Here is a 57,326-nt window from a genome sequence, read left to right as displayed (position 1 = left end):
GCAACCCCGTCTCGCGCGGCTCCGGCCCCGGTCACGGGCACGGCCCCGACCAGGGGCACTGATCGAACAGGCGTGGTACGCAGGCACCATGACGAACCAAGACGCCATCACGGACGTGCCGGGGCTCCGGGTCGGCCACGCGCGCGTGACCGGGCCGCGGGCCCTCAGCGGGACCACCGTCGTCCTCGCCCCCGAGGGCGGGGCCGTCGCCGGCGTGGACGTGCGCGGCGGCGGACCCGGCACACGGGAGACCGACGCCCTCGACCCCCGTAACGTCGTCCGGCGGATCGACGCCGTGGTCCTCACGGGCGGCAGCGCGTACGGGCTCGACTCCGCGGCCGGGGTGATGGCCTGGCTGGAGGAGCGGGGGCGGGGGGTACGGGTGGGGCCCGAGCCCTCGCACGTGGTCCCGGTCGTCCCCGCCGCCTGCGTCTTCGACCTGGGCCGCGGCGGCGACTTCGCCGCCCGGCCGGACGCGTCCACGGGGCGGGCGGCGGTGGAGGCCGCCGCGGCCACGGAGCTCCACGCGCGCGTGGAGGCGGGCGCGGTCGGGGCGGGCACGGGCGCCGTCGTGGGCGGGCTCAAGGGCGGGGTCGGCACGGCGAGCACGGTCCTGGAGTCGGGGATCACGGTCGGCGCGCTGGTCGTCGTCAACGCGGTCGGCTCGGCGGTCGATCCGGAGACGGGCGCGCTGTACGGGGAGTACTTCCACGGCCGGCCCGCGTACCCGGAGCCGGCCGTCCACGAGGCCGCCCGCCTGCGCCTCGCCGAGGCCCGGGCGACGAACACGCCGCCGCCGCTCAACACCACCCTCGCGGTCGTCGCGACGGACGCCGCGCTGACCCGGGCGCAGGCGCAGAAGTTCGCCGGCACGGCGCACGACGGCATCGCGCGCGCCGTCCGCCCGGTCCATCTCCTCAACGACGGAGACACCGTCTTCGCCCTCGCGACCGGTGCGCGCGAGCCGGACCCGGACGCCGGTCCGCTCGCACTCAACGAGATCCTGGCGGCCGGCGCCGACCTGGTCACCCGGGCGATCGTGCGGGCGGTCAGGGAGACCGCCGAGGGGGTGACGGGACCGGGCGGGGACTTCCCCTCGTACCGCGAGCTGTACGGACCCGCACCGCTTGTCGACTCCCCGTCCAACAAAGGGAGTTGAGCCGATCGCCGACCCGCGTGCGGGAACTTCACGCACGCCCCCGTCGTTTTGCCGAACCCCGGACACGATGTCGGACCCAGGGACTACGTTAAGCAAGCACCAAGTGACATGCGGCGACGGCCTGGAGACCCTCTTGAACGATCCGCAGGATCATCTCGATCCGTACGAGACGACCGAGACGCACGTCGAGCGCCTCCTCGGCCGGGCGCTCAACTCCTTCGACCTGTCCGACTCCACGATCGAGCGCCTGGAGACGGCGTTCGCCCATTCCAGCGCGCTGCACTCCTCGCACCACAGCGCGTCGCTGCACCGCACCACGTACCGCCACACCTATCTCCTGGCCGACGGAACGGCGCTCAGCCTCTGGGAGCTGGTGCACAACTCCGGCCGGAACGGCACCGAGCAGCACGAGCTGTACGCGGACGAGGCGGAGGCGCGGCTCGCCGCCTCCCGGCTCCCCTCCCGCTTCTCCCCGGGCTGGGGCGTCGAGCGCTCCACCGAACCGGACTTCGACGAGGACGGCGACCTGGAGCTGCTCAGCACCCTGCTGTCCCGCCGGATACCGAAGCAGCCCCGGAAGTACGTCGCCGAGGACTCTCCGGACCACGCCCGGCGGGTGCTGCGCCGCGCGGAGAACGCGGACCGGCCGGGCGAGGAGACCGCGCGCCGGCTGCGCGTGGCGTACGCGCACCACATCACGCAGGCGTTCGGCCGCCAGTACGCCGCGACCGAGGGCGGCCGGGACGCCGGCTTCACCCTCTACGAGCACGCGTTCCTGCTGCTCGACGGCACCGAGCTGAGCCTCTGGGAGGTGGAGCACACGGCGACCCCCGACGGCCGCCACATGTGCGAGGTCTACGAGGACGAGCGCACGGCACGCGACGCGATGGAGCACCGCGCCCGGGTGCGGTGAGCCACGGCGCAGAGGAGGGCGGCCACCCTGGCCCCGCCCTCCCCTGGCCGGTCTAGGGGAGGCGAACGAGCAGGGCCACCGTCACGCCGGTCAGCCGCTCGGCGCCGGTCGCGGTGTAGCGGGCTCGGAGAGCCCGCGCCTGGGCGGCCGGGAGGGCGTCCAGCGGATCGGCCGCGTCACCGGCCACGACGAGCCAGATCCTCGGCTCCTCCCGCAGACAGGCGGCCGGGTCGGGACACTCCGTCGACCACAGGTCGGCGCGGTCGGCGGCCGCGGTGCCCAGGAAGACATCGCGCGGCCGCAGCCCGTCCGCCAGGTAGAAACGGACACCCACGTCGAGCATGCGCCAGTGGTCGTCCCCCCGGTCGAACGCCACCGCGTCCCCCGGCCGGTGATACTTCTCGATCGTCCGGGCGGCACCCTCGAAGTCGACGCCCTGCCAGAAGTGGGCGAACGGTCGGCGTACCGCCTGCTGTTCGGGCAGCGTCAGCAGGACCAGCGCCACGATGACCCCCGCGACGGCTCCCCGCGAGCGAAGGCGTGAACGCGGACCGGCGACCCCCGCCCCGGCCAGCACGGCCCAGGCGGGGAGGGTGAAGAGCAGGTACCGGTAGTAGAAGTACGAGACGTCGCCGTGCGATACCGCCCACAGCAGCAGGGGTGGCAGCAGGGCGAGCGCGAGGAGACCGAGGACCGCGGAGCTTCCGGCCGTGGGCCGGTCGGCGTAGGGTCGGTCGGCCGCGGAGCCGCCGGCGTTGGCCCCGTCGGGCTCGGCTCCGTCCGGCTCCGGGCTCACCGCCGCCGGGCTCACGCTCGCCCGGCTCACCGCCGCCCCGTGGCGGTCGCCCCCGGCCAGGGCCGCCAGGACGGTCATCGCTCCGGCGACCAGCGCGGATGCGTACAGCTGCGGCAGGAAGGTGACCAGGCTCCACAGGTCGGGGCCGGGGATCCAGGAGATCTGGCGCCCTGCGTGCGCCCGGCCCAGCAGCACCACGGGACCGGCGGCCGCCGTACCGGCCAGCGCGGCGAGACCGAAACGCAGGGCGGTCGAGCGATCCGCGCGGGCCCGCCGCACCACAAGGACCAGGTGCCCGGCCAGGACGGTCAGGGCGATCAGATGCAGCAGCCCGACCGCCGCCACGCACCCGGCGTACGCGGTCCAGCGCCACCGGCTCTCCGGGCGTTCCAGGGCCCGGAGCAGCAGCAGGGTGGCCAGGGTGGCGGCCAGGACCACGAGGGCGTAGGGCCGGGCCTCGTGGGCGTACCGCGTGACGACGGGGACGAGCCCGAACAGCAGACCGGCGGCCAGCCCCGCGCGTCGGCCGAAGAGGCGCTGCCCGATGAGCGCCGTGCAGCCGGCGGTGCCCGCCATCGCGAGCGCCGAGGGCAGGCGCAGCGCGGTGGCGGAGTCCCCGAAGACGCTCATCCAGCCGTGCAGGAGGAGGTAGTAGGCGCCGAGGACCGCGTCGACGTGCTGAAGCGTGTCGAGCAGCCTGCCGGTGGAGCGGCGGGCGACCTCCCAGGTGGTGAGCTCGTCCTGCCACAGCAGCGGACTGCCGATCTCGTACACGGTCAGGGCGAGGGTGAGCAGCGTCGGCCACAGCCACACCTCGGGCCGCCGTCCCCGCCCGTCCGGCCGGGCGCCCGCGCGCCGGACGGTCGCGGGCGCCGTGCGGCCGCGGGCCGGGGAGGCGACGGGCGGAGGAAGGGCGGAAGGAGGGGCGGAAGGAGGGGTCGCCACGGGCCTCAGCCCCGTGGCGCGGTCGCGTGGGCCGCGGCGGCAGGCTCCGGGACGGCAGCGAGCCCGAGCTTCTGCACGGCGAACTCGCGGTTCCGCACGGTCTGCTCGCGGTACGCGTCGGGCAGGTCCGGCATGGCCAGAAGCCGGTCGCAGGCGGTGAGGGACCCGGCGAAGTCCCCGACCCAGTAGGCGGTGATCGAGAACTCGAACAGCAGCCCCCAGCGGTACACCCACGGCTGGGTGAACAGGATGTCGTCCGGCGGCCTGCGGTCGACAGCGGCCGATACGATCGCGTGGGCGCTGTGGTGACGGTTCATCTTCCGCAGCCGCGCCGCCAGCTCGTAGCAGGCTTCGAGGCGCTCCGGGCGCGCCTCCCAGGCGCGGGAGAGGGCGTCCGCCGCGGCCGGCCAGTCGCCCGTGTCCGCCCTGAGGACCCCGGACTGGAGCAGCGCGTAGTAGACCTCCTCGATCCAGCCGCCCATGCTCGCGCGGCGCTCGTAGAGGTCGATCGCCTCACTCGTACGGCCCATGTCCCGCATGGTCTGGGCGAGGTAGAAGACCGTGCGGGTGTTGGAGGGGTCGCGTTCGTATTCGGCGGAGAGCAGCCGGGCGTCGCGCTCGAACTTGTCGTGGCGCGAGCCCCCGTCGGCGTGGTCCTCGATGACGAGGGCGTCGAGGTTCTCCTGGACGTGGTCCCGGTCCGCGGTGAGGTACTCGTGCGTCACGCCCTCGTACCGCCAGGGGAGATCGCCCCTGACCAGGCGCTTGATGCGGTACTCCGTCGCGCCCTCGTGGCGCAGCATGTAGGCGTCGGCGGTCAGCGCGGGCAGCGGGCCGTCCTGCCGCAGGACGAGGTCGGCGTCGAGGAGGAGGACGTAGTCGGCCCGGCCCCGGGCGTGGGAGAGGTTCAGGCTCCGGTTGTGCCCGAAGTTCACCCACGGCTCCTCGTGGAGCTCGCCGGGGATGCCGTCGAGCGCCTTGCGGATCAGCTCCCGGGTCCGGTCGGTCGAGCCGGTGTCGGAGATGACCCACGTGTCCACGAGGTCCCGGACGGAGGAGAGACACCGTTCGATGACCCGGGCCTCGTTCTTGACGATCATGCACAAGCAGATGGACGGCTTCACGGCAACACCACTTCGGCGGGGTCGGTGGGGGGCGACCTTAAGCACGGGGCCGGGACCGCCGGGGACACCACGCCGACGGGCGCCTTCAGGTTCGCCGCCGTGTACGCACCCAGGGGGATGGCAGCGGTAGGCCATGCGTTGACAGTCCTTCCGGAGCCGTAAAGGCGGCGTGAGCGCGATCCGATGATCTGAAAGGAAGCTCGAACTCGCTTCCGGTGCACCACTCGATCCGGATGAAGTAAGGAGCTGTTGCATGAGTCCTGATTCCAGGACGAGGTCCATCTTGGGCCCGCTTCCGCGACGCCGCGCCTGGCTCAACGGAGGCGCCATCGCTTCGATCGCACTTGTTCTCACGGGGTTCACGACCCCCGGATCCGCCTCGCCCCAGGGCGCGGCCGGACCTTCGGGAGTGAACGCCGCAGGCGCACCGTCGGGAGGTGACGACTGCCAGGACCACAACCAGCGCCCGCACAACGAGCAGAGCTCGGACCCGGTGCTGTGGGGCCCGGTGTCGCGCGAGAGCGCCCCGATGCCGCACGAGGGCGCTCCCGCGCTCGGTGATCTCGAGGGTTATGTGGACCATCAGGTCCAGCAGTACACGGGCGGCAGCCTGGCGCAGTACCTGCAGTCGTCGTCCCAGCGGGCGTACGACCGTTACGTACTGGCAGCACCGGTCGGCGACCCCGACCACTGCCAGAACGTCCGGCCGGGCCCGACGGGTCCGACGGGCGCCACCGGGGCCACGGGGGCTACGGGGGCGACCGGCGCCACGGGAGCCACCGGGGCGACGGGTCCCACCGGGCCCACCGGCTCCACCGGCCCGGCCGGAGCCACCGGCGCGACCGGAGCCACGGGGGCTACGGGGGCGACCGGAGCCACGGGCGCCACCGGGGCTACGGGTGCGACCGGCGCCACGGGTGCCACAGGTGCCACAGGTGCCACCGGGCCCTGCTCGGACATCGACCTCTACGCGCCCAGCGCGACCCAGGACTTCCAGGCCGTCCTCACCGGCGGCAAGGTGTTCGCCGGTCAGGCTGCTTCCCTCGGTGGGCCGATCTCCTGGCAGGACCTCACCAACGCCACGCCTGTCGGTATGGACCCCGCCAACCCCGGCTATCCGCCGAACGTGTGCGCCGTCGGCATCGAGGCCCAGGGCGACAACGCCTACATCAAGGTGCTCACGACGGGCGGCCAGGTGTACCAGACACACGGTGACATCAACGGTCAGTTCACCTGGGACGAGGCCTGGTTCCTCCAGAACACACCCACTCCGGTGGTGCTGCGCAACACCAAGTTCAGCCGCAGCCTGGAAGCCCAGGGCGTGGTGAACCGCTCCTGACCTGAGCGGTGTACGCCGGGCATCAGCGGAAGGCCCGGACCGGGGCATCCCGGTCCGGGCCTTCCGTCGTCGTCCCAGGGTCAGTGCGTGAGTACCGGCTCCTTCTCGACGGTCACGGAGGCATCCGTACCCTCGTCGCCGTCCGCGCCCTCGATGTGCTGCTTCGGCTTCGCCGGCAGCGCGAACATCACCAGGAAGATCACGGCGAGCACCGCCACCGCCCACCCGAGCGCGTTCTGGAACGCGTCGGTGAACGCCGCGCCGATCTCCCCCGGCGCCTTCGCCAGCCGCTCCTCGTCGATCACGCCGAAGAAGACCACCGACACGAGACCGAGTCCGAGCGCGTTGCCCATCTGCCCGGTCGTGTTGATGAGGCCCGAGGCCGAGCCCGCGTGCTCGCGCGGCACGTCCGAGAGGACCGCGTCCGTCAGCGGGGCCACGATCAGCCCCATGCCCACGCCCATGACGACGAGCGGCGGGATCATCTGCCAGGGCTCGATGCCGGTCCCGTACCGCCCGGCCTCCCACAGGTAGAGGAGCATGCCCGCCGCCATCGTCACCGCACCCGTCTGCAGCACCTTGCGGCCGAAGCGCGGGACGAGCTTCTGCACCGACAGACCGGCGGCCGTGGAGACGGCGATCGAGAACGGCACGCCCGTCAGACCCGCCTTCAGCGGGCTCCAGCCCAGACCGACCTGCATGTACAGCGTCCAGACCAGGAAGAAGATGCCCATCACGACACCGAACGTCAGCTGGACCGCGATTCCGCCCGCGAAGCTCTTCACCTTGAAGAGCGTCAGTTCGAGGAGCGGGGAACCGTCCTTCTTCGTCTTGTACTTCTCGTACCCGATGAGGGCGGCGAAGACGACGAGGCTGCCGGCCATGCACAGGTGGCCCCAGAGCGGCCAGTCCAGCTCACGGCCGCGCGTCAGCGGGTAGATCAGCATCAGCAGCGCGAGCGTCACGAGCAGCACGCCCACGATGTCGAGGCGGAGCGCCTTGGGCGCCTTCGACTCGGTGATGAACTTCCGGCCCAGAATCAGGCCCGCGATGCCGACCGGCAGGTTGATCAGGAAGATCGGGCGCCATTCGAGGCCCGCGATGTTCCACTGGGTGAGCAGCGCGCCGAGGAGCGGGCCGGAGACCGCGCCGAGGCCGATGATGGCGCCGAACATGCCGAAGACCTTGCCGCGCTCGTGCGCGGGGAAGGTGACGTGGATGATCGACAGGACCTGCGGGACCATCATCGCCGCCGCCGCGCCCTGGAGCAGGCGGGAGGCGACCAGCATCTCCGGGTTCGCGGCGAAGCCGCAGAGCGCGGAGGCGAGGGTGAAGCCGGCCGTGCCGAGGAGGAACAGCCGCTTGCGGCCGTAGATGTCGCCGAGACGGCCGCCGGTGATCAGACCGGCGGCGAACGCCAGGGCGTAGCCGGCGGTGATCCACTGGATCGCTCCGAAGGACGCGCCGAGGTTCCGCTCGATGCTCGGGATCGCGATGTTGACGATCGTGGCGTCGACCAGGTCCATGAAGGCGGCGGTCATGACGATGGCGAGGGCTATCCAGCGCCTCCGGTCGGTGGCCGCGGCACCCTGCACGGCGGCGTCGTGTGAACTCATAGGAGAAACGTAGAGGGCATGTAGGTCAGCTGATGTCCTAGATGCGACGCATGCTGGAACACATGACGGACACTCCCGCACGACTCCTGAATCTGCTCTCGCTGCTCCAGACACCGCGTGAGTGGCCGGGCAGCGAACTCGCCGAGCGGCTCTCGGTCTCCGCGCGCACGATCCGCCGCGACATCGACCGGCTGCGGGAGCTCGGCTATCCGGTGGAGGCGACGAAGGGCGCGGTGGGCGGGTACCGCCTGGTCGCCGGTACGGCCATGCCGCCGCTGCTGCTCGACGACGAGGAGGCGGTCGCGATCGCGGTGGGCCTGCGGGCGGGGGCCGGGCACGCGATCGAGGGCGTCGAGGAGGCGTCGGTACGGGCGCTGGCCAAGCTGGAGCAGGTGCTGCCGTCGCGGCTGCGGCACCGGGTGTCCACGCTGCAGAACGCGACGATCCCGCTGACGCGCGGGGACGGGGCGACGGTCGCGCCGTCGACTCTGACGGCCCTCGCGGGCGCGGTGACGGCGCAGGAACGGCTGCGGTTCGGCTACCGCGCGGGGGACGGGACCGAGTCGCGCCGCCTGGTCGAGCCGTACCGGCTCGTGTCGACGGGGCGGCGGTGGTACCTCGTGGCGTACGACATGGAGCGCGAGGACTGGCGGACGTTCCGGGTCGACCGGGTGTCCGACCCGTTCGCGACGGGGGCGCGCTTCGCCCCGAGGGAGCTCCCGGCGGGCGGCGCGGCCGAGTACATGACGCGTTCGATGTCCCGGGCGCAGCCGGAACTGGACCTGGACGTCACCTTCGACGCCCCCGCCGACTTCGTGGCGGCCCGCCTCCCGGCCCACCTCACCCCGACGCCGACGGGCGCGACCACGTGCCGGCTGCGCACGCGCACCGCGGACTCCACGGAATGGCTGGCCATCCGGCTGGCCCTGGTGGACGCCCCGTTCACGATCCACGCGCCGTCCTCACTGACGACGTACGCGAAGGACCTGGGCGCGCGCCTGACGGCGGCGGCGACGGCGACGAGCGCGGCGGCAGACGCGGGGTGAACGCTCCGGGCGGACGTGCCCCAGGGCGCGCCCGCCACGCCGCCAGCGCGGCGACGCCTCGGGCACCCGCTGCTCGGGGCCGTCGTCGCGGAGACCGAAGGCCGCCGCGCTGCGGCGCGTGCGCTCGCCCGCGGCAACGGCCCGCGCACGGTCGACGCCGCGCCCGGCCGCCCGGACGCCCCGCCCGAGAGGGCGGGGGCACCGGTCGCCGCCCGGTGCGCCGACCGCGCTAGGCCACCGCGTCGAAGCCCGTGTCGCGGGCCATCTTCTTCAGTTCCAGGAGTGCGTGCTTTTCGATCTGGCGGATCCGCTCACGCGTGAGGCCGTGCTCCTTGCCGACCTCGGTCAGCGTGCGCTCGCGGCCGTCCTCGATGCCGTACCGCATACGGATGATCGACGCCGTGCGGTGGTCGAGCTTGTCGATCAGGTCGTCGAGCTCCTCACTGCGCAGCAGCGTCAGCACGGACTGCTCCGGCGACACCGCGGACGTGTCCTCCAGGAGGTCGCCGAACTGCGTCTCGCCCTCGTCGTCCACCGACATGTTCAGCGAGACCGGGTCCCGCGCCCAGTCCAGGACGTCCACGACCCGCTCGGGCGTCGAGCCCAGCTCCGCCGCGACCTCGGCGGGCTCCGGCTCCCGGCCGTTCTCCCGGTTGAACTCGCGCTGCACGCGCCGGATCCGTCCGAGCTCCTCCACCAGGTGGACGGGGAGCCTGATCGTGCGCGACTGGTCGGCTATGGACCGCGTGATGGCCTGGCGGATCCACCACGTGGCGTACGTCGAGAACTTGAAGCCCTTCGCGTAGTCGAACTTCTCGACCGCGCGGACCAGGCCCGCGTTCCCTTCCTGGATCAGGTCGAGCAGCGGCAGACCGCTGCGCGGGTAGCGTCGCGCGACGGCGACGACCAGCCGGAGGTTCGACTTGATGAAGAGGTCCTTGGCACGCTCGCCCGCCTCGTACAGAGCCTCGAGCTCCTCACGGGACGCGTTTCCCGCCTCCGATTCCACCTCGCCGTCGAGGATCTGCCGGGCGTAGACACCCGCCTCGATGGTCTGGGAGAGCTCGACCTCCTTGGCGGCGTCGAGCAGGGGCGTGCGTGCGATCTCGTCGAGGTACATGCCGACCAGGTCGCGGTCGGCGATCTCCCCGCCCACGACGCGAACGCTGCTCGCCCGGCTCTTGCCACTACCGCTGGTGGCGGAGGACTGACGACGGGCGACGGCACGGGTTGCCATGCGTGCTCCCTTGCTGAGTAGGTCGCGACACCCTTCCGGGTGCCCTGCATCCGACGGAAACAACGACTGGAATCAGGACAGAATTCCCACGCGGCGCATCGATTTTCGCGATCATGCAGTACCCTGTGCCGCCACCGAGGGGGTCGCATGCTGTCCAGATGTACAGAGGCGCAGGTCAGGCCGGGCACGGAAGGTGACCTGGCCCCGCTCACCGACATGTACAACCACTACGTCCGCGAAACCGCGATCACCTTCGACACCGAACCCTTCACTCCGGAGCAACGACTTCCCTGGCTCCGCTCCTACCCTGAAGACGGCCCGCATCGCCTTCTGGTTGCTCAGGATGTCCGGAAGGGGGCGGAAGGGCGAATTCTCGGATATGCCACCAGTGGCGCGTTGCGCCCGAAACCGGCGTATTCCACCTCCGTCGAGGTCAGCGTGTACCTCTCCCCCGACGCCGTCGGCCGCGGCATCGGCACGCTCCTCTACGAGCGGCTCTTCGAGGCCCTCGCGACCGAGGACGTCCACCGCGCGTACGCGGGCATCGCGCTGCCGAACGAGCCCTCGGTCCGCCTCCACGCACGGTTCGGCTTCCGCCACATCGGCACGTACGAGGAGGTCGGCCGGAAGTTCGGCCGTTACTGGGACGTGGCCTGGTACGAGAAGCGCCTCTCACACCCCTCGTGACGCGGGTCGGCGCGGACCCGCCGGATCCCGCCGGATCCCCGCCCGCCCCCGCCTCCCACCCTCCGCCCCGATCCCTCTCCCTACCCGAACTGGACCGAGCGCTTCGCGAGGCCCATCCAGAAACCGTCGATCACGCTGCGCCCGCCGTCCAGGTCCCCGGCCGCGTCCGCCGCGCCCAGGGTGACGAAGAGCGGCGCGAAGTGCTCGGTGCGCGGGTGGGCCAGGCGGCCCGCCGGGGAGGTGTGCTCGAAGTCCAGGAGCGCGTCGATGTCCCGCGCCTCCAGGGCGTGCCGCCCCCAGTCGTCGAACTCCGCCGACCAGCCGGGCACCCCCGGCCCCACGTGCCGCAGTGCGGCCAGATTGTGGGTGAAGAAGCCGCTGCCGACGATGAGGATGCCCTCGTCGCGCAGTGGCGCGAGCCGACGGCCGATGTCCATCAGCTTCCGCGGGTCGAGGGTGGGCAGGGAGATCTGGAGTACCGGAACATCGGCGTCCGGGAACATCTCCACCAGCGGGACGTACGCGCCGTGATCGAGACCCCGGTCGGGGATGTCCTGCACGGGCGTACCGGGGCCGCGCAGCATCGCGCGGACGGACGCGGCGAGTTCGGGCGCTCCGGGCGCCGCGTACCGCACCTGGTAGTAGTGCTCGGGGAAGCCCCAGAAGTCGTGGACGAGCGGCAGCGTCTCGGTGGCACCGAGGGCGAGCGGAGCCTCCTCCCAGTGGGCCGAGACCATCAGGATCGCCTTGGGCCGGGGCAGCCCGGCGGCCCAGGCGGCGAGCTGGCCCGGCCAGACCGGGTCGTCGGCGAGCGGCGGGGCGCCGTGCGAGAGGTAGAGGGCGGGCATCCGTTCCAGCGTGGCGTCCATGACGACCGCCTCCCGTGATCCGAAGGGTGCGAGTAAGGGGCGAGGCAGGAGTGCTTGAAGGTTCAAGCTTGCCTTGCTGCGAGCGTAGGCCGATGTAGTTCAACTTTCAAGGACGAGTCGTAGGATGGATCGCATGACCACGGCACCCGACGGCACAGCGCAGCCGGCAGAAGCGGCGGACGCGACGGAAGCGACGGAAGCGGCGCAGACCGACGCGCCCCGCTGGCTCAGCGACGAGGAACAGCGCGTCTGGCGCGCGTACCTCCACGCCACCACCCTCCTCGAGGACCACCTCGACCGCCAGCTGCAGCGCGACGCCGGCATGCCGCACATCTACTACGGCCTGCTCGTCCACCTCTCCCAGGCGCCCCGGCGCCGGCTGCGGATGACCGAGCTGGCCAAGGACGCCAAGATCACGCGCTCCCGGCTCTCCCACGCCGTCGCCCGCCTGGAGAAGAGCGGCTGGGTAGTGCGCGAGGACTGTCCCTCCGACAAGCGCGGGCAGTTCGCGCGCCTCACGGACGAGGGGTACGAGGTGCTGAGGCGGACGGCCCCCGGCCATGTCAGCGCCGTGCGGCAGGCGATGTTCGACCGGCTCAGCACGGAGCAGGTGGCTCAGCTCGGCACGATCATGAAGGTGATGGCGGAGGGCCTCCAGCCCACGGACCCGAACGCGGACCTGCCCTGGCTCCGCTGAGCGGAGCCAGGGCAGGAGGTGACCGGGAGGCCGCACGCGGGCGACCGGGAGACGGGCCCGCGCGGGGTTTCGGGGGGCGGGTGCGTCAGTGCGCGATGACGGGGATCCTGATCTCGTCCTCGGCACCCTCGCCCTCGCCCGAACCCGAGCCGGCGACCACGCCGAGCTCCGGCTTACCGGTGTTGATGAGGGCCACGGCTATCGCGGCCGAGACGGCCAGGATGCCCACGGCCCACCAGATGGCAGCCGCGTAGCCCTCGACCATGCCCTGGAGCTGCAGCAGCTTCTGGGCGCCCTGGCTCGTGGCGCCGGCCGCGTGATCGGCGATGTACGCGGTCGTGGCCGAGGCGGCGATCGTGTTCAGCAGAGCCGTACCGATGGCGCCGCCGACCTGCTGCGAGGTGTTGACCATCGCGGAGGCCACACCGGCGTCCCGCGGGTCGACGCCGTGCGTGGCGAGCGACATCGCCGGCATGAACGCCGTACCCATGCCGAGGCCGAGCAGCAGCTGCGCGGGGAGGATCAGACCGGCGTACGACGTGCCGATCTCCAGCTGCGTCAGCAGCAGCATGCCGACCGCGGCGGTCAGGAAGCCCGGACCCATCAGCCAGCGCGGGGGAACCCGCGTCATCAGCCGCGTACCGATCTGGGTCGAGCCGACGATCATGCCCGCGATCATCGGGAGGAACGCGAAGCCCGTCTTGACCGGCGAGTACCCCTTCACGACCTGGAGGTAGTACGTCAGGAAGAGGAACAGGCCGAACATCGCGATGACGGCCAGGCCCAGCGAGAGGTACACACCGCCGCGGTTGCGCTCGGTCAGGACGCGCAGCGGCAGCAGCGGCGACTTGACCTTCGCCTCGGTCAGGACGAACGCGGCGAGGAGCACGGCGGAGCCGACGAACATACCGATCGTCGTGGCGTCGGACCAGCCCGCGGACTCGGCGCGGGTGAAGCCGTAGACGAGCGCGACCAGGCCGAGGGTGGAGAGGACGACACCGGGGATGTCGAGCGGCGAGCGGTTGCGGCCGCCGGCCGGCTCACGGATCACGAAGTACGCGCCGGCGGCGGCGACGATCGCGAAGGGGATGTTGACGAAGAAGGTCCAGCGCCAGTCCAGGTACTCGGTGAGGAAGCCACCGAGGATCAGACCCACGGCGCCACCGCCACCGGCGATCGCACCGTAGATGCCGAACGCCTTGGCGCGCTCCTTGGCGTCGGTGAACATCACCGCGAGCAGGGAGAGCGCGGCGGGCGCGAGCAGCGCGCCGAACGCACCCTGGAGCGCGCGGGCACCGAGCATCATCGCCTCGCCGGTCGCAGCCCCACCGAGGGCGGAGGCGGCGGCGAAGCCGATCAGACCGACGACGAAGGTGCGCTTACGGCCCCACAGGTCGGCGATGCGGCCGCCGAAGAGCAGCAGACCGCCGAAGGCGAGGGCGTAGGCCGTGATGACCCACTGCCGGTTGCCGTCCGAGATCCCCAGGTCCTGCTGGGCGGAGGGCAGCGCGATGTTCACGATCGTCGCGTCGAGCACGACCATCAGCTGGGCGAGGGCGATGAAGACCAGGGCTTTCCAGCGCCTGGGATCGGTTTCGGACATGGGTGTGGCCACCTCTTGGTACGTAAAGGAAAAACTGGACGTAAGGAATGTGGGTCGAGCAGAAGTTTCGGGGGGGGTTCCGGGACGGGGTTCCGGGACCGGGTTACGGGACGGTCGGCTCGGGGGCGCTTTCGCAGAAGTCGCCCCGCAGATCCTCCAGAGTGGCGGCCGAGCCGGGCAGCACGGAGCGCGCGGGCGCTTCGAGGCCGTCCAGGAACAGCTGCAGATGACGGTGGACGAAGCGGTCCATGTTCAGACAGGCGGTGCCCGGGAGCGGGCGGGTCAGCTGGGACACGGCCACCATCAGGTCCCCGACACCGACATCGGTACGGAGCCTGCCGGCCCGGTGCGCACGGTCGACGAGGCCCTGGACGGCCGTCTCCAACCGGGTGCGTTCGGCGTGCAGTTCGGGGTGGTTCGCGTCGAAGGTGCCGTCGAGCATCGGGCACAGGGCGCCGATCCGTTCGTCGGCGGCGCCGTGGGTGAAGCGGCGGAGCGCGTCGAAGGCGTCGGCCTCCCCCGCGTCCACGGCCGCGGCCGCCTCCTCCGCCAGGTCCGTGGTGCGGGACGTGACGGAGACGACGACCTCGTGGATGAGGTCATTGCGCTCGGGGAAGTTGCGGTAGAGCGTGGCGTTGCCGACCCCGGCGCGACGCGCGATCTCGTCGAGCGGCACCTGCGGGCCGAACTCGACGAACATCTCCCGGGCCGCCGTGACGATCCGCTCGCGGTTGCGCAGGGCGTCGGCCCGCGGGCGGGGTGCGCGACGGGCGGGCGCGGTGCCGGTTTCGGTGGTCACGCCACTGCCTCCTTCTGATGATCCGGACGACTCGGAATCCGATCTCGGATTCCGACCCTGGACTCCGAGCCTGGATTCCGAGCCTTGATTCCGAGCCTTGATTCCGATGCGGGGACCGAGTCCCCACTTCCTCGAACACAGGCTTAAACGGGGAGGGAGTCCCCGGTTATTTCCCACCTCGAATGTGATCCGGGTCACACAGCCATGGCTCCGTGGAATACCCACGATCGGGCCAACCCGGCGCGCGCCCCCGGGCCTCCCGACACAGGCTGATCGAACAGCAGCTCTGATCAGGAGAGGCGACCGATGCAGCAGACCCGCCGGCACATACGCAGACCCGTCGCTCTCGCCGCGACGGCCGCCGTCGCACTCGCCGCGCTCGCCTCGGCCAGCTCCACGCTCCCCGGTCCGCCCCCCGCATCGGCGGGCCCGGTGGCGTCCGCGCCCCCGGCGGACGGCGCGGACGCCGCGGCGGCGCTCGGGCCGTGCCGGATCACGACGACGATGGGTGTGCAGATGTCGGAGGGCATACCCACCGCCCCGGGGTACGCCCGCTCCACGGGCCGGGTCAGAGCCCTCAACCTGATGGTCGACTTCCCCGACGCGCCCGGGGAGGGCACGGCGCTCAGCCGCTACGACGAGTTCTTCCCGCAGACGGCGGAGTGGTTCGGCACCAGCTCGTACGGGCGCCTGCACTACCACCCCGAGGCCCCGATACCCGACTGGCTGCGGATGCCGCAGCCCTTCGCCTCGTACGGGATAGAGCGCGGCTCACCGTACGAACCGGGGTACCGCGGCCTCGTCGAGGACATCGTGAAGGCCGCCGACCCGAAGGTGGACTTCAGCGCGTACGACCTGGTCAACATCCTCGTCACCCCGAACGCCGGGCCCTCGGCCCTGGACACCGTCCTGTCCGTGACCTTCTCGGGGAACGACGAGGCGCCGTACGCGGACGGCGTCCCGCTCTCGAACACGTCCTTCGTCTACAGCCGCCAGGACGACGGCTCGGGGACGTACGCCGAGACCGGGTTCCGCGTCCTGCCGCACGAGAACGGCCATGTCTTCGGCCTGCCCGACCTCTACACCGTCGACGGCGGGGGCACGGTCGGGCACTGGGACATCATGTCCGAGGACTGGGGGGCCAACAACGACCTGCTCGGCTGGCACAAGTGGAAGCTGGGCTGGCTGGACAACCACCAGATCGCCTGCTCGTCCCGGCAGGGCACCACCGAGCACCTCCTGACCCCGCTGGCCACGGCGGGCGGCCGGAAGCTGGCCTTCGTCCCGCTCTCGGACACGTCGGGTTACGCGGTCGAGGTCCGCACCCGTGAGGGCAACGACGAGGCCGTCTGCGAGCCGGGGGTCCTGATCTACCGGGTCGAGTCGGACGTCGACACCGGGAACGGTCCGGTGACCGTGGCGGACAGCGACAAGGACAGCGGCGGCTGCACGCGCCGCCCGAACGTCCACGCGGAGCTGTCGGACGCTCCGTACCGCCCGGGCGAGACCTTCACGGACCGGACGAACGGCATCACGATCACCGTGGTGGACGAGGACGCGAAGGGCGGATACCGCGTCCGGATCACACGCTCCTGAGGTCGCCTCCGGGAGCGCTTACGGAAGCGCCTCCCGCAGCTGCCGCTTCAGCACCTTTCCCGTGGCGTTGCGGGGCAGTTCCTCGTCCCGTACGACGATGTGGGCGGGCACCTTGTACGCGGCGAGGCGCGCGCCGACGTGCGCCCGCAGCTCCTCGGCGGTGACGGCCGAGGACTCCTTGAGCCGTACGACCGCGGCGACCTCCTCCCCCAAGGTGGGGTGCGGTACGCCGAGGACGGCGGCGTCGAGGACCTCGGGGTGCTCCTGGAGGACCGTCTCGACCTCGACGCAGTACACGTTCTCGCCGCCCCGGATCACCATGTCCTTGAGGCGGTCGACGATGGTGACGCGCCCGTCGCGCAGGTGCGCGAGGTCGCCGGTGCGGAACCACCCGTCCTCGGTGAAGGCCTCCCGGGTGGCGGCCTCGTCGCCCCAGTAACCGCGGACGAGGGACTGCCCCCGCAGCCACAGCTCCCCCACGCCGGCGGCGTCGGGCCGGTCGACACGGACCTCGGTGGCGGGCGTGGGGCGGCCGACGCTGCGCGGGTGGGCGCGGTACTCGGCGCCGAAGTTGGCGAACACACCGCCGCAGGTCTCCGTGAGCCCGTAGCCGTTGCGGGGCTCGACGCGCTCCCCGTAGGCGGCGGCGAGGCGCGCGACGAGCTCGGGCGGGGCGGCGGCGCCTCCGGTGTTGAGCATGACGAGGCTCTCCAGCCGATCGCCGGTCTCCTCGGCGCGGTCGAGCAGTTGGAGGGCGGTGGTCGGGACGCCGGCGTAGTGGGTGACGCGGTGGCGCCGGATCAGCTCCAGGGCCTTGTCGGCGTCCCACTTCCGCATGAGGACGAGGGTCCCGCCGGCGGCCATGACGGAGTAGAAGGACGTGAAGGCGGCCACGTGGAAGAACGGGAACGTGGTGAGGGAGACGGGCGCCGGGCCCTGCCCGGGCAGGGTGCCCCGGCCGAGGGCGGAGGCAGCGGCGTAGTACCGCGGATTCATCGCGGCCCCGGCCTGCGCGAGGTGGGTCGCGACGGCGCCCTTGGGGCGGCCGGTGGTACCGGAGGTGTAGATGATCGTCGCGTCGTGCTCGGGCAGGACGTCGACGGGCGGCGGCCCGAGGAGGGAGTCGGTGTCGCGTACGTACGCCTGGAATCCGGCACCGCCGCCGGTGCGGGCGAGCGGGCCGGGGCCCCGAACGCCTGGGAGGCTCGCGGGGTCGGGGCCCTGAACGGGGTCGGGGCCCTGGCCGCTTCGGCGGCTCGCGGGGTCGGGGCCCTGACCGCCCTGAGGGCTCGCGGCGTCGGCGCCGTGGAAGACGATGCCGGGCACGTGGTGCTCCCGCGCCCACACCCGTACCCGCTCCTCCCGCTCCCCGTCGACGAGGAGGATGCGGGGCGTGCAGTCGTCGAGGGCGTACGCGAGTTCGCCCTCGGTCCACCAGGCGTTGAGGGGCACGGCGACGAGGCCGGCGAGCTGGGCGGCCCAGAAGGCGATCTGCCACTCGGGGCGGTTCCGCATGGCGACTGCGGCCCGGTCCCCCGGCCGGAGTCCGTACTGATCGACGAGGGTCCGGGCGAGACCGCAGGCGGCGTCGAAGAACTCCCGGTAGCTCAGCACCCCGTCCTCGGAGACGAGGAAAGGCCGCTCGCCGTAGGCCCAGGTGGCCTCGACGAACTCACGCAGCGTGCGGGGTCCCTCGACGTACACCCCGTCCTCGACGGCGAAGAGGGCCCCGGGCTCGACCAGCCGATCGACGGCACCACCCACGACGACCACCTTCCCTGAGCGCTTGCTCACCCGCTCGGACGCTATGCACACCCTCCCACCTCGTCAACCGCCGCCATGCACCGCTACCAGCGGTCGAACCTCAGCTCCGGAACGGTGGCGCCACCCGGTGACACTCTGGCGCACCGTGGCGCCACAAGACTTGCAATGGCGCCACGATGGTGCCACCATTGCGTCATGGACCTCACGCCCTACGTAGACAATCTCCGCCATGAGCTCGGCGTGGCCGCCGAGGCCGGAGGCGACGAAGCACGCGCCCTGGCCGACCGGCTCACCGGTCAGCTCGAGTCGGCCGCCCGCCTGACGCTGCTCAACGCCCTGTCGGACGCGATGGACGAGGTCACCCGCGACCTGGCGCCCGGCTCGGTCGACCTGCGACTGCGCGGACTCAACCCCGAGTTCGTGGTGACCCCGCCGCCCACCGCCGACGTCTTCGAGGAGCCCGAGGCCTCGCTGCCGGCGCCGCCGCCCCCACCGCCGCCGCTCCCCGCGGATGTCGAGGAGGGCGCCCCCTCGCGCATCAACTTCCGACCGCCGGCCCAGCTCAAGCTCCGTGTCGAGGAGGCCGCGAGCCGAGAGGGGCTCTCGGTCAACGCCTGGCTCGTCCGGGCCGTGACCGCCGCCCTCGAACCCGGTGCGGGTGCGGCCGGCCGCAGCCGTACCGGAACGACGGGCCTGGGCCCGGCGGTCGGCCAGGGCTTCACCGGCTGGGTCCGCTAGCCACTCCCGGGCGACCGGAATCCGGGATCACCTCGCGCCACTGCACCACTGCTCCCCTGCGCCCCCTGCGCCCCCTGCACCACTGCGCCACCGAGGCGCCCAGCACCGCCCCACCGAGGCACCTCGCCCGGCGCTCACCTCCACCCAGCCAAAGGACGGCTCAGCCATGCCCACGTTCGAAACCCCCGAACCCCTCTCCGCCACCGTCGAGATCGAGATCGGCCGGGCCCGGATCGTCGCGGGCAAGCGCACCGACACCGTCGTCGAGGTGATGCCGAGCGACCCCGGCGACAAGCTGGACGTCCAGGCCGCCGCCGAGACCAAGGTGACCTGCGCGGGCGGAAAGCTGCTGGTCAGGGGACCCAAGAAGCGCTCGCTCTTCGGCAAGGTCGGGGCCGTCGACGTGACCGTCGAACTGCCCGCGGGCTCGGAGCTGATCGGCAGCACGGGCCTCGGCGAGCTGATCGGCGAGGGACGGTTCGGGAACTGCCGCCTGACGACCGCCGCCGGGGACATCCAGCTGGAGGAGGCCGCGGCCGTGCGGCTGAAGACCTCGCACGGCGACATCCTGGTCGACCGCACGACGGGCGAGGCCGAGATCCAGGGTTCGGGCCGGGTACGCGTCGGCCGGATCGACGGAGCGGCGACCATCAGGAACCTCAACGGCGAGACCGCCATCGGTGAGATCAGCGGCGAGCTGCGCGTGAACTCGTCCAACGGCCCCATCGGCGTCGCACGCGCCGAGTCCTCCGTCACCGCCAAGACGGCGAGCGGCGCCATCCGCCTCGACGAGGTGGTGCGCGGCCGGATCACCCTGGACTCCGCCGCGGGCGGCCTGGAGGTCGGCATCGCCGAGGGCACGGCCGCCTGGCTCGACGTACGGTCCAAGGCGGGTCGGGTCCGCAACGAGCTGGGCACGGCCGAGGGCCCGGGCCAGTCCGACGAGACGGTCGAGGTCCGGGGCCGTACGAGCGTCGGCGACATCGTCATCCGCCGCGCCTGAGAGCCGGTAGCGCCTGGGTGGACCCTGACGAAGGGCGGCTTGACGGCCGGCCGCCCTTCGGCCCGCCCCGGAACGAATCCGGCCGTGCCCCGTAAAGGGCGTGCCCAACACCCGCCGGGCCCCACCACCGGGCCCCACGATGCCGCGACGTATCCCTGTCGCCACATCTCTGCCGCTTGAGAACTCGCTCCTCCTCGGCCCCCGCCCGGCCCTCGCCCGGCCCGCGCCCAGCGCCGTGGCCCGCCCACCGGGCCCCCTGGGCGCCTAGCACCTCGGCACCTCGCACTGCTCGTGCACCAACGCAGCACCACCCCTGCGCCATCGAGGCGCCATCTTGCGCTGCCCGGGCGCCGGACGACCGGCAGGCCGACCCCAGCGCACCCGCGCCACGCACCTCACTTCAGCGCAACCGACCTCACTTCAGCGCACCCCGCCCTCACCGCAGCGCATCCACATCTCACCTCACCTCGCCTCACCGACCAGACGGGAGCCCGCCGTGGCTACGTTCCTTTCCAGACTGGGCCGCCTCGCCTTCCGCCGCCGGGGGGTGACGGTGCTGCTCTGGCTGCTGATCTTCGGCGGCATGGGCTACGCCGCCTCGACCGCGCCGGCGCCGCCGGCCGACACGTTCTCCATGCCGGGAACCGAGTCGCAGGAGGCCTTCGACCTGCTGACCGAGAAGTTCCCGGACGCGAGCGCCGACGGCGCCAGCGCCCGGGTCGTCGTCCGCGCCCCCGAGGGCTCGAAGGTCACGGAGCCCGCGCAACGGGCCGGGGTCGAGCGCCTCGCAGCCCGGCTGGGGGCGTCGTCCCCGCAGGTGGTGGGGGTCTCCGACCCGTACACGTACCCCGATGTCACCATCAGCGAGGACGGGACGACCGCCTACATGGTGGTGACGTACAAGGTCCCCGCGATGGAGGTCGACGACAAGGCGCACGACGCCCTCGACGCGGCGACGGAGGAGGCCCGCGAGGCGGGGCTCACCGTCGAGGCCGGCGGTGACGCCGTGAAGATCGAGCAGGCCATGGGCGGCACCGGCGAGCAGATCGGCATCCTGGTCTCCGCGATCGTCCTCGTCCTGACCTTCGGTTCGGTGATCGCGGCCGGGATGCCTCTGATCACCGCGCTGATCGGCGTCGGCATCGGCATCTCGGGGATCACGGCGCTCGGTTCGACGCTGGGCCTGTCCGGTACGACGTCGACCCTCGCGATGATGATCGGCCTCGCGGTCGGCATCGACTACGCGCTGTTCATCGTGTCCCGCTTCCGCGCCGAGCGGGCCGAGGGACGGACTCCGGAGGAGGCCGCGGGGCGGGCCGTCGGCACCGCGGGATCGGCCGTCGTCTTCGCGGGCCTCACGGTCGTCGTCGCCCTCGCCGGGCTCGCCGTGGTGAACATCCCGATGCTGACCGAGATGGGCCTCGCCGCGGCCGGTACCGTCGCGGTCGCCGTACTGGTCGCCATCACGCTGGTGCCCGCGCTCCTCGGCTTCGCGCCGGTCAAGGTGATGGCCCGTAAGGGGCGTCTGGCATACGCCGTCAAGCCGCTGTCGGACCGCAAGCAGCGCAGGGCGGCCAGGCACGCGGCGAAGCTCGCCCGGAAGCCCAAGCCCAACCTGGGTTCCCGCTGGGCGAGTTACGTCCTGCGTCACCCGGTCGCCGTGCTGCTCGTCGGCGTCGTGGGCCTCGGCACGATCGCCGTACCGGCCGCGAGCCTGGAGCTCGGACTGCCGGGCGAGGGCCAGATGTCGACGGAGACCACGCAGCGCAAGGCGTACGACCTGCTCTCGGAGTCCTTCGGCCCCGGCTTCAACGGCCCGCTGCTGATCACGGTACAGACGCGGGACTCCCGGAACGCCAAGGCCGTCGGTGACGAGATCGGCAAGGAGCTGCGGAAGACGGACGGCGTGGCCTCGGTCTCGCCGGCCACGGCCAACAAGGCGGGTGACACCGCGATCCTCAACGTCATCCCGAGGACGGGACCGACGGAGAAGAGGACCGAGGAGCTGGTACGCGAACTCCGTGAGACCGCGGGCGGCTTGGAGCAGGGCACGGCGTCCCGGATCCTCGTCACCGGCCAGACCGCCATGTTCATCGACTTCTCGCAGACGCTCGACGACGCGCTGCTGCCCTACCTGGGCCTGGTCGTCGGCCTCGCCTTCCTGCTCCTGATGGTGGTCTTCCGCTCCGTCCTGGTTCCGCTCAAGGCGGCCCTCGGCTTCCTGCTGTCGGTGACCGCGGCCCTCGGTGCCGTCGTGGCGGTCTTCCAGTGGGGCTGGCTCGCCGACCTCTTCGGCATCGACGCACCGGGCCCGATCATGAGCACGATGCCGATCTTCATGATCGGCGTGGTCTTCGGCCTCGCGATGGACTACGAGGTCTTCCTGGTCAGCCGGATGCGTGAGTCGTACGCCCACGGAGCACGCCCGAGCGAGGCCGTCGTCGACGGCTTCCGCTACGGGGGCCGGGTGGTCGGCGCGGCCGCGATCATCATGATGAGCGTCTTCTCGGGCTTCATCGTCGAGGACAACGACTTCGTCAAGATGATCGGCTTCGCCCTCGCGATCGCCGTCCTGTTCGACGCCTTCGTCGTCCGTATGGCGATCGTGCCCGCGCTCTTCGCCCTGCTCGGCGGGTCCGCGTGGTGGCTGCCGAAGTGGCTGGACCGGATCCTGCCCCGGGTGGACGTCGAGGGCGAGAAGCTCGGCCGGGCACAGGCCGCGCCACACGGGTACGCCGGCAGGGACGGCGACGGCGACCGGGAACGCGCCCTGATCGGCTGAACGGACTTCTCAGCCCCGTCGCGAGGCGCCCCCGCACCGGCTCAGGCCGAGGCGGGGGCGCCTCTGCCTCTCTTGCGTGCGAAGCGGAAACCCCAGCTCAGAGCCCACGACGCCAACCATTGACGCCAGTGGCGCCATGATGGCTCGACATGGCGCCATTGATGTGTCACCATGATGGCGCAAGGACGGCACGCAAGTGGCGCCACAAGGCGCCAGGCCGGCAGAGACCGGCAGCACCAAGCCGACCGCAGGACCCGCACCACTCCCGCACCACGAACGCCCCCGCACCGCCCCGCACCGCCGCACCAGTCCGCACCACAGCACCAGCCCGCACCACCACTCCTGGACTCCCCGGAAGAGAGAGGCCCGCTCACATGAACACCGCGACCCCAGCGGCCACCAGCACGCGCACCGCGGCGATCTCCGCGATCGGCCTGCGCAAGTCGTACGGCGACAAGGTGGTGCTCGACGGCATCGACCTGCAGATCCCCGAGGGCACGATCTTCGCCCTGCTCGGCCCCAACGGGGCGGGCAAGACCACCACGGTGGAGATCCTCTCCACACTGATCACGGCCGACGGCGGCCAGGCGCGGATCGCGGGCCACGACGTGGCCGCCGACGCCCGCTCGGTACGCGGCCTGATCGGCGTCACCGGACAGTTCGCCGCCGTCGACGGCCTGCTGACGGCCGAGGAGAACCTGCTCCTCATGGCCGACCTGCACCACCTGAGCCGCGGCGAGGGCCGGCGGCGCACGGCCGAACTCCTGGAGCGGTTCGAGCTGACCGAGGCGGCGCGCAAGAACGTCGCCACCTTCTCGGGCGGCATGCGCCGCAAGCTCGACCTGGCGATGACGCTGGTCGGCCGGCCGCAGATCATCTTCCTCGACGAACCGACCACGGGCCTCGACCCGCGCAGCCGCCGCGTGATGTGGGAGCTGATCCGGGACCTGGTCACGGATCAGGGCGTGACGATCTTCCTCACCACGCAGTACCTGGAGGAGGCCGACCACCTCGCCGACCGCATCGCGGTCCTCGACCACGGCAAGCTCGTCGCCGAGGGCACCGCGGAGGAGCTGAAGCGGCTGATCCCCGGCGGCCATGTCCGCCTCCAGTTCGCCGACGAGGACGAGCTCGCCTCGGCGGCCGCGATCTTCGGCATCGCCACCCGCGACAACGAGTCGCTCACCCTGCAGATCCCCAGCGACGGTTCGGTCACCAACCTGCGCGCCATCCTCGACACCCTCGACAGCACCGGACTGCGGGCCGAGTCGCTCACCGTGCACACCCCCGACCTCGACGACGTCTTCCTCACCCTCACGGGCAAGCAGAACGCCGCCACCACTCAGAAGGAGTCGAACCGATGAGCACCGCCACCCTCACCCCGGCCAAGCCCGCCAAGGCCAACCGCTCGTACGCCCTGCGCGACTCCATGACGATGCTGCGCCGCAACATCAAGCACATGCAGCGCTACCCGTCGATGACGATCTCGATCCTCGTGATGCCGCTGCTGATGCTGCTGCTCTTCGTGTACGTCTTCGGCGGCGCGCTCGGCATGGGCATCGGGGCGGGCGACGACCGCGGCGACTACATCAACTACCTGGTGCCCGGCATCATCCTGATGGCGGCGACCTCGGGGGCCGTCGCGACGGCCGTGTCGGTCTGCACCGACATGACGGAGGGCATCGTCAACCGCTTCCGTACGATGTCGATCTCCCGCGGCTCCATCCTCACGGGCCACGTCCTCGGCAGCGTCATCCAGGTCACGGCGGTCCTGGTCCTCGTCACCGGCGTCTCCCTCGCGATCGGCTTCCGCCCGAACGCCTCGCTGATCGAGTGGCTGGCCGCCCTGGGTCTGCTCGTCTTCCTCGCCTTCGGCATGGCCTGGCTGTCCGCGGCGATGGGCATGGGCGCCAAGACGGTCGAGTCCGCGAGCAACGGCCCGCTGCCCCTGACCTTCCTGCCCTTCCTCGGCAGCGCGGTCGTCACCCCGGACTCGATGCCGACGGCGCTGCGCTGGTTCGCCGAGTACCAGCCCTTCACCCCGATCAACGAGACTCTGCGCGGCCTGCTCCTCGGCACCCCGATCGGCAACGACGGCTGGATGGCCCTGGCCTGGTGCACGGCCCTCGCCCTGATCGGCTACCTCTGGTCCCGCGCGGTCTTCAACCGCGAGGTCACCCGCTGACCCGAAGGGCCCCAGCGAAGCACCACCCCGGTCCGCTAGGCTGTCCCCGGTACCTCTCCTGGCCATCCCCCAGGAGAGCCCGGGACCACGCCGACGACGGGGCCCCGAGCACCACGCCTTCGTAGCTCAGGGGATAGAGCACCGCTCTCCTAAAGCGGGTGTCGCAGGTTCGAATCCTGCCGGGGGCACAGACCGAAGGGCCACCTACCGATCTTGGTAGGTGGCCCTTCGGGTTTGCTGCCGGGGATCAGAAGAAGGTCTTGAAGCGGGTGGCGTCGGTGCGCAGGGGCAGGGGGTGGGCCGGGGTGAAGGGGTGGGTCGTGCTGTTGCGGCCCTGGTAGGACGCGGAGCCCGAGGGGCCGGCGGCGTAGAGGTCGGCCACGCCCTGGCCGTTGATGCCCGCCGGGATGATGTGCGTGTACTTCTGCCAGCCGCCGCCGATCTTGCGCCGGGCCGTGAACGTGCCGTCGCCCTTGCCCAGGTAGAGCCAGAGCGTTCCGGAGGTGTCGCGGGCCAGGAGGTCGCCGCCCGCCGCGCCCGCGATGTTGCCCGGGGCCGTGAGCAGGTTGTAGACGCCCCAGCCGCCACCGATCCTCTTGCGCGGCTTGAACGGGGACTTGGCGTCCCCGGTGGAGGCGTAGAACCACAGCACACCCGACGTGTCCGTGGCCAGGAGGTCGCCCCGGCCGTCGCCGTTCAGGTCCGAGCCGCCGACGAGCTTGTTGTAGACCTGCCAGCCGCCGCCGACCTTCGTGCGAGGCAGCAGCTGCTGCTTCTCGCTCCGGTGGAGCCAGAGCACCCCGTCACGGTCGCGGCCGACGACGTCGTCCGTGGCGGCCATCAGCGTGTACGTGTTCCAGCCCTTGCCCAGCACGTCCGGCTTCGGGTCGCGCACGACCGGTGGGCAGCCCTCCTCGTGGCAGTCGGGGCTGTTGCCCATGGCGTGCAGCTGGCTGATGTCGTACGCGGAGAGGTTGCCGGAGCTGTCGCGGACCAGCGCGTCCGCGCGGGCGTTGTCGTTGAAGTCGCGGGGCGCGGTGCCACGGTCCACCGTGGTCGTACCGGTCTTCACCGCCGCCGGGCCCACCTGGGACGCCGGGTAGGCGGTCATCTTCCAGGTGTACGCGCCGTTGTAGGCGCCGATCACCTGGTCGAGGTACCCGTTCCACTTGATGAATTCGTCGTAGTAGCTCCACAGCAGCACCTTGCGCCCGGTGGCCACATGGGTCAGTTCCAGCGAGACCCCCATGTCCGAATCGCTGGTCTGCCAGGTCACACGCCTGTCCGTGCCGTCGAAGCGGTACACGCTCGGAACGTTCGCCTGCGTCACGACCATCTCCAGGGGGCGCTGCCCGTCCGCGATCATGGGCGCCACCGGGGTGCCGCTCGCGTCGAGCGAGAGGCGGAAGAGGCCCTGGCCCTGCGCGAACGTGCCGCCGGACAGGAGGAACGTGCCGTCGCCGACGGGGGTGCCACGGTTCGCGAGGTCGAGGAGCGGGATCTTCCGGCCGTCCTTCAGCGACTTCAGGACCATGGGCCTGTCCGGGTACGTGACCCCGTCGACGACGAGCCCGGGGCCGCCCGTGATCGCCAGCCAGTCCCCGCCGAGGACGATCTGCGCCCGGTAGGGGAGGGTCTCGCCCTGCTTGGTCTTCCGGTCCACGATCCTGGTGTTGCCCGCCCTAGGCGCCCAGAGCACGCGGTCGGGCGTGATCTGCACGAAGTCGCTGTGAAAGCCGGTGTAGTACGTCTCGACGGTGGCGGCCGTGGCCACGTCGATCAGGGCGATGCGGAAGTCGAAGTCCGGGGCCGCGGTCTCCACGGCGACCGTTCCGGGCGGGGAGCCGTAGAACATCCAGGGGGCGCCGGGCGGCATCCCGGTCACCTTGCGGTCGACGACCTCGCCGCCCGGCGCCCGGCTGACGAGGTGGAGCTCCTTGGTCGCCGTGTCGAGCATCACGAGCGTCGTGCCGTTGACCTCGTGCAGCTCGTACGGGACGTCGATGACGACCGGTTCGCCGCCCTCGGCCATGTCGTGGACGGTGTGGCGGGTGCCCTCGCTCGCCACCACGACGTCGGCTCCGACGGCGCCTCGGTAGGTGATCCCGTCGCTCTTCGGGAACGTGGTGCCCGAACCGTCGGCGTACCGCATCCAGACATGGACACCGTCCGTCCGGACGCCCAGGAATCCGCTGGGGCCCGCGGTCAGGTAACCGCCGGTGAACGGGAAGGCCGCGTCCCCAGCGCCCTGCCGCGCGACCTCCCCCGCACCGGCGGGGGACGCCGTCGCGGCGGTCGCCGGGCCGGCGAGCGTGCCGGCGGTCGTGGCGGCCAGGGCGACGGCGACGCCGACGGCGGTCAGCCGGAATCGGGAGGTACGGGCACCTGCAGGCGCGTGGGCGGGTGACATGGAGCGGGGCCTCCTCGGCGACGGGTGTGTGGGGGCGGCGTGGTACCCCACGCCTCACAAGACCCGCGAGGAGCCCGGACAGTTGTACGGACGTGAACTCAGGGTTGTACGGGAGGTCGCCCGCCGTTCTCCGGCCGCCACTACTCCCAGGTCGCCGTGTCGGGGTCGATGCCGTGGGCGCGCGCACCGGCGTCGACGATCCGGCGGAACCATGAGGCGAGGCCGGCGCGGATGCCGTCGTAGTGGGCGGCGAAGCCCGGATCGGACTCGTACATGCGGCCGAGACAGACCTGCATCTGCCGGGAGAGGGGGAAGTACGAGGCGAACACCTCCCGGTGCCGTTCGACGAGTTGGTTCGCCTCCGGGCTGCCGGGCGTGACACCGGCGTCCATCGCCTCCGCGAGCGCACGGTCGAGCTCGGCGTCGGCATCGGCGACGGCCTGCCATTCCTCCGGTCCGCGCGCGGCCGAGCGTTCCGCGTACTGCCGCCACTGCACCGTGTCTCCGAAGCGCTCGCGCGCTCGGGCGGGCGAGTCCGGGTCCCAGTCGGGGCCGAAGATCGCGGCCTGCTGCTCGACGGTCAGCAGCAGGCCACGCTCGTGGGCCTCGATCATCCGGTCCAGCCCGGCCCCGAGCCGCTCGAGGCGGTCGATCCGTTCGGCGACCTGGGTGCGCTGCGCGCGCAGCGCGGCGGGCAGGTCCGCGGTCGGGTCGTCCAGGACGACCCGGATCCTGTCGAGGCCGAGGCCCAGCTCCCGGTAGACGACGATGCGGTGCAGGCGTTCCAGATCGCCGGCGGTGTAGAGCCGGTACCCGCCGGGAGTGCGCAGCGACGGTCGGGCGAGGCCGATCTCGTCCCAGTGGTGCAGTGCGCGGATCGTCACGCCCAGACGCGCCGAGACCTGACCGACCGTCAGTCCGTCGGGGTCGGTCCGGCCGCGCGCCTCGGCGGGGGCGGCGTTGGCTTCGGCTCCGTCGGCGGCGGCTCCGTCGGCGGCGGCTTCGGCTCCGTCGGCTTCGTCGGCGGCGGCTTCGTCAGGCATGCTCCTCATGATCGCCGCGGCGCGCGCCGGGTGGGGTGATCCCGATGGCTGCAAGGTCCCTCGCCTCCTGACTGGCGGGATCGAAGGGCTTCGCCGCGGTGAAGACGATCCGCGCGTTCTCAGGGGTGATCACGGTCACGTCTCGCGTGGTCCAGGGGGTGTCCCTCGGCCCGTCGACCGCGTTCGGGCGCAGCGTACGACAGGCCTCGACCAGGGGATCGACCTCGCTGAGGACGCACGCGAAGCCGACGCTCATCGCCGGCGCCAGCTCCGGGACCCCGTCGGCCGCGACGAGGAGTACGTCCTGGAACTGCCACCGGCGCAGATGGACGAGCCTGCCGGGGATGGCGAACAGCTCGAAGAACCCGAGCCCGCGAACCCAGAAGTCCACCGACTCCGCGAGGTCGTTCGTGGGGATCGTCACGAACGCGGGCATTCCGTAGATGCCCCGGAACGGCTCCGGCGGCACAGCGTCAGGGCCGGGGGGCGGCACGGGACTTGTCTCGAACGCGTCGTAGTAGTCGTAGCCGGAGGCGTGGTCGTTGCTCATGGGCCCCACCTTTCAGCCTCACGCAGCGTGAGGGTCAAGCGAGTCCGCGAGGCGGCGACAGAGACGCCGGCTCCCGCTCGTTCCGCGCATCACAAGTCGGGAAGGTCCAGGCGCTCCCCCGCCGAGGAGATCAGCACCGCCATCGCGATCAGGAGCGCGCCCACCCCGACGAGCACGAGCGCGGCCGGCGGGATCGCGAGGCGGCTGCCGTCGCGGGTGGCCCATGCGCGGACGCCCAGCCATGCCGCGCCCACGGCCGCGAGGATCCCGCCGCCGTACCGGGCCAGCAACAGCACCCCGAGGGCGAGCTGGACGAGCAACTCCAGCACGAGCGAGAGCAGCAGACCCACCATTGACCATCCCCCCAGGCGCACGTGAGCTGACGCAATGACATCATCTCCTGTGAACCGAGTCAACAGAGAGTCACGGTGAGCCGAGGTCAACAGACCGGCGTCGGGCCGACGTCGTCACGCCCGGCACGTCAGCCGCATCTGGCCCGCCGCGTGGTGCGCCCCCTCACGCGCTTCCGAGCCCCAGTCCAGGCCGCGGTCCAGGAGCCGGACCGTGAAGGTGGGGGTGCCGAGGGGGTAGCTGCCGACCGGGAGGAGCGCACCGACGTTCGCCGGCTGGTAGACGGTGAACGTGGCGTACGGAGTTCCGTTGGCCAGGACCTGATAGAACGTGGGCTCGCCCGCCGCGTCCTGGGGGCGCGGCGGGCTGGGTACGTGGACCGCCAGGGCGCACGTCCCGTACCCCTCGCCCACGTGCCAGCTCCAAGTGGCCCGGTTGTCACGGTCCTTCGTCGAACTGCCCGACATCGGCACGGCCGAGAAACGGCCGTCGCAGCCCCCGCCCCGGAAGCCGCCGGCGTTCACGGTGTACCAGCCCTCGAAGCCGTCGCTGAACCGGCCCGTCTCCGTGTAGGCGGCCCCGGCTCCCGTACAGCCCGGGCCCGCCCACACCTCGTACGGAGGGGGAGAGGTGTGCGGTGGCCGGGTGGACGCCGACGGGTGGGGGGACGTCGAGGGAGAGCCGGCGGGCGATGTGCTCGCGCTCGGCAGGGCCGGCCCGCCCCCGCCGGGGAACGCCGTCGGGCCGTTCCGCGTCGGCAGGGTCCGTACCGGAGGATCCGATGCCGCCGCCGGTGGCCGCTCCTCCGACTCGTCGCCAAGGGACACCACCAGCGCCAGGCAACCCACCGCCACCACGGCCACCAGCGCCCACGCGCCGCCGCGCCGTGTACTCGTCCGGTCGACACCGCCGCCCCGCCGTGTCCCCGTGAGGTCGACGCCGCCGCAGCGCCGGCACGCCATTCCCGGCAGCGGGCCCCGGCCCGCTCCACCGCATTCCTCGCATGCCATAGCCGCACACCTTACGGCCGAATCAGCGGAGTTCCTCCGGGCATGCGGTTCCTCGCGGGAAGAACTTGTACGGCGCGGAGAGCCGGTACACGCCGGCCTTCGGCGCCAGGAGCTCGGTCCACTCGTCGCCCTCCCCGTCCGCCTCCGCCTTCAGCAGACAGCCGGACTCGTTGAGGAAGACCTTCTCCAGCTCCGTCGGCGACTCCTCGCGGGCCGCCTTCGACGCCTCCGTCTCCTGCGGAGGCTCGATCTTGCCGCCGTTCTCGTCGACCAGCGCAAGCCACGGCGAGTACGGCACCCGGATCAGCACCCGGCCCGGACCGTCGACCTCGATCACGACCTCGTTCGCGCCCGCCCGCAGCACGTCGGCCGGCGGGTTGGCGAGCGGGGTCGGGTCGTCCACCTCGAACAGCCGCCAGTTCTCGTCCGACCAGACCTGCTTCAGGTACGGCAGCCCGTCCCCGACGAGTTCCGCCTCCAGCTCCGCGCCCGAGTCCGGTGCCCCGGTCGGCAGGACCACGTAGTGCACCGCCCAGCGGTCCAGCCAGTCCTGGTAGTTCGTGGCGTTCAGGGTTTCGTCGTAGAAGAGCGGGTTCCGCTCCATGTCCGCCTGCCGGTTCCAGCCCCGCGCCAGGTTGATGTACGGGCTGAGGGCCGAGGACTCGCGGTGACTGGAGGCCGGCACGACCTCGACCCGCGCCTTCTCCGCCCCGCGCACCTGCAGCTGGTTGATCAGCGGCGCGACCTCGCGCGTCCACGACGCGTCCGGGGCGGTACGGATGACGTCGTCGACGCCCTTGAACCCGATCCAGACGTTCAGCCCGGCGAACGCCAGCAGGATCGCGTACCACGTGCGGGAGCGCGGGACCGCGTACGGCAGCGCGGCGAGCAGCACCACGCCCGCGAAGAGCATGACGAGCCGCGAGACGTTGGAGCCGATCTGCGAGTCGATCAGCCAGGTCAGCAGCGTGCCCGCGGAGTACACGGCCGCGCCGGTACGGACCGTGCGCCAGTCGCGCGGCACGAGGAGGAGGCACAGCACCCCGAAGAGGAACGGCAGCGCCGTGGAGGCCCACGACATCGGCTGCGTACCGGAGAAGGGGAAGAGCCAGGAGGAGACCGCGACGACGAGCACCGGGGCGAGACCGAGGGCGTACGCGCCCGGGCGCCGCCGGTTCAGGAAGAGCGCCGCCGCCGCGACACCGAGGAAGAGACCGGCGACCGGGCTGCAGGCGGTCGCGAGCCCGGCGAGCGGGGCGGCGACCGCCGCCTTCGCCCAGCGTCTGCGGCGCCAGCGGTACGGCCAGCAGAAGACGGCCGCGACGGCGCCCAGCGCGAACATCATGCCGAGCCCGAACGTCACGCGCCCCGACAGCGCGTTGCACAGGAACGCGAAGACGCCGGCCAGCGAGCACGCCAGCGGATTGCGCACCGCCCGCACCCGCACCAGGATCAGCGCCGTGAGCCCGGCCGAGACCGTGCCCGCGATCATCATCGTCGAGCGCACGCCGAGCACCGACATGACGTACGGCGAGACGACGCTGTACGAGACCGGGTGCATCCCGCCGTACCAGGCGAGGTTGTACGCGGAGTCCGGGTGACGGCCCACGAACTCCGCCCACGCGTCCTGCGCGGCGAGGTCGCCGCCACTGTTCGCGAACAGGAAGAACCAGAGCACGTGGGTGAGCGCCGCGAGAGCCGTCGCGATCATGACGGGGTAGCGGCGGCGGCGCCTGCGCGGGCGCTGGGAGGGAGCCGGCTCGGCGGGTCTCCGGGGTGTCGGGAGGTCTATTCGCGCGGAGACGGAGGGACGCACGGAGGAATGCGGGGGCACGCTCTCGTCGGCGCGTGTCGGCTCGGCGGTGGTCACTCGCGGCCCTCTCCCGTGCTACTCCCGAACTGCCTTTCGCCCATGTCCTGGTCTCCGGAACGCTAACAGCAGGGCGCCCCGGAGAGACCGGGGCGCCCTGACATGTCAGCCCAGACGGGTCAGCTTCTTGTCGAAGCCGGGCTCCACCAGGTCCTTCTGGAGGGAGACGGGCGCGCTGACCTTGCCGGTGCCGGTGCCGATGGACACCTGGCCGACGACGTCGCCCGCCTTGCCGGTGTGCGGGAGGGCCTTGCCACCGTCGGTGAGCTCCAGGTCGACCTCCAGACCCGGCCAGCCGACGGCCTTCAGCTCCTTGTCGGCGACGACCTGGGTACGGCCCCCGAGGCCGTCGTCGATGTAGCCGACGACCTGGCCCTTGCGGACCACGGCGGCGGAGGTGACGTCCTTCTGTGCCTGCTGGATCAGCGCGAGGCTGAGGTCGATCGACTTCTGGAGCTTCTTGTGCAGCGTCGCGGCGTCCTTCACTCCCATGACGATGCCGAGGATCCGGCGCTGCTTGCCGTCGATCACCGTGTTCGCGGACCAGAGCAGGTTGCCGCCCGCGGGTGTGGAGGAGCCGGTCTTGATGCCGCTGACACCGGGCTCCAGCACGATGTTGTTGTTGTTCTCGATCTGACCGGGGATGCCGTCGACGGTGAGGTTCGGCATGTTCACGATCTCGCGGAACACGTCGTACTGCATGACCGCCTTGGCCAGCTTCAGCTGGTCCTGCGGGGTGGAGACGGTGGTCGCCTCCAGGCCCGACGGGTCGGTGTACGTCGAATCCGTCATCCCGAGGTCCTTGGCGGCGGCGTTCATCTTCTCGACGAACGCGGCCTCCGAACCGGCGTCCCAGCGGGCGAGCCGTCGGGCCACGTTGTTCGCGGACGGGATCATGAGGAGCTGGAGCAGCTCCTTCTCCGTGTACTTCTGGCCCTCCTTGACCTGCGCGGTCGACTCGAACTCCGCGCCGGCCTCGTCGGCGGCCTTCTTGTCGATCTCGATCTCGGGGCCCTCGTCCTTCCCCTTGATCGGGTGGTCGCGAAGGATCACGTACGCCGTCATGGTCTTGGCCACGCTGGCGAGCGGGGCGGGCTTCTGGGGCCCGTACGTACCGAGCGAACCGACGCCCTCGACCTCGGCGGCACCCTGGCCCTCGGTGGGCCACGGCATCTGCAGCTCGCCGCCCTCGAAGGTGAACGTGGGGGCGGCGGAGAGCGTGAGGGTGGGGTTGGGGAGCGGTCTGACGAACTGTACGACCGCAAAGACGATCAACAGCAGGACGACGAGCGGCGTCCAGATCCGCACGCGCCGCATGGTGTTGCGCATCGGGGTCGGCGGCGGGGGCGGGGTGTTCGTCAGCTCGGCGAGCAGGTCGAGCGGGGGCAGCGGCGGCATCGGCTGCTGCCTGGTCCGCTCGGCCTCGCCGAGCGACGGCGGGGGTACGGAGGAGGAGGCTGCGGGCTTGGGGGCCGTCGGGGACGCCTTGGGGGCCGCCGTGGGGGACGCCGCCGGCGTCTCGGGCCGGAGGGGCACGAAGGTGCTCGGGCGCTCCGGGGCGGGCCTGGGGGTGGACTGCGGGGTGGACTCCGGGGCGGCCGGCATCTTCAGCATGGTCGTCGGCTGGTCCACGGCCGGCGGCCGGACGGCGCGGAACATGGTGGTGGGCTGATCGACGGGATCGGCGTCCGCATCGGCGGGGGCGTCCGTGGATCCGTCGGCGGCGTCCTGCTCGTCGGCCTCGGCCTCGGCCTCAGACACGGCCTCAGCCTCGGCCGAGGCCTGCTGCTCGGCGGGCTTGCGCGCGAACCAGGACTCCCCGGAGGGCGTGCGGGCGTCGGAGACGGGCGCCGCGTCGGACGCGTCGACGTCGGTGTCGTCGTCGGTGTCGTCTCCGGGGCTGTCGTCGGTGTCGGCTTCTGCGTCAACGTCGGCCGGCTCGGTCTCGGGCTCGGTCTCGGTCTCGGTCTCGGCCGAGTCGTCGTCGGCGCCCTGCGGAGCCTCTGCGGCCTCGCCGACGCCGTCTCCCGCGTCCTCGGCGGCGTCGTCCTCGTCGTCGGCGTCGGAGGCCGGCTCGTCGGCGCTGTCGGCCTCGGGAGCGTCCGTGGCGACCCAGGCCGCCACCGCGGCCCTCAGCCGGTCGCCCTCCCCGGCCGCCTCCGCAGAGTCCCCGGCGTCCCCGGCGTCCCCGCCATCCGCCGACTCAACCGACTCCGCCGACTCGACCGACTCCAGGACCTCCTCGGCACCGGCCGCCGACTCCACTACGCCCTCGGCGTCCCCGGCGTCCTCGGCGTCCGCCGATCCCCCGGCATCCGCCTCGCCCCCGTCGTCCGACGGCTCCGACGGAGCGTCGTCCTCCGGCGTCCGGGGCGCCAGCGCCCTGAAGACGGCCGTCGGCTGGTCGACCTGGACCGGTGACGCGGGCTCACGGAGAACCGACAGCCGCGGATCCCGGCCGCCACCGCCGGCAGTCGTCTCCTCCGAGGACTCCTGCTGCTCCGCCTTGTCGGGGGACTCGCCCGCCACCGTGCCTCCTCCATGCGTCATGCGTACGTCCGAACCATGTACCAGTGTCCTGTGTGAACCCCTTGGCCCCCGTGCTAGACGAGAACGACATACCTACTGGTTCCCGTACGAAGCACCCAGGCGCTCTCGACAGATGAATGTGAGAGGGGTCACCCTGTGACTCATCCACGCGGGGAGGCATGGATGGGCAGGAGCCGCAGAACAATTCCGGAGGAGCTTCTGCTGCTCGCTCTGGACCCGGCCACGGGTACCACAGCGCAGCCGCAGTCGCTCGACCTCGGCCTGGCCGGAGCACAGCTAGTGGAGCTGGCTCTGGCAGGACGGATAGCCCCTGACGGGGATCGTATCGCCGTGGTGATGCCACGGCCGACCGGAGATCCGACTCTGGACTCCGCACTGGAACTGCTGCGTCGTCGCGGCAGCCCGGTACGGGCCGTCCACTGGATTGGCGGGCCCCGACTGGGGCTGCGCCAGATCTACCTCGCTCATCTGGAGCGCTGCGGCATGGTGCATGCCGTGGAGGGCCAGATGTGCGGAGTACTGCCGACGACTCGCTACCAGGCGACGGACACGGCTATCAGCCGGGACATCAGGGCCCGGCTGGACAGTGCGATCCGCACCGGCGTACCGCCGGACCCGCGGACCGCGGCGCTCGCCGCGCTGGCCCACGCGGTCGGTCTCGGCAAGCACCTGTACCCGGGGAACGAAGGACGGTCGTCGCGGTCCCGGCTGCGCGACCTGATCCGGCACGACCCCATGGGCGGACTCGTGGCGCACGCCGTGATGGACGTCCAGAACGGCGTGGCTGCCCAGCCGCGCCGCAGTGCGCCCGGTGGCGTGCCGCAGCAGCCGCGTCGCGGCAGCATGGCCCGCGTCGCCGCGCACTGAGCACGTACGCACCACAGAACCCGTCAGGGAGCCGCACGGACGACGTGTGCGGGGCGGACCTCAGCGTCCGCCCCGCACACGTTGTCGTCATTTCCCAGCGCACAGCGCACCTTTGGTGGCAGTCTGCCAAGCAGTAGATACGTACAGCTACGTAGCCGACAGCCGGAGGTGCAGTTTCCGTGGCGTCCAACGTCAACCCCACCGTCAGGCGACGCCGATTGGGCCAGGAGCTGCGCCGGCTCCGGGAAGCGAAGAACATGACGGCCGAGCAGGTCGCCGAGCGTCTCCTCGTCTCCCAGTCGAAGATCAGCCGCCTCGAGAACGGCCGTCGTTCCATCAGCCAGCGCGATGTCCGCGACCTGTGCGGGGTCTACGAGGTCGAGGACGAGCGCGTGGTCGAGTCGCTGATGCAGATGGCCAAGGACTCCCGCCAGCAGGGCTGGTGGCACGCCTTCGGCGACATCCCGTACAGCGTCTACATCGGCCTGGAGACGGACGCGGAGAGCCTGCGGGTGTACGAGCCGCAGATCATCCCCGGCCTGCTGCAGACGCACGGCTACGCGGAGGCCGTGATCAGCGGCGCGCTGCCGGAGTCGAGCCCGACGGACATCGACAAACGGGTCACCGTCCGCACCCGGCGCCAGGACCGGATCAAGGACGAGGAGCGTCCGCTGCGGCTGTGGGCCGTCATCGACGAGGGTGCGCTGCGCCGGGTCGTCGGCAACAAGCAGCTGATGATCCAGCAGCTGGAGCACCTCGTCGAGCAGTCGCAACTGCCGCACGTCACAGTGCAGGTGCTGCCGTTCGAGATGGGCGCGCACCCGGGCATCAGCGGTCACTACGCGATCCTGGAATTCCCGGACACCTCCGATTCGAGCGTCGTCTACATCGAGGGCGTCACGAGCGACCTGTATCTGGAGAAGGCGCAGGACGTCGCCAAGTACAGCGTGATGTACGAACACCTGCGGGCGCAGGCGCTGAATGTCGAGCAGACCCGGGAGTTCATTTCGGACATCGCCAAGTCCTACGCGGCCGGCTGAATCGCCGGAAACGACTGATCCATCCGAATTCTCTGATTCGGGGGTGAAAGCAGCCATTCGACCCTGCCCCCGACTGAAGAGGTCGGTACGGTACACCGCGGAATCGCTCCCACGGAAGCCCAGTTGGAATATGCCATCCGGTCGGGTGAACGTCGGCCCCACGCGACGGGACCGGCGAGTAGCGTCGATCACGCCAGCCTGAAGGTTGGCGCGACACACCACTGGCAGAACCGGAGTGAAGAACAATGGCGATTATTCAGGGCGCGACGGACACCTGGACGAAGTCCTCCTATTCCGGCGGCAACGGGGCTTGCGTCGAAGTCAAGTCGCCCGTCGTCGCGGCGATCGCGGTCCGGGACTCCAAGGCCCCCGAGGGTCCGGCCATCGCCTTCGGCTCGGCGTCGTGGAACGCCTTCGTCGGCGAAGTGAGCAACGGGGCGTTCTGAGCCCGCGTGTTCGGAGCACCACAGGTACGTACGGAAAGAGCCCTCTCGACCGGTCCGCCGTCCTGGCCGAGGGGGCTCGGCCATGCCCTCAGCGGAGTCGGTCCACGTACCGGTCCGTGCCCGGGACCGTGGGGATGAAGGGGGCGACCAGTTCGACCCGGCCCGTGTCTGCGCCGAGCGTGGTCAGGTCGGCGAAGTGGCCCGCCCAGCAGGCGCGCGGGTCGCGTTCCAGGAACCAGAGCAGGGTCAGCCGGGTGTCGACGCCCTCGACCTGCTTCACGTAGGTCATCCGGTCCCCCGGCAGCGGCGTCGGGCGGAAGACGGTGACCATCGCGGCCGGGGAGCCGGTGAGACGCTTCGGCAGTTCGCGTGCGACGAGCCGTTCGAGCAGCTCCGCCCGCGCCTCGGGGCCCTCCGCGTCGATCACCTGGAGGATCAGCCCCTGGTACGGGTGGTCGAGGGCGTGGAAGTCGCGGGGGCCGGCGGCGCCGTCGCGGTAGACGGTCGCCTCGTGGTCCTGGAAGGCCGTGAAGACGTGCGTACGGTCGCGGTAGACGCGGGCGTCGCGGTTGAGCCGCTTGTTGATGCCGACGGTCCACTTCATGTGCGCGTCGTAGCGGCCCTCGGTGACCCAGTACGTGGAGAGGTAGCAGCCGGCCGTGACCGGCTGGGCGACGGCGGACTTCTCCGGGACGCGCAGCTCCTGGAGGTCGCGGGTGGCGACCCAGCGGCGGCCGGCGAACATCCAGGGCATCGCCATGGCGCCCGCGTAGTAGTGGTCGTCCTCGTACCAGCGGTTGTAGGCGTACTCGTGGCCCGGGTGCGGCTCGACCATCGTGATCAGGGCGTGGCCGGGGTGCACCCCGTACGGCCCGACCGCCGCCAGCTCCGCGTACGTCTCGTCACTCATGCCCGTACCCCTTCCCTTGTCCTTAGGAGGCTCCTACTCTGACGGGTCGTCAGATCGATCGCCAGAGTCGGGAGGCACCCGGATGCTGCTCCAGGGAAAGACCGTGGTCGTGTCGGGCGTCGGCGCCGGGCTCGGGCACCGGATCGCCGAGACGGTCGTACGGGACGGGGGCAACGCGGTGCTCGGCGCGCGCACCGAGGCCAACCTCGCCAAGTCGGCGGCCGAGATCGATCCGGAGGGGCGCCGCACCGCCCACCGCCCCACCGACATCACGGACGAGGCGCAGTGCGAGGCGCTCGCCGCGCTCGCCCTCGACCGGTTCGGCACCATCGACGCAGTCGTCCATGTCGCCGCCTGGGACAGCTACTTCGGCGGGATCGAGGACGCCGACTTCGCGACCTGGCAGGGCGTCCTGGACGTCAATCTGCTGGGCACCCTGCGGATGACGCGGGCCTGTCTGCCGGCGCTGAAGGAGCGGGGCGGCTCCGTCGTCCTCATCGGTACGCAGTCGGCGATCGCGGCGCCCTCGCAGGTGCGGCAGGCGGCGTACGCGGCCTCGAAGGGGGCGCTGACCTCGGCGATGTACTCGATGGCGCGCGAGCTCGGTCCGCACCGGATCCGGGTCAACACCGTGCTGCCGGGCTGGATGTGGGGCCCGCCGGTCCAGGCGTACGTCCAGTTCGCGGCGCTCACGGAGGAGGTGCCGGAGGCGGAGGTGCTCGCCCGGCTCACGGAGCGGATGGCGCTGCCCGAGCTGGCGACCGACGGCGACGTGGCCGAGGCGGCGGCGTTCCTCGCCTCCGACCGGGCGCGGGCGATCACCGGGCAGTCGCTGCTGGTCAACGCGGGTGAGCTGATGCGCTAGCGGCCGCGGGCGGAGGCCGGGCCGCACGGTACGCGACGGCGTACCGTGCGGCCCTTTTTGACCCCATCTGGATTCAGAAATATGAACACAGGTCAACAAGGAGAACGATTTTACTCTCTCTTGACCTGCCATCGCGTTGTCCTCGCCTGACAACTCCCCACACCATGAACGGCGTTCACAAGGCGGACCGGACCCCTGGAGGGGGCTCAATGAACAGTCTCGACTGGGCCGTGCTCATCGGCTATTTCGGCGTCATGGTCGCGATCGGAGTCTGGTCCCACAAGCGCGTGGACGACGTCTCCGACTTCTTCACCGCCGGCGGCAAGATGCCCTGGTGGCTCTCCGGCATCTCGCACCACATGTCCGGCTACAGCGCGGTGATGTTCACCGGGTACGCGGGCATCGCCTACACGTACGGCGTCACCTCGTACGTCACCTGGTCCTTCCCGATCGCGATCGGCATCGCGATCGGCGCCCACCTCTTCGCACCGCGCCTCAACCGGCTGCGCTCGCGGCTCCACGTGGCCTCCCCGCTGGAGTACCTGAAGAACCGGTACAACCTCCCCACCCAGCAGGCGCTCGCCTGGTCCGGCGTCCTGCTGAAGATCGTCGACGTGGGCGCCAAGTGGGCCGCGATCGCCACCCTCCTCTCGGTCTTCACCGGGATCTCCCTCAACCAGGGCATCCTCATCACCGGTGTGATCACCGGCGTCTACTGCACGGTCGGCGGTCTCTGGGCGGACGCGCTCACCGAACTGGGCCAGTTCGTCATCCAGTTCTTCGCCGGAATCGCGATGCTCGTCGCCGTCCTCGCCGAGCTGGGCGGGGTCAGCGCGCTGTGGGACGTCTGGGACCGGCCCGAACTCCAGGGCCACACCGCGCCGACGGCGGGCCCGTACACGCTGACCTTCCTGCTCGCCTACCTCTTCATCAAGACCTTCGAGTACAGCGGCGGCATGTGGAACCAGGCCCAGCGCTACATGGCCACGCCCAACGCCCGCGAGGCCACCCGCTCGGGCCGGCTCTCGGCCGTGCTGTGGTTCGTCTGGCCGCTGGTCCTCTTCTTCCCCATGTGGGTCGCGCCGCTGCTCGTCGACCCGAAGAAGCCCGACGCCTCCGACAGTTACGCCCTGATGACCGAGCAGCTGCTCCCGCACGGGCTGCTCGGCCTCGTCATCGTCGGCTTCTTCTCCCACACGATGGCCATGTGCTCCTCCGACGCCAACGCCATCGCGGCCGTCTTCACCCGGGACATCGCCCCCGTCATGAGCAAGGCGGCACGGCGCTGGACGCAGCAGGCCGGGCTGATCGCGGCGCGCTGGTCGACGATCGCGTTCCTCGCGCTGTCGATGGCGGTCGCCACCCAGGTCAACTCGCCCACGTTCAAGGACATCATCACCGTCGTCATCAAGTGGGTGGCCGGTCTGATGGGGCCGATCGCGATCCCGTTCATGCTGGGTCTGCTGCGGACCTTCCGGAAGTCCGGCCCCACGGCGGCGCTGGTCTCCTGGGCCGCGGGGCTGTTCGTCTTCTGGCTGACCAACTACGGCCTGGACGGCGTCGAGCTCCAGATCCAGATCGTCTCGCCGCTCGCCACCTCGCTGGTCCTGTACGTCCTGATCGGCTTCGTCAAGCCCGAGGACACCCCGGAGCGGGACGCGATCCTGGCCAGGATCAACGAGGACCCCGACGAGGACGGCGGCGCCGCCGTCCCGCCGCAGGCGTCGGGCGAGCCCGCCGCCCAGCCGCGGGTGTAGTCCTTGGGATCGGCCCGCGGGCGTGGTACCTGGAGTCCGCCCGCGGGCGCGCCCGGCCCAGCCGCGGGCGTAGTCCCTGGGATCGGCCCGCGGGCGTGGTCGCCGCGGGTTCGCCCCGGCGTGCGTCAGCCCCTGGGGTAGCGGGCCAGCCAGCCGGGGTGCGACTCCGCGGGGCTGTGCAGGGCGGCGCCCTGGGTCATCTCCATCGCGAAGTCGTCCGCGAGTTCGAGGATCGTCGCACGGCCCTCCAGTTCGGCCAGCCAGGCCGGCGGGAGGGCCGTCTCGCCGTGAAGGGCGCCGAGCAGCGCGCCCGTGACGGCTCCCGTCACGGCGGACGGGCCGTCGTGGTTGACCGCGAGGCGCAGGCCGTGGCGGATGTCCTCGCCGACCAGGGCGCAGTAGACGGCGGCGGCGAGCTGGCCCTCGGCCCGGTCCTCGTCCGCGCCGAGGTCCGTGACCCGCAGGGCGTTCGGCATCCCCTGGCGTACGGCGCCGAGAGCCTGCTGGAGCGCGGCGGTGACGGGCTCGTGGCCCGGGCGGAGGCTGAGCTGCGCCAGCGCCCGCTGGACGGAGCCGTCGACGCTCTCGCCCCGCGCGAGACCGTGGACGACGACGGCGAGCGCGCCGGCCGCGAGGTGGGCGGCCGGATCGCCGTGGGTCTGCGCCGCGCACTCGACGGCGAGCTGGCAGACGAGCTGCGGCTCCCAGCCGACGAGGAGGCCGAAGGGGGCCGAGCGGACGAGCGCCCCGGAGTCCGCGGCATCCGGGTTCTTGGGCTTGTCGAGCGTGCCGAGGATCTCGTCGCCGAGGCCGGTGAGGCAGGCGCGGGCCGGATCGCGGCGAACGTAGAGCCACTCCTCGCGGGCGAGCCAGCCGTTGTCCGTACGGCGCTCGTCCGGACCCCAGTCGCGCTGGGTGGCCGCCCAGCGGAGATGGGCGCGGTGGACGTCGGTGGGCGGGTGCCAGGCGCCGGTGTCGCGGCGCACCTGGGCGCGTATCAGCCCGTCGACGGTGAAGAGCGTCATCTGGGTGGCGGCGGTGACCGCGCCGCGTCTGCCGTACGCGACGACCGGTTCCATGAGGCCCTCCGGGCCGTAGGCGGCCCTGATCCCGTCCAGCGAGAGCGCCGCGACCCCCGCGCCGAAGGCGTCGCCCACCGCACCGCCGAGGAGGCAGCCGCGGACCCGGGCCCGGAAGTCCTGCTGTTCGGCTCGGCCCCACACGGCCGCAGCGGTCGTGGTCACGACGTGCCCTCCCCCGAAACCCTCGGCGCACCAGATCTCGCAGCACTGTAATCGACCGGGTTCGCGCGTTCGCGGGACGGAACGTTTTGCGATCGGACGCCTTTCTGTCCATCTTCGACCGCCGTTCACCGGCAGTTCCGACATGGCTTGAACGATCCGCCGCGTGACACGATTCAAGACCTCCGCCACCGCCGCCGTCGCCCCGCCCTCGGTCTCCCCGAGGAGACGGTGATGGCCGACTACCTGGCCAGCAACACCTACCGGGCCACCGCCAACGAGGCGTGCTCGGCATCGACGGGCGCGAGCTCAAGGAGCTGAAGCGGGACCTGCTGGTCGGCTGACCCCCTCCGCTGCCACGGTCAGGGCCACCGTCCTCGCCCTGACCGTTCCGAGCAGGACGTCGAGCCGTCCGGCGTCGGCGCCTGGGCAGTCGGCCAGCTCGACGAGATGGTTCCGCAGGTCGGCGACGTCCGACCAGAGGTGCGGCAGCCCGGTGATCCGCTCCCATGTGCGCAGGGCGGGCTCCCATCGGGCCAGGGCCGCCTGCGCGACCACCAGCAGGCGGAGTTCCTCGACGGTGGGCTCGTCCGGGACGGTGAAGGTGTGCTGCCGTTCGAAAGCCCGCCACAGCTCGCCCGCGGCCTCGCACCCCCGGATCCTGCTCTCCGCGATCGCGAGCAGCAGCAGGCCCTCCCTGTGTCCGGACTCCCGCATGGCCGACGCGGCCTCCCGCGCCTGTTGGAGCCGCCCGAGACGCAGCAGCGACCACGTGACCGTCTCCAGGTGGTCCTGCCGGTCTCCCGGCGGCAGGGCCGACAGGACGTCCAGCGCCTCCTGGTGGCGCCCGAGGTGGAACAGTGCCACGGCCCGGCGACCGGCCGACCGGTCCGGGCCGGCGGCCGTGCACCGCTCCAGATCGGCGAGCGCCTGCGCGGAGCGGCCCACCAGCTGGAGCAGGAACGCCCTCTCCTGGAGGGCCTCGGTCTCGGAGCCGCGGCCCGCGGCGACCAGGTGGTCCATGTCGGCCAGGCCGCCCCGGACGTCTCCGAGGAGGCACCGCAGCCGTGCCCTGCGCTCCCGCGCCCAGCGGTGGTCCGGGTCGAGCTCCAGAGCCCGGTCGACGTCGGCCAGCGCCTCGGGCAGGCGCCCGGCCGCCGTACGCGCCGACGCCCGGCGGATCCAGGACGCCACGGAGTCCGGGGTGAGCGCCGCCACCGCGTCGCAGTGGGTGCGCCCCTCGTCCGTGGCACGCGCCTCCCGGTAGGCGAACTGCCGCAGCAGCATCATCGCCTCCACGCCGGGCTCGAGTTCCACCGCCCGCTCCAGATCGGCCAGTGCGCGCAGGGGTTGCCGCATCCTCCGGTACGCCTGGCCCCGGACGCCGAAGGCGTACCAGTGGTCCGGCTCCAGTTCGAGTGCCCGGTCGGCGTCCGCCACCGCCTGCTCGTGGCGCCCCGCCCGCAGGTGTGCGTCGCCGCGTTCCCTGAGCACCATGGCCGGGTCGTCGGAGGCCTCGACGGCTCGGTCCAGCGCGGCGAGCCGGGTGGCGGAGTCCCCCAGCCGTTCGAGGATCCGTGACCTCTGCACCATGGCCCAGGCGTAGTCGGGGCGCAGGTCGACGGCCCGGTCCAGGTCCGCGAGCGCCTCCTCGAGGCGCCCCAGGTCCAGCAGCGCGAGGGCCCGGCTGCCCAGCGCCCAGGTGTAGGAGGGGTCGAGGGCGAGGGCCCGGTCGAAGTCGGTGAGCGCCTGCTCGGGCCGGCCGCGCTTCCAGTGCAGGAAGGCACGCTGGGCCGGTACCCACGCCATCTGCGGGCGGCTCTCCTCCGCCCGGTCCAGGTCGGCGAACGCCCCGGTCTCGTCCCCCGATTCCAGGCGTACGTCGGCACGCCGCAACAGTGCCCACCAGTAGTCCGGTTCGATTTCGACGGCGCGGTCCAGATCGGCCAGTGCCTCTCTCGTGCGCCCCAGCCTGTACCTGGCCTGACCGCGCGTCGCGAGCACGGCGGCGCTCTCGGGTCCGAGCGCCAGCGTCCGGTCGCAGTCCGCCACCGCCTCCTCGTACCGCTCCAGACGCCGGTGGAGTTCCGCGCGCTCCCCGAGGATCCACGGCCTGTCCGGCGCGTGGGCGTCGGCCCGGTTCAGCCGTTCCAGTGCCCCGGCCAGATCGAGCCGGAGCAGGCGCACCATCCCGAGGCCGTAGTGGGCCCGGGCGCACTCCGGGTCGAGGGCGAGCGCGCGCTCGTAGTCGGCGGTGGCGCCGGTGTGGTCCTCGGCCCATCGGCGGAACTTGGCGCGGACGACCAACGCGGCCACCTGGCCCTCCGGCCCGAACCCCGCGCGGGACAGCAGGAGTCCGAGCAGTGAGGCCACCGGCTCGTTCTCGCTCTCCAGGGCCGCCAGCGCGTCCCTGCCCCAGCCGCGCAGCACCTGCGCGTCCGCGTCCTCGCCCGCGTCGGCCAGTACCCGCGCCCAGCGGCGGGCCGTCGCCGCGCCCTCGTCGCAGGCGTCCACGCCGTCGCGGAGCACTGCGGGCAGCGCCGCCGCCGGGCCCGCGCACAGCCGGTGGTACGACTCCTCCAGGCGGGCGTCCCGCCAGGCTTCGTGCTCCCAGCGCTCGTCCTCCCGCAGGTCCTCGGCGGCCTCCTCCGCCCAGCCCGCGAACGCGGCGGCGAGCCGTTCCTGGTCCTCCCGCCAGCCGCGCGGCGACTCGGTGCGGCGCAGCAGCAGCATCGGGCCGCGGACGACGTCGTGGTACTGGAGGTGTCCGTCCCGGTGGGCGACGAAGGGCAGGGTCCGCAGCCAGTCGAGGAGCGCGGGGTCCTCCTGGGAGGCGACGGTGAAGACGTCCTCGTTCAGCCGGCGGGGCAGTGCTCCGGCATTGGCCGCGTCCTTACGGGTCCGGTCGGGCACCCCGCTCAGGAACCGGTCCACGGCGGTGGCGCCGGCGAGGCCGACCTCGCCGGGGCGGGCGGCGAGGGTGGAGACCAGAACCGGGAGGCCGCCGGAGAGGCGCAGGACGTCCTGGACGACGCTCTCGTCCACCACCCCTTTCGCCGAGAGGAGTTGTCGCGCCTCCGCCTCGGTGAACGGGTCGAGCGGCATGTCCTGCACGAAGTCGGCGTGGTCCGTCCAGGAGGAGGGGTCGAGCCGGTCGCGGCCGGCGACGACGAAGACGGTGGTGGCGGGCAGGGCGCCGTACCGTTCGGTGGTGATCAGGTCGCGCAGCCAGCTGTCGAGATAGGGCGCGGTGCGCTCGTAGGTGTCGAAGAAGAGCGCGAGCCAGGGGACCTCGGCCGCCACCCGCTCCAGGTCCGACACCAGCACCGGGGTGAGGGCGCGCACCGGAGCGAGGACGAGCTGCACATCGTCCTGGTTGCGGAACCGGGCGCTGAGGAGCGCCCGCAGCCGGTCGGTGCCCTGGGCGAGGCGGTTCGGGTCGACGGCGCCCGCGAAGGCGCCCACGACCGGGATCATTCCGGCGCCGATGAGCCCCGCCTGGGCCAGGGCCGTGCTGCCCGCCGAAGGGGCGCCGCCGGGCGCCTCCCCGGTCTCGGCCGCGGCGATCGACGCCGCCTCGGCCTCGTGGCGCCGCTGCAGGTAGGCGGCGAGCTGCCGGTCCAGCGCCTTCAACGGGTGCCCCTGCCGGGCGAAGGAGGCGGCGATCTCCCCCATCACCTCGGGGATGCTGTTGAGCCCTTCGTCGGCGTACGCGGTCACGGCGCCGCGTCCCGCCGCGACGTCCGTCAGCTCTCCGACGAGCGTGGTCTTGCCGACGCCCGCGTCGCCTCGCACATGGAAGACGAAACGATGCCGGTCGTCCTCCACGGGAACGTCGAAGTTCTCCCGGAACAGAGCGAGTTCACCGCGCCGACCGACGAACCCGGCCTTCTTGCGCCGCTGGAGCAGCGCCTGCATGGACGGTCGCGCGCCGTTGGTCATGCGTCGAGTGTTCCAGCACGCCCCGCGCCGCGCGAGGCGTTCCGTGCAGCGCCCGTCAGTCCCCCAGCACCGGCAGCAGCTCCGGGAGGTGCCCGTCGGACGCCCGCGCCGCCGCCATCCGCTCCTCGGCCACCTCGCCGTACAGCGTCGTGCGCGGGCGCGACGGCCTGCCCGCCGCCTCGGCGATGGCGACGAGGTCCCGGATCGAGCGGTACGAGCCGTAACTGGATCCCGCCATACGGGAGATGGTCTCCTCCATCAGCGTGCCGCCCAGGTCGTTGGCGCCCGAGCGGAGCATCTCGGCGGCACCGTCCGCACCGAGCTTCACCCAGCTGGTCTGGATGTTCGGGATGTACGGGTGGAGCAGCAGCCGCGCCATCGCCGTGACCGCGCGGTTGTCGCGGACCGTCGGGCCGGGGCGGGCGATGCCCGCGAGGTAGACGGGGGCGTTGGTGTGGATGAAGGGCAGTGTCACGAACTCCGTGAAGCCGCCGGTCTCCTGCTGGATCCCGGCCAGCGTGCGGAAGTGGCCGAGCCAGTGCCGGGGCTGGTCCACATGCCCGTACATCATCGTCGACGAGGAGCGGATGCCCAGCTCGTGGGCGGTCTTGATCACCTCGATCCAGGTGGCCGTCGGCAGCTTGCCCTTGGTGAGGACCCAGCGGACCTCGTCGTCGAGGATCTCGGCGGCGGTGCCGGGGATCGAGTCGAGTCCGGCCTCCTTCGCCGCCGTCAGCCACTCCCGGATCGACAGACCGGTCCGGGTCGCGCCGTTGACGACCTCCATCGGCGAGAAGGCGTGGACGTGCATCCCGGGCACGCGCTCCTTCACCGCCCGCGCGATGTCGAAGTAGGCCGTGCCGGGCAGGTCCGGGTGGATGCCGCCCTGCATGCAGACCTCCACCGCGCCGACCTCCCAGGCCTGCTGGGCGCGGTCGGCGACCTGGTCGAGGGAGAGGGTGTAGGCGTCGGCGTCGGTGCGGCGCTGGGCGAAGGCGCAGAAACGGCAGCCGGTGTAGCAGACGTTGGTGAAGTTGATGTTCCGCGTGACGATGTACGTGACCTCGTCGCCCGCCACCGACCTGCGCACGTCGTCGGCGATCCGGGTCAGCGCGTCGAGCGCGGGACCGTCGGCGTGCAGGAGGGCGAGCGCCTCGTCGTCGGTGAGCTTCGTCGGATCGTCGGCCGCGGTGGCGAGCGCGGCCCGCACGTCGGTGTCGATGCGCTGGGCGACCATGCCGGGCGCGGCCGCCTCCCGCAGCGCCTCCCAGTCGCCGTAGACCTCGTCGAAGTCCTCACGGCGGTCGTGGGTGCGGCCGGTGGTGTCGATCGTGCGGTGCAGATCGGTGCGGCCCGCCGAGGTGAACGCCTCGTCCGGTTCCTGCCAGGGCAGTCCGCGGACCGTCGCGTCCGGGTTCGCGAGACCGGTCTCCGGGTCGGCGAGCGCCCGCACGTGCGGCAGCAGGCGCGGGTCGAGCCAGGGCTCGCCGCGGCCGACGAACTCCGGGTAGACGCAGAGGCGTTCGCGCAGCTCGAACCCGGCGGCGCGGGACTTCTCCGCGAGGGTGTCGATCTGCGGCCAGGGCCGCTCCGGGTTCACGTGGTCGATGGTGAGCGGGGAGACCCCGCCCCAGTCGTCGATGCCGGCGGCGATCAGCCGTCCGTACTCCTCGTCGACGAGGTTCGGCGGGGCCTGGAGGCAGGCCGAGGGGCCCATGATGTGCCGGGCTACGGCGATCGTGGCGATCAGGTCGTCCAGTTCGGCGTCCGGCATGCCGCGCATCGCCGTGTCCGGCTTGGCGCGGAAGTTCTGGATGATCAGCTCCTGGACGGAGTGGTACGCGCGGGAGACCCTGCGCAGCGCGAAGAGGGACTCGGCCCGCTCCTCGTACGTCTCGCCGATCCCGATGAGCAGACCGCTGGTGAACGGCACGGACGAGCGGCCGGCGTCCTCCAGGACCCGCAGCCGGACGGCCGGCTCCTTGTCGGGGGAGCCGAAGTGCGGGCCGCCGGGCTCGGACCAGAGCCGGGTCGCCGTCGTCTCCAGCATCATGCCCATGGACGGCGCGACGGGCTTGAGCCGCTGGAAGTCCGTCCAGGACATCACGCCCGGGTTGAGGTGCGGGAGGAGGCCGGTCTCCTCCAGGATGCGGATCGCCATGGCCCGTACGTACGCCAGGGTGTCGTCGTAGCCGTGCGCGTCGAGCCACTCGCGCGCCTCCGGCCAGCGGTCCTCGGGCTTGTCGCCGAGCGTGATCAGGGCTTCCTTGCAGCCCAGTTCGGCGCCGCGGCGGGCGATGTCGAGGACCTCGTCGGGAGACATGAACATCCCGTGGCCCGCGCGGCGGAGCTTCCCCGGCACGGTCACGAACGTGCAGTAGTGGCACTTGTCGCGGCAGAGGCGGGTGAGCGGTATGAAGACGCTCTTCGAGTACGTGATGACCCCGGGGCGCCCGGCGGCGTCCAGGCCCGCGTCCCGCACGCGCCCGGCCGAGGCGACCAGATCGTCCAGATCCGTCCCCCGTGCCTGGAGAAGCACGGCGGCCTCGCCGACGTCGAGCGCCACTCCGTCCCTGGCCCTCTTGAGGGCACGGCGCATGGCGTTCTCGGTGGGCCGTCCTGCCGGTCCGGGCTGCTGATCCGTCATGCACCGAGCATACGAGTGCCCGCCGACGGGCACAGGCCCGCGGGCCGGGCCGGTGTGCGGCGGCGGGGTCCGGCCGCCGCCGCGGGCCGACCGGCCGGCGGCCGCCGGACCCACCCGTCGTCACCCGCCCGTCGTCACCGGTCCGCTGTCACCTGTCCGCCGTCACCTGTCCGCCGTCACCGATCCGCCGTCACCGATCCGGCCCCGGCCGGATCACCGGATCGACGGATCGACGGATCGACGGATCGACGGATCACAGATACCGGGCGAACTCGTCCAGCACCCCGAGGACCTCCGTCTCGTCCCCCGGCGGCAGCTGGAGCACCACCTCCTCGCAGCCCAGCTCCTCGTAGTGCGCGAGCTTGCCCGGATTGGGGAGGACCGCGTACGGGACGACCTGGAGGTTCTTGGGGTCGCGGCCCGCCTGCTCCCAGGCCTCTCGGAGCACCGGCATCGACTGGGTCAGGCCGCGGCCGCCGATGGGCATCCAGCCGTCCGCGTACTCGGCGATCTGCGCGAAGAGCTTCGGGCCCGCCCCGCCGCCGACGAGGATGCGCGGGGCGCCGCCGGCAGGCTTGGGGTAGGCGTGGGACGCCCGTACCGACACACCGAACTCGCCTTCGTAAGCCGTCGGTTCGTCGGCCCACAGCGCCCGCATGAGCGCCATCCGCTCCCGGCTGAGTTCACGCCGGGTCGACCACTCCACGCCGTGGTCGGCGGCCTCCTCCTTGTTCCAGCCGAAGCCGACGCCGAGCGTGAAGCGTCCGCCCGAGAGGTGGTCCAGGGTGGCGATCTGCTTGGCCAGGGCGATCGGGTCGTGCTCGGTGATCAGGGTGATTCCGGTGCCGAGTTCGAGCCGTTCGGTGACGGCGGAGGCCTGGCCGAGGGCGACGAAGGGGTCGAGGGTGCGGCCGTACTCCCGGGGCAGTTCGGTGCCGGCCGCGGGGTAGGGCGTGGTGCGCTCGATCGGGATGTGGGTGTGTTCGGGCAGGTAGAGCCCGGCGAAGCCCCGCTGTTCGAGCTCGCGCGCGAGGCGGACGGGGGTGATGGTCTCGTCGGTCAGGAAGATCGTGGTCGAGATCCGCATAGCGGCACGGTAGGGGCTGCGGCGGGGATTTCCGAGAGCCGCGGCGCGACGGGCCTCTTGCGTTGTCCGGGAGTTCACGCCCTACTACGAGGGTGCCCGACATGAGCGAACCGACCCGACGAACGCTCCTGACGACGAGCGTGGCCTCCGCCCTTACCTTGGGAAGCGTGAGCTTCGCGCACGCGGCCGACGCCCCTGACGGCTCCTCCGGCGGCGACCGGACGGAGACGGTCGGCGGCACGCTGCCGCCCGGCTCCCCCGACTACGTGTACCTCCCCGTCGAGATCCCCCACGGGGTGCGCGAGATCCACGTCTCGTACGCGTACGAGCGGCCCGCCGTTCCCGCCGGGACCCAGGGCAACGCCCTGGACATCGGCATCTTCGACCAGCGCGGCACCGAACTCGGCGGCAAGGGCTTCCGGGGGTGGTCGGGCGGGGCGCGCACGGAGTTCTTCCTCCGCGCCGACGCGGCGACGCCCGGCTACGTAGCCGGCCCGCTCAGGGCCGGGACCTGGTTCGTCGTGCTCGCCCCGTACACGGTGGCGCCTCAGGGGCTCACCTACTCTGTGACGATCACCCTGCGCTTCGGCGCCTCACTGCCCACGCCCCGGCCCGTGTACCCGCCCGAGCGGGCCGAGGGCCGGGGCCGGGCCTGGTACCGCGGCGACAGCCATCTGCACACCGTGCACTCGGACGGGCGCCGCACGCCCGACGAGGTCGCCGTGCTCGCGCGCGCCGCCGGGCTCGACTTCCTCACGGCCACCGAGCACAACACCCATGCCGGGCACGGGGCGTGGGCCGAGGCCGCCGGGGACGACCTGCTGGTCCTGCTCGGCGAGGAGGTCACCACCCGCAACGGCCACGTCCTGGCCGTGGGGACGGACCCGGGCACCTTCGTGGACTGGCGCTACCGGGCGCGGGAGAATCGTTTCGGGCATTTCGCGCGCGAGATCCGCAGGGCGGGCGGTCTGGTCGTCCCGGCGCACCCGCACGCCACCTGCATCGGCTGCAACTGGAAGTTCGGCTTCGGCGACGCGGACGCGGTCGAGGTGTGGAACGGCCCCTACACCCCGGACGACGAGGTGTCGCTGGCCGGCTGGGACGCGGCGCTCGCGAAGGGCCGCTGGACCCCGGCGATGGGCAACTCCGACGCCCACCGCGACCCGGACCGCGTCGGCACCCCGCAGACCGTGGTCCTGGCCGACGAGCTGAGCCGGGAGGCGATCCTGGAGGGCCTGCGCGCGGGCCGTTCGTACGTCGCCGAGTCCTCGGCCGTCTCCGTCGACCTCTCGGTGACGGACGGCAGGGGTCGTTCGGCGGGCATCGGCGGGCGGCTGCGGGTGCCCGCGGACGAGCCCGTCACCGTCCGGCTGGCGGTGGGCGGCGCCCCGGCGGGCGGTACGGTCCGGCTCGTCACCGACCAGGGCGTGCTGCACACGGCGCCGGCGGCCGGGCAGCCGGTGGAGTGGGTGACGACGGCCGCGTACGCCTCCTATGTCCGGGCCGAGGTGCGGCACCCGGTGGCGCTGCCGCCGCTGCCCGGCGCGCTGGCGGCCTTCACGAACCCGGTGTTCCTGCAGCTCCGCTGATCAGCCCTGGTACTCGCTGAGGTCGATCGCGTACACCCGCAGCGGAACGCCGAAGTCCGGGTGGTCCGTCTCGCGCTCCGGGGTCATGCCGAGCTTGCGGATGACGTTCTCGGAGGCCTGGTTGGAGATGTGGGTGATGCTGACGACGCGGTCGAGGCCGCGGTCCTGGAGTGCGAACTCCAGGGCCGCGTGGGCGGCCTCGGAGGCGTACCCCTGCCCCCAGTAGGGCCGCCCGAGCCGCCAGCCGACCTCCACCTCGTGCCGGAGTTCGGGCAGGAACCCGGGCACGGAGAGCCCGGCGAAGCCGATCAGCTCACCGGAGCCGAGGAGCTCGACGGCGAAGAGCCCGAAGCCCTCCTCGTCCCACTCCTCCTCCCACCGCTCGATGTCCTCGGCGGTCTGCTCCAGATCGCGGGTCGATCCGTCGCCGATCCAGCGCATCACCTCGGGGTCGGCGTTGATCTCGGCCATGGGGACGAGGTCGTCGTCGGTCCAGCGGCGCAGGAGGAGGCGGGGCGTGAGGATCTCGGTCATGCCCTCATGGTCTCGCACCCCGCCCGCGGTCACACGAGCCCCTTGACCTCGACCTTGGTTGATGTACGAGTCTCCTCGCATGGACACGGACACCGCTGACATCACCCGCCTCTTCGACCGCTACCTCCGCTCCCTCGACGACGGCGGACCCTTCGACGACACCTGGGCCGCCGCGTTCTTCACCGAGGACGCGACCAGCTCGACCCCCGCAGGCGACACCCGGGGGCGCGAGGCGATCGCCGCCACCGTGCGGACGGCGATGGGGCTCTTCGACCGGACCGTGCACTTCGGCTCCAACCACCTCGTCGAGGTCGACGGCGACCGTGCCACCCTCCTCGGCAACCAGCTCTCCACGCACGTACGGGCCGACGACGGCGGGCTTTTCCTGTCCGGCGGACGCACGGAGAACGAGTTCGTCCGCACCCCGGACGGCTGGCGGCTCTCCCGCGCCGATCTGAGCATCGTCTGGACGCAGGGAAATCCGCCTGTGCTTCCGTAGCCCGGCTGCTTGGATGAGCGGCATGCTCAGCCGACTCGAGACCTATTACGACACCGTCCCCCGATCCGCCGCCCGTACCGAGGAGCTCGGGCCGCTCACCCTCTTCGTACGGGAGGGGGAGGGGTGGCCGTACTACGCCCGGCCGACGCTCGGGCACACCGGGGAGGTGACGGCCGACGACGTGGAGCGCGTGCGCGCGCTCCAGCGCGAGCTGGGTGTTCCCGAGGCCTTCGAGTGGGTCGCGGAGACGACCCCGGGGCTGCGCGCGGCCGTGGAGAAGAGCGGGCTCGTGGTGCACGAGCACCCGCTGATGGTCCTGGACGGGGAGCCCGCCGCGGTCGCGGCGCCCGAGGACGTCACCGTACGGATCGTGGGCGCCGGCGACGCCGTCCTGGAGTCGGCCGCCGCCGCGCCGTTCGCTGCCTTCGGGGTGGCCCCGGCCCCCGGGGCCGCCGCCACGCTGGCCGCCAGGATCGAGGCGGGGCTCACCCGGCTCGCCGCCGCGGTGGACGCGACGGGCACCGCCCTGTCCGCCGGGCAGTACCAGCCGGTCGGCCCGGTCGCGGAGGTCGTCGGCGTCGGCACCCTGCCCGACTCACGCCGCCGCGGCCTGGGGCTCGCGGTGACCGCCGCGCTGGTCGCCGACGCCCGGGCCGCGGGCGTGGAGACCGTCTTCCTGTCGGCGTCGGACGAGTCGGTGGCCAGGCTCTACGGGCGGCTCGGCTTCCGCACGGTCGGCACGGCGCTCATCGCGGAGCCCGCCTCCTGAAAAAACTTCCCCGGACGTGTCACATCCGTGTCGCGCGCTCCGTCAGTGCTGTGAAGGCAAGCCGAACGGCACCACTCAACCGCTGGAGGAGCGACCATGCTGCACGAGATCACCCCCCGGATGACCAACCCCGCCTACGTCCTGCCCGACGCCGGAGCCGCCATCCAGAGTCTGGTGAAGGCCACCCGTCAGGGCGGCGTCCCGGAGTCGACGCTGGAGCTCGTGCACCTGCGTGCCAGCCAGATCAACGGCTGCGGTTTCTGCGTCGACTACGGCGTCAAGTCCGCCCGGAAGGCGGGGATGAGCGACGAGAAGCTCTTCGCCGTCGCCGCCTGGCGCGAGGCGCCGTACTTCACGGACGAGGAGCGGGCCGCGCTGGCGCTCGCCGAGCACGCGACGCGGCTGGCCGACACCTCGGACGCCGTGCCGGACGCGGTGTGGGACGCGGCCGCCGACCACTTCGACGAGAAGCAGCTCTCGGCGATCGTGATGATGGTCGCCCTCACCAATCTGTTCAACCGGATCAACGTGACGATCAGGCAGCCGGCGGGCGTGGCTCTCTGAGCGGCGCCTCGCGCACCATCAGGACGTCGATCGGGTCCACGGTCGACTCCACCGTGAACCCCTCGCGTTCGTAGAGGCGCTGGGCCCTGCTGCCCCGCACCACGACGAGCCGCACGGGGAGGGACCGCTCGTCCGCCCGGGCAAGCAGCTCCCGCAGGACCGCCGTCCCGAGGCCCGCCCCCTGGGCCTCGGGGGCCAGGTAGAAGTGTTCGAGGTAGAGCCCGGGGCCGTCGCCGTACGGGCGGAGCGTCACACAGCCCACGAAGGCCCCGCCGGCCTCGACGACCGAGGTGTGTTCCGGGGAGAAGCCGTCGCGCAGGCGCTGGCGCACCCGGTGCTCGTCGTAGCGGCCGAGCCGCACCAGGTCGTCGCGCATCACGACCGCCCGCAGTTCGGCGATCGGCTCCACGTCCTCGGCCCGCCCGGGGCGCAGCGACCATGTAGTTTCCGTATACACGCACGCATCCTAGGGAGAGCCGGGCGCCACCTGGCACGGGGGCCGCTCGTTGGTGGGGGCATGAAGAAGATCCTCACCGCCGTCCTGACCGGACTCGCCGTCGCCGGGGGCATCGGCGCCGCCGGGTCCGCCGTCGCCGACACCACCGACCTCGGCAACGCCACGCTGCCGTCCGTCGTGCCGCTGAGCGGCCTCCTGAACCCCCAGGAGAAGCCCGCCTCCGCGGCCGACCTGCCGGCCGCCAACGCGACGGTGGAGCGACTGCTCCCGGGGCGCTGACGACCGCAGAGGCGGCCGGACGGGCCGACGGACGAACGAGGTGGCGGGACCGGAAGACGGTCCCGCCACCTCGTTCGTCGTTCGACTCAGGGGCTCACACGGCTCAGGGGCTCACACGGCCCGGAGGCCCACCCGGCCGGGGTTCAGTCCGCCACGACCAGCGACGGCGTCTCCTTCGTCAGCACCTCGCCCCGGAAGAAGGCGGGGCTCCTGCGCTGCATCACCAGCATGATCACCAGGCCGACCAGCAGCAGTCCGACGCCGATCACGAAGACCGAGCCGACGCCGAGGACGGAGGAGCCGCTGCCGTAGGCCGGGTCCCACATGTCGTACAGCGTCTTGCCGAAGACACCGGTGAGCAGGATGCCGCCGAGAACCGGGCACAGGCCCTTGTAGACGAAGTCCCGGCCGGAGCGGAAGAGCTCCTTGCGGAAGTACCAGGCGCAGGCGAACGCGGTCAGCGAGTAGTAGAAGCAGATCATCAGGCCGAGCGCGTAGATCGTGTCGACCAGGACGTTCTCGCTGACGAGGGTCATCACCGTGTAGAAGACGCCGGTGGCGACGCCCGCGATGACCGTGGCCTTGCCCGGCACCTTGAAGCGCGGGTCGACCTTGGCGAAGGACGCCGGGAGCGCCTCGTACGTCGACATCGCCAGCACTGTGCGGGCCACCGGGATGAACGTCGTCTGGAGGCTGGCCGCCGCGGAGGCGAGGACGGCGACGAAGAGCAGGATGCCGAGGGCCGGGCCCATGACCGGTCCCGCGAGGGCCGCGAAGACGTTGTCGGAGGTCTCCGGGTTGGCGAGGCCGAGGCCGCTGTCGCCGGAGCCGACGGCCATCTGCGCGGCGACGCCGGTGGCGAGGTAGGAGCCGACCAGGACGACCATCGCGATGAGCGCGGCGCGGCCGGGGGTCTTGGCGCTGCCGGTGGTCTCCTCGTTGGTCGCCATGCAGGCGTCCCAGCCCCAGTACATGAAGATCGAGAGGGAGAGACCGGCCGTGAAGGCGGCGAAGGACTGGACGGCGAACGGGTTCATCCACTCCCAGGAGAAGGAGAGCCCGGTGTCGAAGGCCCCGCTGCCGGCCTTCTGGAAGGCCATCGCGACGAAGAGCGCGAGGACGACGAGCTGGAGACCGACGAGGGCGTACTGCACGCCCTTGGTGGCGGTCATGCCGCGGTAGCTGATCGCGGTCGCGACGGCGATGAGCACGAGGCAGGTGAGGATGTGGACGGCCTTGTTGTCGTCCAGGGCGGCGACGGAGTCGCTGCCGGTGATCTCACCGGCGAGGAGCCAGAAGTACGAGGTGGCGACGCCGGCCAGGTTGGACAGGACGATGATCGTCGCGATGACGAGGCCCCAGCCGCACATCCAGCCGATCCGGGGGCCGAAGGCCTTGACCGTCCAGGTGAAGGAGGTGCCGCAGTCCGGCATGACCCGGTTGAGCTCCCGGTACGCGAAGGCGACGAGGAGCATCGGGAGGAAGCCCGCGAGGAAGATCGCGGGCATCTGGAGCCCGACCTCGCCGGCCGTGGAGCCGAGCGTGGAGGTCAGGCAGTAGACGGGGGCGACCGTCGAGATGCCGATGACGGCGCTGCCCATGAGCCCGACGGAGTTTCCGCCGAGCCCCTTCGTGCGTACGCCCTGGCTCTCACCCGAGGGGGTGACGCCCCTTACCGTGTCTCCGGCCTGGGGCCGTGCATCCACCTGAGTCATGAACAGGACGTTAAGTGCTGCGGTTTCCACATCCGGAGGACGCGAGTCCGGGGCCATTGAGCGATCTTCGCCTTGCATTACAAGGCTCGTAACGCCAAATCGTCATTGATTGAAAGATCGACGATGGATCCGAACCGACCGATTGGTAGGCGTCTCAGAGACTGTCCGGTATGCGGGAACCGCAGCACTGTCCTTAATGTCCGTTTCCAAATTTTCCCGAAGAATTTTCCGGGCCGTGCGGGGAGGGCGTCAGCCCGGCCAGACCACCGCCTGCGTCTCGCTGTACGCGTGCAGGGCGTACGACCCCACGTCCCGCCCGACACCGCTCTTCTTGAACCCGCCGAACGGCGCCTCCATGTTCCGTCCGATCGTGTTCACCCCGACACCGCCCGCCCTCAGCCGGGCCGCGACGCGGAACGCGCGGGCCACGTCGCCCGACCACACGTAGTCGAGCAGCCCGTAGTCGCTGTCGTTCGCCAGCTCGATCCCCTCCTCCTCGTCGTCGAAGGGGACGACCACCACGACCGGGCCGAAGATCTCCTCCCGGACCACCCGCATGTCGTTCGTGCACTCCGCGAGCAGCGTCGGGGCCACGTAGAAGCCGCGCTCCACGGCCGGGCGCTCGCCGCCCACGACCACCCGCGCACCCTCCTTCCGCCCCAGCTCGACGTACGACTCCACCCGGTCGCGGTGGGCCGCCGAGATCACCGGGCCGACGACCGTGCCCGGCACCGTCGGGTCGCCGACCTTCATGAAGCCGAGATAGCCGGTGAGCTTCTGGATCAGCTGCTCGTGGATCCCGCGCTGGGCGAGGACCCGGGTCGGGGCCGTGCAGATCTGTCCGCTGTAGAAGGAGAAGGTGGTGCCGATCCCCATCACCGCGGAGTCGAGGTCGGCGTCGTCGAAGACCAGCGCCGCGCCCTTCCCGCCGAGCTCCATCAGCTGCCGCTTCAGCGCCCGGCCGCAGACCTCGCCGATGCGCTGCCCGACGGCCGTGGAGCCGGTGAAGGAGACCATGTCGACGGCCGGGGAGTCGACCGCGGCCTCGCCGACGGCCGTGCTCGTGCCCGTGACGACGTTGACCACACCCGCGGGGACGCCCGCCTCCTCCAGCGCCCGGGCCATCGCGAAGACGGAGAGCGGGTCCTGCGGGGCGGGCTTCACCACGACCGTGTTGCCCATGGCGAGGGCCGGGGCGATCTTGCCGGCCGGATTGGCCCAGGGGTTGTTGTACGAGGTGATGCAGGTGACCACCCCGACCGGGCGGCGCACCGCGACCGCGCCGAAGACCCCGGCCTTCCCCATCGGACCGGCCTCGTTGATCTGCGGCGGCAGCGCCTGCTCGACCGGTTCCAGGGCGCCGCGCGCGTACCGCCGGAACCGGGAGGAGCCGACGGCGACCTGCATGCCCCGCGCGGTCCCGGTGGTGGCGCCGG

48 protein-coding genes and 1 tRNA gene (2 of these 49 only partly in view) are annotated in these 57,326 nt (G+C 71.8%); 25 read left to right on the top strand and 24 right to left on the bottom strand.

From position 1 onward, the window contains the following. The 3 genes from ACF1G2_RS27830 to ACF1G2_RS27820 form a co-directional block, all read left to right on the top strand. Positions 1-62 carry the 3' end of a low temperature requirement protein A gene (locus ACF1G2_RS27830; protein ID WP_391800922.1) on the top strand. 1,141 nt of this gene lie to the left of the window's left edge, so only the last 62 of its 1,203 coding nucleotides appear in the window; the start codon falls outside the window, past its left edge; the stop codon is at positions 60-62. Between the two features lie 26 nt (positions 63-88). Beyond that, complete coding sequence (locus tag ACF1G2_RS27825) at positions 89-1,159, top strand: P1 family peptidase (RefSeq protein ID WP_391800921.1); 1,071 nt, start codon at positions 89-91, stop codon at positions 1,157-1,159. A 133-nt stretch (positions 1,160-1,292) separates the two neighbouring features. Then, on the top strand, positions 1,293-2,072 hold the full coding sequence (locus ACF1G2_RS27820; RefSeq protein WP_391800920.1) for a DUF6227 family protein: 780 nt from the start codon (positions 1,293-1,295) through the stop codon (positions 2,070-2,072). Between the two features lie 52 nt (positions 2,073-2,124). On the opposite strand, the gene ACF1G2_RS27815 is transcribed toward ACF1G2_RS27820, so the two are convergent. Then, positions 2,125-3,813, bottom strand: coding sequence for a glycosyltransferase family 39 protein (locus tag ACF1G2_RS27815; RefSeq protein ID WP_391800919.1), 1,689 nt, complete (start codon positions 3,811-3,813; stop codon positions 2,125-2,127). A gap of 5 nt (positions 3,814-3,818) precedes the next feature. After that, positions 3,819-4,913, bottom strand: a complete 1,095-nt coding sequence (locus tag ACF1G2_RS27810; protein WP_391800918.1) for a glycosyltransferase — start codon at positions 4,911-4,913, stop codon at positions 3,819-3,821. A 433-nt stretch (positions 4,914-5,346) separates the two neighbouring features. Between ACF1G2_RS27810 and ACF1G2_RS27805 the strand changes: the two genes are divergently transcribed. Next, positions 5,347-6,276, top strand: a complete 930-nt coding sequence (locus ACF1G2_RS27805; RefSeq protein ID WP_391800917.1) for a hypothetical protein — start codon at positions 5,347-5,349, stop codon at positions 6,274-6,276. 80 nt (positions 6,277-6,356) lie between these two features. Here the strand turns inward: ACF1G2_RS27805 and ACF1G2_RS27800 are convergent, their stop codons facing one another. Continuing rightward, a complete protein-coding gene (locus tag ACF1G2_RS27800) occupies positions 6,357-7,892 on the bottom strand; it encodes an MFS transporter (RefSeq protein WP_391800916.1) in 1,536 nt (511 codons plus the stop codon). Positions 7,893-7,954: 62 nt separating this feature from the next. Here ACF1G2_RS27800 and ACF1G2_RS27795 point away from each other — a divergent pair, with 62 nt between their 5' ends. Beyond that, positions 7,955-8,938, top strand: coding sequence for a helix-turn-helix transcriptional regulator (locus ACF1G2_RS27795; protein WP_391800915.1), 984 nt, complete (start codon positions 7,955-7,957; stop codon positions 8,936-8,938). A 229-nt stretch (positions 8,939-9,167) separates the two neighbouring features. On the opposite strand, the gene ACF1G2_RS27790 is transcribed toward ACF1G2_RS27795, so the two are convergent. After that, the gene (locus ACF1G2_RS27790; protein WP_391800914.1) at positions 9,168-10,175 is read right to left on the bottom strand and encodes an RNA polymerase sigma factor RpoD/SigA; all 1,008 of its coding nucleotides are present in this window, start codon (positions 10,173-10,175) and stop codon (positions 9,168-9,170) included. A 147-nt stretch (positions 10,176-10,322) separates the two neighbouring features. Here ACF1G2_RS27790 and ACF1G2_RS27785 point away from each other — a divergent pair, with 147 nt between their 5' ends. Next, a complete protein-coding gene (locus ACF1G2_RS27785; RefSeq protein WP_391800913.1) occupies positions 10,323-10,862 on the top strand; it encodes a GNAT family N-acetyltransferase in 540 nt (179 codons plus the stop codon). An 80-nt stretch (positions 10,863-10,942) separates the two neighbouring features. On the opposite strand, the gene ACF1G2_RS27780 is transcribed toward ACF1G2_RS27785, so the two are convergent. Next, entirely contained in the window at positions 10,943-11,731 is a 789-nt protein-coding gene (locus tag ACF1G2_RS27780) for a dioxygenase (RefSeq protein WP_391800912.1), read from the bottom strand. A gap of 133 nt (positions 11,732-11,864) precedes the next feature. Here ACF1G2_RS27780 and ACF1G2_RS27775 point away from each other — a divergent pair, with 133 nt between their 5' ends. After that, a complete protein-coding gene (locus ACF1G2_RS27775) occupies positions 11,865-12,428 on the top strand; it encodes a MarR family winged helix-turn-helix transcriptional regulator (protein WP_391800911.1) in 564 nt (187 codons plus the stop codon). 85 nt (positions 12,429-12,513) lie between these two features. On the opposite strand, the gene ACF1G2_RS27770 is transcribed toward ACF1G2_RS27775, so the two are convergent. Continuing rightward, a complete protein-coding gene (locus ACF1G2_RS27770) occupies positions 12,514-14,031 on the bottom strand; it encodes an MFS transporter (RefSeq protein WP_391800910.1) in 1,518 nt (505 codons plus the stop codon). A 103-nt stretch (positions 14,032-14,134) separates the two neighbouring features. After that, positions 14,135-14,830, bottom strand: coding sequence for a TetR/AcrR family transcriptional regulator (locus ACF1G2_RS27765; RefSeq protein ID WP_352187160.1), 696 nt, complete (start codon positions 14,828-14,830; stop codon positions 14,135-14,137). A gap of 306 nt (positions 14,831-15,136) precedes the next feature. Here ACF1G2_RS27765 and ACF1G2_RS27760 point away from each other — a divergent pair, with 306 nt between their 5' ends. Next, complete coding sequence (locus ACF1G2_RS27760; protein ID WP_391800909.1) at positions 15,137-16,426, top strand: M6 family metalloprotease domain-containing protein; 1,290 nt, start codon at positions 15,137-15,139, stop codon at positions 16,424-16,426. A gap of 18 nt (positions 16,427-16,444) precedes the next feature. On the opposite strand, the gene ACF1G2_RS27755 is transcribed toward ACF1G2_RS27760, so the two are convergent. Further along, complete coding sequence (locus tag ACF1G2_RS27755; protein ID WP_391800908.1) at positions 16,445-18,220, bottom strand: class I adenylate-forming enzyme family protein; 1,776 nt, start codon at positions 18,218-18,220, stop codon at positions 16,445-16,447. A gap of 165 nt (positions 18,221-18,385) precedes the next feature. On the opposite strand from ACF1G2_RS27755, the gene ACF1G2_RS27750 reads away from it, so the two are divergent. From ACF1G2_RS27750 to ACF1G2_RS27725, 6 genes are all read left to right on the top strand, one after another. Beyond that, positions 18,386-18,928 (top strand): hypothetical protein, encoded by a 543-nt coding sequence (locus tag ACF1G2_RS27750; protein WP_391800907.1) that lies wholly within the window; start codon positions 18,386-18,388, stop codon positions 18,926-18,928. Between the two features lie 166 nt (positions 18,929-19,094). Then, positions 19,095-19,931 carry a DUF4097 domain-containing protein gene (locus ACF1G2_RS27745; RefSeq protein WP_391800906.1) on the top strand — a complete coding sequence of 279 codons (837 nt, stop codon included), beginning with the start codon at positions 19,095-19,097 and terminating at the stop codon, positions 19,929-19,931. A 496-nt stretch (positions 19,932-20,427) separates the two neighbouring features. Continuing rightward, a complete protein-coding gene (locus ACF1G2_RS27740; protein WP_391800905.1) occupies positions 20,428-22,713 on the top strand; it encodes an MMPL family transporter in 2,286 nt (761 codons plus the stop codon). A 374-nt stretch (positions 22,714-23,087) separates the two neighbouring features. Further along, a complete protein-coding gene (locus ACF1G2_RS27735) occupies positions 23,088-24,077 on the top strand; it encodes an ATP-binding cassette domain-containing protein (protein WP_391800904.1) in 990 nt (329 codons plus the stop codon). Further along, the gene (locus ACF1G2_RS27730) at positions 24,074-24,898 is read left to right on the top strand and encodes an ABC transporter permease (protein ID WP_391800903.1); all 825 of its coding nucleotides are present in this window, start codon (positions 24,074-24,076) and stop codon (positions 24,896-24,898) included. Before ACF1G2_RS27735 ends, ACF1G2_RS27730 begins: the two co-directional genes overlap by 4 nt. 115 nt (positions 24,899-25,013) lie before the next feature. Then, positions 25,014-25,086, top strand: a tRNA-Arg gene (locus tag ACF1G2_RS27725). A gap of 59 nt (positions 25,087-25,145) precedes the next feature. On the opposite strand, the gene ACF1G2_RS27720 is transcribed toward ACF1G2_RS27725, so the two are convergent. The 7 genes from ACF1G2_RS27720 to ACF1G2_RS27690 all read right to left on the bottom strand — a co-directional run bounded on the left by ACF1G2_RS27720 (position 25,146) and on the right by ACF1G2_RS27690 (position 34,682). After that, positions 25,146-27,308, bottom strand: a complete 2,163-nt coding sequence (locus tag ACF1G2_RS27720) for a hypothetical protein (protein ID WP_391800902.1) — start codon at positions 27,306-27,308, stop codon at positions 25,146-25,148. 140 nt (positions 27,309-27,448) lie between these two features. Continuing rightward, positions 27,449-28,351: a MerR family transcriptional regulator gene (locus ACF1G2_RS27715; RefSeq protein WP_391800901.1), complete on the bottom strand. Its 903-nt coding sequence runs from the start codon at positions 28,349-28,351 to the stop codon at positions 27,449-27,451. Then, on the bottom strand, positions 28,344-28,901 hold the full coding sequence (locus ACF1G2_RS27710) for a VOC family protein (RefSeq protein ID WP_391800900.1): 558 nt from the start codon (positions 28,899-28,901) through the stop codon (positions 28,344-28,346). The genes ACF1G2_RS27715 and ACF1G2_RS27710 overlap by 8 nt, the downstream gene beginning before the upstream one ends. A gap of 89 nt (positions 28,902-28,990) precedes the next feature. After that, positions 28,991-29,254 (bottom strand): hypothetical protein, encoded by a 264-nt coding sequence (locus tag ACF1G2_RS27705; protein ID WP_391800899.1) that lies wholly within the window; start codon positions 29,252-29,254, stop codon positions 28,991-28,993. Positions 29,255-29,368: 114 nt separating this feature from the next. Then, a complete protein-coding gene (locus tag ACF1G2_RS27700) occupies positions 29,369-30,262 on the bottom strand; it encodes an adhesin (RefSeq protein WP_391800898.1) in 894 nt (297 codons plus the stop codon). A gap of 22 nt (positions 30,263-30,284) precedes the next feature. Continuing rightward, the gene (locus ACF1G2_RS27695; protein WP_391800897.1) at positions 30,285-32,132 is read right to left on the bottom strand and encodes an MFS transporter; all 1,848 of its coding nucleotides are present in this window, start codon (positions 32,130-32,132) and stop codon (positions 30,285-30,287) included. Positions 32,133-32,237: 105 nt separating this feature from the next. Continuing rightward, complete coding sequence (locus ACF1G2_RS27690) at positions 32,238-34,682, bottom strand: serine hydrolase (RefSeq protein ID WP_391800896.1); 2,445 nt, start codon at positions 34,680-34,682, stop codon at positions 32,238-32,240. A 162-nt stretch (positions 34,683-34,844) separates the two neighbouring features. Between ACF1G2_RS27690 and ACF1G2_RS27685 the strand changes: the two genes are divergently transcribed. The 3 genes from ACF1G2_RS27685 (at position 34,845) to ACF1G2_RS27675 (ending at position 37,035) form a co-directional block, all read left to right on the top strand. Beyond that, positions 34,845-35,549 carry a GPP34 family phosphoprotein gene (locus ACF1G2_RS27685; RefSeq protein ID WP_352187145.1) on the top strand — a complete coding sequence of 235 codons (705 nt, stop codon included), beginning with the start codon at positions 34,845-34,847 and terminating at the stop codon, positions 35,547-35,549. 179 nt (positions 35,550-35,728) lie between these two features. Next, positions 35,729-36,589 (top strand): helix-turn-helix domain-containing protein, encoded by an 861-nt coding sequence (locus tag ACF1G2_RS27680; protein WP_391800895.1) that lies wholly within the window; start codon positions 35,729-35,731, stop codon positions 36,587-36,589. Between the two features lie 245 nt (positions 36,590-36,834). Further along, the gene (locus tag ACF1G2_RS27675) at positions 36,835-37,035 is read left to right on the top strand and encodes a DUF397 domain-containing protein (protein ID WP_391800894.1); all 201 of its coding nucleotides are present in this window, start codon (positions 36,835-36,837) and stop codon (positions 37,033-37,035) included. A gap of 88 nt (positions 37,036-37,123) precedes the next feature. On the opposite strand, the gene ACF1G2_RS27670 is transcribed toward ACF1G2_RS27675, so the two are convergent. Continuing rightward, a complete protein-coding gene (locus ACF1G2_RS27670) occupies positions 37,124-37,945 on the bottom strand; it encodes a hypothetical protein (protein ID WP_391800893.1) in 822 nt (273 codons plus the stop codon). Between the two features lie 82 nt (positions 37,946-38,027). Between ACF1G2_RS27670 and ACF1G2_RS27665 the strand changes: the two genes are divergently transcribed. Next, positions 38,028-38,810: an SDR family oxidoreductase gene (locus ACF1G2_RS27665; protein ID WP_391800892.1), complete on the top strand. Its 783-nt coding sequence runs from the start codon at positions 38,028-38,030 to the stop codon at positions 38,808-38,810. 209 nt (positions 38,811-39,019) lie between these two features. After that, positions 39,020-40,567: a sodium:solute symporter family protein gene (locus ACF1G2_RS27660; protein ID WP_391800891.1), complete on the top strand. Its 1,548-nt coding sequence runs from the start codon at positions 39,020-39,022 to the stop codon at positions 40,565-40,567. A 125-nt stretch (positions 40,568-40,692) separates the two neighbouring features. Here the strand turns inward: ACF1G2_RS27660 and ACF1G2_RS27655 are convergent, their stop codons facing one another. After that, a complete protein-coding gene (locus tag ACF1G2_RS27655; protein ID WP_391800890.1) occupies positions 40,693-41,811 on the bottom strand; it encodes an ADP-ribosylglycohydrolase family protein in 1,119 nt (372 codons plus the stop codon). A 147-nt stretch (positions 41,812-41,958) separates the two neighbouring features. Here ACF1G2_RS27655 and ACF1G2_RS27650 point away from each other — a divergent pair, with 147 nt between their 5' ends. Next, the gene (locus ACF1G2_RS27650) at positions 41,959-42,129 is read left to right on the top strand and encodes a hypothetical protein (RefSeq protein ID WP_391800889.1); all 171 of its coding nucleotides are present in this window, start codon (positions 41,959-41,961) and stop codon (positions 42,127-42,129) included. Here the strand turns inward: ACF1G2_RS27650 and ACF1G2_RS27645 are convergent. The 3 genes from ACF1G2_RS27645 to ACF1G2_RS27635 all read right to left on the bottom strand — a co-directional run bounded on the left by ACF1G2_RS27645 (position 42,118) and on the right by ACF1G2_RS27635 (position 49,484). Further along, positions 42,118-45,750, bottom strand: a complete 3,633-nt coding sequence (locus ACF1G2_RS27645) for a tetratricopeptide repeat protein (protein ID WP_391800888.1) — start codon at positions 45,748-45,750, stop codon at positions 42,118-42,120. The genes ACF1G2_RS27650 and ACF1G2_RS27645 overlap by 12 nt on opposite strands. Positions 45,751-45,805: 55 nt before the next feature. Next, positions 45,806-48,397, bottom strand: a complete 2,592-nt coding sequence (locus ACF1G2_RS27640) for a bifunctional FO biosynthesis protein CofGH (protein WP_391800887.1) — start codon at positions 48,395-48,397, stop codon at positions 45,806-45,808. Between the two features lie 253 nt (positions 48,398-48,650). Continuing rightward, positions 48,651-49,484: an LLM class F420-dependent oxidoreductase gene (locus tag ACF1G2_RS27635; RefSeq protein WP_391800886.1), complete on the bottom strand. Its 834-nt coding sequence runs from the start codon at positions 49,482-49,484 to the stop codon at positions 48,651-48,653. A gap of 101 nt (positions 49,485-49,585) precedes the next feature. Between ACF1G2_RS27635 and ACF1G2_RS27630 the strand changes: the two genes are divergently transcribed. Further along, positions 49,586-51,073 (top strand): CehA/McbA family metallohydrolase, encoded by a 1,488-nt coding sequence (locus ACF1G2_RS27630; protein ID WP_391800885.1) that lies wholly within the window; start codon positions 49,586-49,588, stop codon positions 51,071-51,073. Here the strand turns inward: ACF1G2_RS27630 and ACF1G2_RS27625 are convergent, their stop codons facing one another. Continuing rightward, positions 51,074-51,607, bottom strand: a complete 534-nt coding sequence (locus tag ACF1G2_RS27625) for a GNAT family N-acetyltransferase (RefSeq protein WP_391800884.1) — start codon at positions 51,605-51,607, stop codon at positions 51,074-51,076. Between the two features lie 79 nt (positions 51,608-51,686). Between ACF1G2_RS27625 and ACF1G2_RS27620 the strand changes: the two genes are divergently transcribed. The 3 genes from ACF1G2_RS27620 (at position 51,687) to ACF1G2_RS27610 (ending at position 53,439) form a co-directional block, all read left to right on the top strand. Continuing rightward, positions 51,687-52,106 (top strand): nuclear transport factor 2 family protein, encoded by a 420-nt coding sequence (locus ACF1G2_RS27620; protein ID WP_391800883.1) that lies wholly within the window; start codon positions 51,687-51,689, stop codon positions 52,104-52,106. A 13-nt stretch (positions 52,107-52,119) separates the two neighbouring features. Further along, on the top strand, positions 52,120-52,875 hold the full coding sequence (locus ACF1G2_RS27615) for a GNAT family N-acetyltransferase (protein WP_391800882.1): 756 nt from the start codon (positions 52,120-52,122) through the stop codon (positions 52,873-52,875). Positions 52,876-52,971: 96 nt separating this feature from the next. Beyond that, positions 52,972-53,439, top strand: a complete 468-nt coding sequence (locus ACF1G2_RS27610; RefSeq protein ID WP_352187133.1) for a carboxymuconolactone decarboxylase family protein — start codon at positions 52,972-52,974, stop codon at positions 53,437-53,439. Here ACF1G2_RS27610 and ACF1G2_RS27605 read toward each other — a convergent pair. Continuing rightward, positions 53,411-53,896, bottom strand: coding sequence for a GNAT family N-acetyltransferase (locus ACF1G2_RS27605; protein WP_391800881.1), 486 nt, complete (start codon positions 53,894-53,896; stop codon positions 53,411-53,413). The genes ACF1G2_RS27610 and ACF1G2_RS27605 overlap by 29 nt on opposite strands. Before the next feature lie 60 nt (positions 53,897-53,956). Between ACF1G2_RS27605 and ACF1G2_RS27600 the strand changes: the two genes are divergently transcribed. Beyond that, the gene (locus ACF1G2_RS27600) at positions 53,957-54,175 is read left to right on the top strand and encodes a hypothetical protein (RefSeq protein ID WP_391800880.1); all 219 of its coding nucleotides are present in this window, start codon (positions 53,957-53,959) and stop codon (positions 54,173-54,175) included. 143 nt (positions 54,176-54,318) lie between these two features. Here ACF1G2_RS27600 and ACF1G2_RS27595 read toward each other — a convergent pair whose 3' ends face one another. Together ACF1G2_RS27595 and ACF1G2_RS27590 are read right to left on the bottom strand one after the other, a co-directional pair. Beyond that, complete coding sequence (locus ACF1G2_RS27595; protein ID WP_391800879.1) at positions 54,319-55,890, bottom strand: APC family permease; 1,572 nt, start codon at positions 55,888-55,890, stop codon at positions 54,319-54,321. Between the two features lie 249 nt (positions 55,891-56,139). Then, positions 56,140-57,326: the 3' portion of an aldehyde dehydrogenase family protein gene (locus tag ACF1G2_RS27590; RefSeq protein WP_391800878.1), read on the bottom strand. The gene runs 265 nt beyond the window's last position; only the last 1,187 of its 1,452 coding nucleotides appear in the window; its start codon lies beyond the right edge, outside the window; it ends in the stop codon at positions 56,140-56,142.

It is taken from the genome of Streptomyces sp. NPDC013457 (assembly GCF_043089925.1).
Lineage (GTDB): Bacteria > Actinomycetota > Actinomycetes > Streptomycetales > Streptomycetaceae > Streptomyces.
The sequence above is the reverse complement of the archived record's forward strand: the minus strand, read 5'-3'. Positions and strand labels throughout refer to the sequence as shown.

Coding starts and splice junctions, on each gene's coding strand:
- ACF1G2_RS27825 (WP_391800921.1), top strand. CDS start 89: ATGACGAACCAAGACGCCATCACGGACGTGCCGGGGCTCCGGGTCGGC.
- ACF1G2_RS27810 (WP_391800918.1), bottom strand. CDS start 4,913: ATGATCGTCAAGAACGAGGCCCGGGTCATCGAACGGTGTCTCTCCTCC.
- ACF1G2_RS27800 (WP_391800916.1), bottom strand. CDS start 7,892: ATGAGTTCACACGACGCCGCCGTGCAGGGTGCCGCGGCCACCGACCGG.
- ACF1G2_RS27795 (WP_391800915.1), top strand. CDS start 7,955: ATGACGGACACTCCCGCACGACTCCTGAATCTGCTCTCGCTGCTCCAG.
- ACF1G2_RS27790 (WP_391800914.1), bottom strand. CDS start 10,175: ATGGCAACCCGTGCCGTCGCCCGTCGTCAGTCCTCCGCCACCAGCGGT.
- ACF1G2_RS27785 (WP_391800913.1), top strand. CDS start 10,323: ATGCTGTCCAGATGTACAGAGGCGCAGGTCAGGCCGGGCACGGAAGGT.
- ACF1G2_RS27780 (WP_391800912.1), bottom strand. CDS start 11,731: ATGGACGCCACGCTGGAACGGATGCCCGCCCTCTACCTCTCGCACGGC.
- ACF1G2_RS27775 (WP_391800911.1), top strand. CDS start 11,865: ATGACCACGGCACCCGACGGCACAGCGCAGCCGGCAGAAGCGGCGGAC.
- ACF1G2_RS27770 (WP_391800910.1), bottom strand. CDS start 14,031: ATGTCCGAAACCGATCCCAGGCGCTGGAAAGCCCTGGTCTTCATCGCC.
- ACF1G2_RS27760 (WP_391800909.1), top strand. CDS start 15,137: ATGCAGCAGACCCGCCGGCACATACGCAGACCCGTCGCTCTCGCCGCG.
- ACF1G2_RS27750 (WP_391800907.1), top strand. CDS start 18,386: ATGGACCTCACGCCCTACGTAGACAATCTCCGCCATGAGCTCGGCGTG.
- ACF1G2_RS27745 (WP_391800906.1), top strand. CDS start 19,095: ATGCCCACGTTCGAAACCCCCGAACCCCTCTCCGCCACCGTCGAGATC.
- ACF1G2_RS27735 (WP_391800904.1), top strand. CDS start 23,088: ATGAACACCGCGACCCCAGCGGCCACCAGCACGCGCACCGCGGCGATC.
- ACF1G2_RS27730 (WP_391800903.1), top strand. CDS start 24,074: ATGAGCACCGCCACCCTCACCCCGGCCAAGCCCGCCAAGGCCAACCGC.
- ACF1G2_RS27720 (WP_391800902.1), bottom strand. CDS start 27,308: ATGTCACCCGCCCACGCGCCTGCAGGTGCCCGTACCTCCCGATTCCGG.
- ACF1G2_RS27715 (WP_391800901.1), bottom strand. CDS start 28,351: ATGCCTGACGAAGCCGCCGCCGACGAAGCCGACGGAGCCGAAGCCGCC.
- ACF1G2_RS27710 (WP_391800900.1), bottom strand. CDS start 28,901: ATGAGCAACGACCACGCCTCCGGCTACGACTACTACGACGCGTTCGAG.
- ACF1G2_RS27705 (WP_391800899.1), bottom strand. CDS start 29,254: ATGGTGGGTCTGCTGCTCTCGCTCGTGCTGGAGTTGCTCGTCCAGCTC.
- ACF1G2_RS27700 (WP_391800898.1), bottom strand. CDS start 30,262: ATGGCATGCGAGGAATGCGGTGGAGCGGGCCGGGGCCCGCTGCCGGGA.
- ACF1G2_RS27690 (WP_391800896.1), bottom strand. CDS start 34,682: ATGACGCATGGAGGAGGCACGGTGGCGGGCGAGTCCCCCGACAAGGCG.
- ACF1G2_RS27685 (WP_352187145.1), top strand. CDS start 34,845: ATGGGCAGGAGCCGCAGAACAATTCCGGAGGAGCTTCTGCTGCTCGCT.
- ACF1G2_RS27675 (WP_391800894.1), top strand. CDS start 36,835: ATGGCGATTATTCAGGGCGCGACGGACACCTGGACGAAGTCCTCCTAT.
- ACF1G2_RS27670 (WP_391800893.1), bottom strand. CDS start 37,945: ATGAGTGACGAGACGTACGCGGAGCTGGCGGCGGTCGGGCCGTACGGG.
- ACF1G2_RS27665 (WP_391800892.1), top strand. CDS start 38,028: ATGCTGCTCCAGGGAAAGACCGTGGTCGTGTCGGGCGTCGGCGCCGGG.
- ACF1G2_RS27660 (WP_391800891.1), top strand. CDS start 39,020: ATGAACAGTCTCGACTGGGCCGTGCTCATCGGCTATTTCGGCGTCATG.
- ACF1G2_RS27645 (WP_391800888.1), bottom strand. CDS start 45,750: ATGACCAACGGCGCGCGACCGTCCATGCAGGCGCTGCTCCAGCGGCGC.
- ACF1G2_RS27640 (WP_391800887.1), bottom strand. CDS start 48,397: ATGACGGATCAGCAGCCCGGACCGGCAGGACGGCCCACCGAGAACGCC.
- ACF1G2_RS27635 (WP_391800886.1), bottom strand. CDS start 49,484: ATGCGGATCTCGACCACGATCTTCCTGACCGACGAGACCATCACCCCC.
- ACF1G2_RS27630 (WP_391800885.1), top strand. CDS start 49,586: ATGAGCGAACCGACCCGACGAACGCTCCTGACGACGAGCGTGGCCTCC.
- ACF1G2_RS27625 (WP_391800884.1), bottom strand. CDS start 51,607: ATGACCGAGATCCTCACGCCCCGCCTCCTCCTGCGCCGCTGGACCGAC.
- ACF1G2_RS27620 (WP_391800883.1), top strand. CDS start 51,687: ATGGACACGGACACCGCTGACATCACCCGCCTCTTCGACCGCTACCTC.
- ACF1G2_RS27615 (WP_391800882.1), top strand. CDS start 52,120: ATGAGCGGCATGCTCAGCCGACTCGAGACCTATTACGACACCGTCCCC.
- ACF1G2_RS27610 (WP_352187133.1), top strand. CDS start 52,972: ATGCTGCACGAGATCACCCCCCGGATGACCAACCCCGCCTACGTCCTG.
- ACF1G2_RS27600 (WP_391800880.1), top strand. CDS start 53,957: ATGAAGAAGATCCTCACCGCCGTCCTGACCGGACTCGCCGTCGCCGGG.
- ACF1G2_RS27595 (WP_391800879.1), bottom strand. CDS start 55,890: ATGACTCAGGTGGATGCACGGCCCCAGGCCGGAGACACGGTAAGGGGC.